The sequence below is a fragment of the Pseudomonas sp. GW821-FHT02H09 genome, assembly GCF_059421425.1.
In genome coordinates this window covers 112,288-166,389 of record NZ_JBWKVA010000008.1, presented here as the reverse complement: position 1 = coordinate 166,389, position 54,102 = coordinate 112,288, and the positions used below count along the sequence as shown (strand labels likewise).

Annotated in this window: 57 protein-coding genes and 7 pseudogenes (2 of these 64 cut by a window edge); 29 read left to right on the top strand and 35 right to left on the bottom strand. The window is 57.7% G+C overall.

Translation table 11 applies throughout. The features are described from left to right. Together AC07VR_RS13160 and AC07VR_RS13155 are read right to left on the bottom strand one after the other, a co-directional pair. On the bottom strand, window positions 1-1,157 hold the 5' portion of the coding sequence (locus AC07VR_RS13160; RefSeq protein ID WP_494993278.1) for an ABC-F family ATPase. The gene continues 433 nt to the left of window position 1, outside the view; 1,157 of the gene's 1,590 nt are visible here — the first part of the coding sequence; the start codon lies at window positions 1,155-1,157; its stop codon lies off the left edge, out of view. Window positions 1,158-1,177: 20 nt separating this feature from the next. Continuing rightward, window positions 1,178-1,848, bottom strand: a pseudogene (locus AC07VR_RS13155) (tyrosine-type recombinase/integrase); the annotation flags it as partial. A 166-nt stretch (window positions 1,849-2,014) separates the two neighbouring features. Between AC07VR_RS13155 and AC07VR_RS13150 the strand changes: the two are divergent. Both AC07VR_RS13150 and AC07VR_RS13145 read left to right on the top strand, forming a co-directional pair. Next, window positions 2,015-2,326: a hypothetical protein gene (locus AC07VR_RS13150; RefSeq protein WP_495011465.1), complete on the top strand. Its 312-nt coding sequence runs from the start codon at window positions 2,015-2,017 to the stop codon at window positions 2,324-2,326. A 148-nt stretch (window positions 2,327-2,474) separates the two neighbouring features. Beyond that, the gene (locus AC07VR_RS13145) at window positions 2,475-2,690 is read left to right on the top strand and encodes a hypothetical protein (RefSeq protein ID WP_494993276.1); all 216 of its coding nucleotides are present in this window, start codon (window positions 2,475-2,477) and stop codon (window positions 2,688-2,690) included. Between the two features lie 998 nt (window positions 2,691-3,688). Here AC07VR_RS13145 and AC07VR_RS13140 read toward each other — a convergent pair. Beyond that, window positions 3,689-4,030: a phiTE_072 family protein gene (locus AC07VR_RS13140; protein WP_495011532.1), complete on the bottom strand. Its 342-nt coding sequence runs from the start codon at window positions 4,028-4,030 to the stop codon at window positions 3,689-3,691. A gap of 41 nt (window positions 4,031-4,071) precedes the next feature. On the opposite strand from AC07VR_RS13140, the pseudogene AC07VR_RS13135 reads away from it, so the two are divergent. The 5 genes and pseudogenes from AC07VR_RS13135 to AC07VR_RS13115 form a co-directional block, all read left to right on the top strand. Next, window positions 4,072-4,155 (top strand): annotated as a pseudogene (locus tag AC07VR_RS13135) (DnaT-like ssDNA-binding protein); the annotation flags it as partial. Window positions 4,156-4,189: 34 nt separating this feature from the next. Then, window positions 4,190-4,384 (top strand): hypothetical protein, encoded by a 195-nt coding sequence (locus AC07VR_RS13130; protein WP_494993275.1) that lies wholly within the window; start codon window positions 4,190-4,192, stop codon window positions 4,382-4,384. Window positions 4,385-4,429: 45 nt separating this feature from the next. Next, complete coding sequence (locus tag AC07VR_RS13125; protein WP_494993374.1) at window positions 4,430-4,558, top strand: hypothetical protein; 129 nt, start codon at window positions 4,430-4,432, stop codon at window positions 4,556-4,558. A gap of 62 nt (window positions 4,559-4,620) precedes the next feature. Beyond that, window positions 4,621-4,779: pseudogene (locus AC07VR_RS13120) on the top strand (phage minor tail protein L); the annotation flags it as partial. A 3-nt stretch (window positions 4,780-4,782) separates the two neighbouring features. Beyond that, window positions 4,783-5,547, top strand: a complete 765-nt coding sequence (locus AC07VR_RS13115) for a C40 family peptidase (protein ID WP_495011464.1) — start codon at window positions 4,783-4,785, stop codon at window positions 5,545-5,547. Window positions 5,548-5,758: 211 nt separating this feature from the next. Here the strand turns inward: AC07VR_RS13115 and AC07VR_RS13110 are convergent. Together AC07VR_RS13110 and AC07VR_RS13105 are read right to left on the bottom strand one after the other, a co-directional pair. Continuing rightward, a pseudogene (locus AC07VR_RS13110) lies at window positions 5,759-5,932 on the bottom strand (type II toxin-antitoxin system RelE/ParE family toxin); the annotation flags it as partial. A gap of 29 nt (window positions 5,933-5,961) precedes the next feature. After that, a complete protein-coding gene (locus tag AC07VR_RS13105) occupies window positions 5,962-6,291 on the bottom strand; it encodes a hypothetical protein (RefSeq protein WP_495011463.1) in 330 nt (109 codons plus the stop codon). 451 nt (window positions 6,292-6,742) lie between these two features. Between AC07VR_RS13105 and AC07VR_RS13100 the strand changes: the two genes are divergently transcribed. Further along, window positions 6,743-7,177 (top strand): anti-virulence regulator CigR family protein, encoded by a 435-nt coding sequence (locus AC07VR_RS13100; protein ID WP_495011462.1) that lies wholly within the window; start codon window positions 6,743-6,745, stop codon window positions 7,175-7,177. Window positions 7,178-7,993: 816 nt separating this feature from the next. On the opposite strand, the gene AC07VR_RS13095 is transcribed toward AC07VR_RS13100, so the two are convergent. The 6 genes and pseudogenes from AC07VR_RS13095 to AC07VR_RS13070 all read right to left on the bottom strand — a co-directional run bounded on the left by AC07VR_RS13095 (window position 7,994) and on the right by AC07VR_RS13070 (window position 12,343). Then, complete coding sequence (locus AC07VR_RS13095) at window positions 7,994-8,221, bottom strand: hypothetical protein (protein ID WP_494993270.1); 228 nt, start codon at window positions 8,219-8,221, stop codon at window positions 7,994-7,996. Between the two features lie 34 nt (window positions 8,222-8,255). Beyond that, a pseudogene (locus AC07VR_RS13090) lies at window positions 8,256-8,456 on the bottom strand (LexA family protein); the annotation flags it as partial. A gap of 43 nt (window positions 8,457-8,499) precedes the next feature. After that, window positions 8,500-9,072, bottom strand: coding sequence for a type 1 glutamine amidotransferase family protein (locus tag AC07VR_RS13085; RefSeq protein WP_495011461.1), 573 nt, complete (start codon window positions 9,070-9,072; stop codon window positions 8,500-8,502). Between the two features lie 398 nt (window positions 9,073-9,470). Then, on the bottom strand, window positions 9,471-9,800 hold the full coding sequence (locus AC07VR_RS13080) for a hypothetical protein (RefSeq protein ID WP_495011460.1): 330 nt from the start codon (window positions 9,798-9,800) through the stop codon (window positions 9,471-9,473). Between the two features lie 512 nt (window positions 9,801-10,312). Next, complete coding sequence (gene osmE / locus AC07VR_RS13075; RefSeq protein ID WP_495011459.1) at window positions 10,313-10,675, bottom strand: osmotically-inducible lipoprotein OsmE; 363 nt, start codon at window positions 10,673-10,675, stop codon at window positions 10,313-10,315. A gap of 1,314 nt (window positions 10,676-11,989) precedes the next feature. Then, window positions 11,990-12,343, bottom strand: coding sequence for a bacteriocin (locus AC07VR_RS13070; protein ID WP_494993266.1), 354 nt, complete (start codon window positions 12,341-12,343; stop codon window positions 11,990-11,992). Between the two features lie 409 nt (window positions 12,344-12,752). Between AC07VR_RS13070 and AC07VR_RS13065 the strand changes: the two genes are divergently transcribed. From AC07VR_RS13065 to AC07VR_RS13055, 3 genes are all read left to right on the top strand, one after another. Next, window positions 12,753-13,682, top strand: coding sequence for an FAD:protein FMN transferase (locus AC07VR_RS13065; protein ID WP_495011531.1), 930 nt, complete (start codon window positions 12,753-12,755; stop codon window positions 13,680-13,682). A 401-nt stretch (window positions 13,683-14,083) separates the two neighbouring features. Then, on the top strand, window positions 14,084-14,500 hold the full coding sequence (locus AC07VR_RS13060) for an acyl-CoA thioesterase (RefSeq protein ID WP_494993264.1): 417 nt from the start codon (window positions 14,084-14,086) through the stop codon (window positions 14,498-14,500). Between the two features lie 190 nt (window positions 14,501-14,690). After that, window positions 14,691-15,080, top strand: a complete 390-nt coding sequence (locus tag AC07VR_RS13055; protein WP_494993263.1) for a hypothetical protein — start codon at window positions 14,691-14,693, stop codon at window positions 15,078-15,080. Window positions 15,081-15,217: 137 nt separating this feature from the next. Here the strand turns inward: AC07VR_RS13055 and AC07VR_RS13050 are convergent, their stop codons facing one another. Continuing rightward, window positions 15,218-15,964 carry a carbonic anhydrase gene (locus AC07VR_RS13050; RefSeq protein WP_494993262.1) on the bottom strand — a complete coding sequence of 249 codons (747 nt, stop codon included), beginning with the start codon at window positions 15,962-15,964 and terminating at the stop codon, window positions 15,218-15,220. A gap of 578 nt (window positions 15,965-16,542) precedes the next feature. On the opposite strand from AC07VR_RS13050, the gene AC07VR_RS13045 reads away from it, so the two are divergent. Then, window positions 16,543-16,713: a hypothetical protein gene (locus AC07VR_RS13045; protein WP_495011458.1), complete on the top strand. Its 171-nt coding sequence runs from the start codon at window positions 16,543-16,545 to the stop codon at window positions 16,711-16,713. Between the two features lie 59 nt (window positions 16,714-16,772). Here the strand turns inward: AC07VR_RS13045 and AC07VR_RS13040 are convergent, their stop codons facing one another. Continuing rightward, on the bottom strand, window positions 16,773-16,979 hold the full coding sequence (locus AC07VR_RS13040) for a hypothetical protein (protein WP_494993260.1): 207 nt from the start codon (window positions 16,977-16,979) through the stop codon (window positions 16,773-16,775). A gap of 115 nt (window positions 16,980-17,094) precedes the next feature. Next, on the bottom strand, window positions 17,095-17,301 hold the full coding sequence (locus tag AC07VR_RS13035; protein WP_494993259.1) for a hypothetical protein: 207 nt from the start codon (window positions 17,299-17,301) through the stop codon (window positions 17,095-17,097). 403 nt (window positions 17,302-17,704) lie between these two features. Here AC07VR_RS13035 and AC07VR_RS13030 point away from each other — a divergent pair, with 403 nt between their 5' ends. Beyond that, window positions 17,705-18,019, top strand: coding sequence for a hypothetical protein (locus AC07VR_RS13030; RefSeq protein ID WP_495011457.1), 315 nt, complete (start codon window positions 17,705-17,707; stop codon window positions 18,017-18,019). A 49-nt stretch (window positions 18,020-18,068) separates the two neighbouring features. Here the strand turns inward: AC07VR_RS13030 and AC07VR_RS13025 are convergent, their stop codons facing one another. After that, window positions 18,069-18,398: a hypothetical protein gene (locus tag AC07VR_RS13025; protein ID WP_495011456.1), complete on the bottom strand. Its 330-nt coding sequence runs from the start codon at window positions 18,396-18,398 to the stop codon at window positions 18,069-18,071. Between the two features lie 202 nt (window positions 18,399-18,600). Between AC07VR_RS13025 and lpxO the strand changes: the two genes are divergently transcribed. From lpxO to AC07VR_RS13010, 3 genes and pseudogenes are all read left to right on the top strand, one after another. Then, window positions 18,601-19,500 carry a lipid A hydroxylase LpxO gene (gene lpxO, locus AC07VR_RS13020; RefSeq protein WP_495011455.1) on the top strand — a complete coding sequence of 300 codons (900 nt, stop codon included), beginning with the start codon at window positions 18,601-18,603 and terminating at the stop codon, window positions 19,498-19,500. Between the two features lie 194 nt (window positions 19,501-19,694). Further along, window positions 19,695-20,075 carry a hypothetical protein gene (locus tag AC07VR_RS13015; protein ID WP_495011454.1) on the top strand — a complete coding sequence of 127 codons (381 nt, stop codon included), beginning with the start codon at window positions 19,695-19,697 and terminating at the stop codon, window positions 20,073-20,075. Window positions 20,076-20,153: 78 nt separating this feature from the next. After that, window positions 20,154-20,297, top strand: a pseudogene (locus tag AC07VR_RS13010) (hypothetical protein); the annotation flags it as partial. On the opposite strand, the gene AC07VR_RS13005 reads toward AC07VR_RS13010, so the two are convergent. Next, window positions 20,272-20,598, bottom strand: a complete 327-nt coding sequence (locus AC07VR_RS13005) for a DUF2834 domain-containing protein (protein ID WP_494993255.1) — start codon at window positions 20,596-20,598, stop codon at window positions 20,272-20,274. The pseudogene AC07VR_RS13010 and the gene AC07VR_RS13005 overlap by 26 nt on opposite strands. 292 nt (window positions 20,599-20,890) lie before the next feature. Here AC07VR_RS13005 and ilvA point away from each other — a divergent pair. Together ilvA and AC07VR_RS12995 are read left to right on the top strand one after the other, a co-directional pair. Continuing rightward, window positions 20,891-21,859: pseudogene (ilvA, locus tag AC07VR_RS13000) on the top strand (threonine ammonia-lyase, biosynthetic); the annotation flags it as partial. 293 nt (window positions 21,860-22,152) lie between these two features. Continuing rightward, window positions 22,153-22,425, top strand: a complete 273-nt coding sequence (locus tag AC07VR_RS12995; protein ID WP_494993254.1) for a DUF1652 domain-containing protein — start codon at window positions 22,153-22,155, stop codon at window positions 22,423-22,425. On the opposite strand, the gene AC07VR_RS12990 is transcribed toward AC07VR_RS12995, so the two are convergent. Together AC07VR_RS12990 and AC07VR_RS12985 are read right to left on the bottom strand one after the other, a co-directional pair. Further along, window positions 22,422-22,820, bottom strand: coding sequence for a hypothetical protein (locus AC07VR_RS12990; protein ID WP_494993253.1), 399 nt, complete (start codon window positions 22,818-22,820; stop codon window positions 22,422-22,424). The genes AC07VR_RS12995 and AC07VR_RS12990 overlap by 4 nt on opposite strands. 119 nt (window positions 22,821-22,939) lie before the next feature. Further along, entirely contained in the window at window positions 22,940-23,209 is a 270-nt protein-coding gene (locus AC07VR_RS12985) for a DUF2790 domain-containing protein (protein ID WP_494993252.1), read from the bottom strand. A 289-nt stretch (window positions 23,210-23,498) separates the two neighbouring features. Between AC07VR_RS12985 and AC07VR_RS12980 the strand changes: the two genes are divergently transcribed. Continuing rightward, window positions 23,499-25,145 carry a phospholipase D-like domain-containing protein gene (locus AC07VR_RS12980; protein ID WP_495011453.1) on the top strand — a complete coding sequence of 549 codons (1,647 nt, stop codon included), beginning with the start codon at window positions 23,499-23,501 and terminating at the stop codon, window positions 25,143-25,145. Between the two features lie 33 nt (window positions 25,146-25,178). Here the strand turns inward: AC07VR_RS12980 and AC07VR_RS12975 are convergent, their stop codons facing one another. Beyond that, entirely contained in the window at window positions 25,179-26,402 is a 1,224-nt protein-coding gene (locus AC07VR_RS12975) for an NADH:flavin oxidoreductase/NADH oxidase family protein (protein WP_494993250.1), read from the bottom strand. 77 nt (window positions 26,403-26,479) lie between these two features. On the opposite strand from AC07VR_RS12975, the gene AC07VR_RS12970 reads away from it, so the two are divergent. Beyond that, window positions 26,480-26,890 (top strand): MerR family transcriptional regulator, encoded by a 411-nt coding sequence (locus AC07VR_RS12970; RefSeq protein ID WP_495011452.1) that lies wholly within the window; start codon window positions 26,480-26,482, stop codon window positions 26,888-26,890. Window positions 26,891-26,933: 43 nt separating this feature from the next. On the opposite strand, the gene AC07VR_RS12965 is transcribed toward AC07VR_RS12970, so the two are convergent. Both AC07VR_RS12965 and AC07VR_RS12960 read right to left on the bottom strand, forming a co-directional pair. After that, window positions 26,934-28,472, bottom strand: coding sequence for an MFS transporter (locus tag AC07VR_RS12965; RefSeq protein WP_495011451.1), 1,539 nt, complete (start codon window positions 28,470-28,472; stop codon window positions 26,934-26,936). Next, on the bottom strand, window positions 28,469-28,612 hold the full coding sequence (locus AC07VR_RS12960; protein ID WP_495011450.1) for a hypothetical protein: 144 nt from the start codon (window positions 28,610-28,612) through the stop codon (window positions 28,469-28,471). The genes AC07VR_RS12965 and AC07VR_RS12960 overlap by 4 nt, the downstream gene beginning before the upstream one ends. Before the next feature lie 103 nt (window positions 28,613-28,715). Here AC07VR_RS12960 and AC07VR_RS12955 point away from each other — a divergent pair, with 103 nt between their 5' ends. Further along, window positions 28,716-29,591, top strand: a complete 876-nt coding sequence (locus AC07VR_RS12955) for a LysR family transcriptional regulator (protein WP_495011449.1) — start codon at window positions 28,716-28,718, stop codon at window positions 29,589-29,591. 23 nt (window positions 29,592-29,614) lie between these two features. Here AC07VR_RS12955 and AC07VR_RS12950 read toward each other — a convergent pair whose 3' ends face one another. Further along, entirely contained in the window at window positions 29,615-30,691 is a 1,077-nt protein-coding gene (locus AC07VR_RS12950) for a GGDEF domain-containing protein (protein WP_494993369.1), read from the bottom strand. 350 nt (window positions 30,692-31,041) lie between these two features. Between AC07VR_RS12950 and AC07VR_RS12945 the strand changes: the two genes are divergently transcribed. From AC07VR_RS12945 to AC07VR_RS12910, 8 genes are all read left to right on the top strand, one after another. Further along, the gene (locus tag AC07VR_RS12945; protein WP_494993245.1) at window positions 31,042-31,890 is read left to right on the top strand and encodes a transporter substrate-binding protein; all 849 of its coding nucleotides are present in this window, start codon (window positions 31,042-31,044) and stop codon (window positions 31,888-31,890) included. A 195-nt stretch (window positions 31,891-32,085) separates the two neighbouring features. Then, a complete protein-coding gene (locus AC07VR_RS12940; RefSeq protein WP_494993244.1) occupies window positions 32,086-32,748 on the top strand; it encodes an amino acid ABC transporter permease in 663 nt (220 codons plus the stop codon). 8 nt (window positions 32,749-32,756) lie between these two features. Beyond that, a complete protein-coding gene (locus tag AC07VR_RS12935) occupies window positions 32,757-33,419 on the top strand; it encodes an amino acid ABC transporter permease (RefSeq protein WP_494993243.1) in 663 nt (220 codons plus the stop codon). Further along, the gene (locus AC07VR_RS12930; protein ID WP_494993242.1) at window positions 33,416-34,228 is read left to right on the top strand and encodes an amino acid ABC transporter ATP-binding protein; all 813 of its coding nucleotides are present in this window, start codon (window positions 33,416-33,418) and stop codon (window positions 34,226-34,228) included. Before AC07VR_RS12935 ends, AC07VR_RS12930 begins: the two co-directional genes overlap by 4 nt. 40 nt (window positions 34,229-34,268) lie before the next feature. After that, window positions 34,269-34,658, top strand: a complete 390-nt coding sequence (locus AC07VR_RS12925) for a RidA family protein (RefSeq protein ID WP_494993241.1) — start codon at window positions 34,269-34,271, stop codon at window positions 34,656-34,658. Window positions 34,659-34,822: 164 nt separating this feature from the next. Continuing rightward, a complete protein-coding gene (locus tag AC07VR_RS12920) occupies window positions 34,823-35,587 on the top strand; it encodes an IclR family transcriptional regulator (RefSeq protein WP_494993368.1) in 765 nt (254 codons plus the stop codon). 39 nt (window positions 35,588-35,626) lie between these two features. Continuing rightward, complete coding sequence (locus AC07VR_RS12915) at window positions 35,627-36,844, top strand: amino acid deaminase (RefSeq protein ID WP_494993240.1); 1,218 nt, start codon at window positions 35,627-35,629, stop codon at window positions 36,842-36,844. A 129-nt stretch (window positions 36,845-36,973) separates the two neighbouring features. Next, on the top strand, window positions 36,974-37,909 hold the full coding sequence (locus AC07VR_RS12910) for a sugar kinase (protein WP_495011448.1): 936 nt from the start codon (window positions 36,974-36,976) through the stop codon (window positions 37,907-37,909). Window positions 37,910-38,053: 144 nt separating this feature from the next. Here AC07VR_RS12910 and AC07VR_RS12905 read toward each other — a convergent pair whose 3' ends face one another. The 13 genes from AC07VR_RS12905 to AC07VR_RS12845 form a co-directional block, all read right to left on the bottom strand. Next, window positions 38,054-38,329 carry a peptidylprolyl isomerase gene (locus tag AC07VR_RS12905; protein WP_007932676.1) on the bottom strand — a complete coding sequence of 92 codons (276 nt, stop codon included), beginning with the start codon at window positions 38,327-38,329 and terminating at the stop codon, window positions 38,054-38,056. 54 nt (window positions 38,330-38,383) lie between these two features. Then, window positions 38,384-40,921: a PAS domain-containing hybrid sensor histidine kinase/response regulator family protein gene (locus AC07VR_RS12900; protein WP_495011447.1), complete on the bottom strand. Its 2,538-nt coding sequence runs from the start codon at window positions 40,919-40,921 to the stop codon at window positions 38,384-38,386. Between the two features lie 158 nt (window positions 40,922-41,079). Then, entirely contained in the window at window positions 41,080-43,035 is a 1,956-nt protein-coding gene (locus tag AC07VR_RS12895) for an acetoacetate--CoA ligase (protein ID WP_495011446.1), read from the bottom strand. 165 nt (window positions 43,036-43,200) lie between these two features. Continuing rightward, complete coding sequence (locus AC07VR_RS12890; RefSeq protein ID WP_494993236.1) at window positions 43,201-43,974, bottom strand: 3-hydroxybutyrate dehydrogenase; 774 nt, start codon at window positions 43,972-43,974, stop codon at window positions 43,201-43,203. A gap of 7 nt (window positions 43,975-43,981) precedes the next feature. Continuing rightward, window positions 43,982-45,373 (bottom strand): GntP family permease, encoded by a 1,392-nt coding sequence (locus tag AC07VR_RS12885; RefSeq protein WP_494993235.1) that lies wholly within the window; start codon window positions 45,371-45,373, stop codon window positions 43,982-43,984. Window positions 45,374-45,680: 307 nt separating this feature from the next. Next, entirely contained in the window at window positions 45,681-47,096 is a 1,416-nt protein-coding gene (locus AC07VR_RS12880) for a sigma-54 interaction domain-containing protein (RefSeq protein ID WP_495011445.1), read from the bottom strand. Window positions 47,097-47,128: 32 nt separating this feature from the next. Then, complete coding sequence (locus tag AC07VR_RS12875; protein ID WP_494993233.1) at window positions 47,129-47,368, bottom strand: hypothetical protein; 240 nt, start codon at window positions 47,366-47,368, stop codon at window positions 47,129-47,131. Between the two features lie 41 nt (window positions 47,369-47,409). Beyond that, on the bottom strand, window positions 47,410-48,999 hold the full coding sequence (locus AC07VR_RS12870; RefSeq protein WP_494993232.1) for an ABC transporter ATP-binding protein: 1,590 nt from the start codon (window positions 48,997-48,999) through the stop codon (window positions 47,410-47,412). 27 nt (window positions 49,000-49,026) lie between these two features. Continuing rightward, window positions 49,027-50,043, bottom strand: coding sequence for an ABC transporter permease (locus AC07VR_RS12865; RefSeq protein WP_494993231.1), 1,017 nt, complete (start codon window positions 50,041-50,043; stop codon window positions 49,027-49,029). Continuing rightward, window positions 50,043-51,101, bottom strand: a complete 1,059-nt coding sequence (locus AC07VR_RS12860; protein ID WP_494993230.1) for a microcin C ABC transporter permease YejB — start codon at window positions 51,099-51,101, stop codon at window positions 50,043-50,045. The genes AC07VR_RS12865 and AC07VR_RS12860 overlap by 1 nt, the downstream gene beginning before the upstream one ends. Continuing rightward, window positions 51,101-52,969 (bottom strand): extracellular solute-binding protein, encoded by a 1,869-nt coding sequence (locus AC07VR_RS12855; RefSeq protein WP_495011444.1) that lies wholly within the window; start codon window positions 52,967-52,969, stop codon window positions 51,101-51,103. The genes AC07VR_RS12860 and AC07VR_RS12855 overlap by 1 nt, the downstream gene beginning before the upstream one ends. A 138-nt stretch (window positions 52,970-53,107) precedes the next feature. Further along, entirely contained in the window at window positions 53,108-53,389 is a 282-nt protein-coding gene (locus tag AC07VR_RS12850) for a peptidylprolyl isomerase (protein WP_494993228.1), read from the bottom strand. A 140-nt stretch (window positions 53,390-53,529) separates the two neighbouring features. Further along, a protein-coding gene (locus AC07VR_RS12845) for an esterase/lipase family protein (protein ID WP_495011443.1) crosses the window boundary here: on the bottom strand, window positions 53,530-54,102 show its 3' portion. 309 nt of this gene lie beyond the right edge of the window; 573 of the gene's 882 nt are visible here — the last part of the coding sequence; its start codon lies off the right edge, out of view — the gene reads right to left on this strand; it ends in the stop codon at window positions 53,530-53,532.

Sequence of the window (54,102 nt, the reverse complement as noted above, 5' to 3'; positions counted from 1 at the left end):
TAGCCGATTTCCGCGGCGTCGGTCCATTTCACGCTACCGGCATCCGGGCTCAGGTCGTTGACCAGGGTACGCAGCAGGGTGGTTTTACCGATCCCGTTCGGGCCGATGATCGCCACGCGCTCGCCGGCCTCAACGGTGAAGCTGAAGTCCTTGAACAGTGTCTTGCCATCAAAGCCTTTGGCCATACGCTCGACGATGACCGCCTGGCGATGGAGCTTCTTGGTCTGCTCGAAACGAATGAACGGGCTGACCCGGCTCGACGGCTTGACTTCGGCCAGCTGGATCTTGTCGATCTGCTTGGCGCGGGAAGTGGCCTGCTTGGCTTTCGAGGCGTTGGCCGAGAAGCGGCTGACGAACGATTGCAGTTCCGAGATCTGCGCCTTCTTCTTGGCGTTGTCCGAGAGCAGTTGCTCGCGGGACTGGGTGGCCACGGTCATGTACTCGTCATAGTTGCCCGGGAACAGGCGCAGCTCGCCGTAATCCAGGTCAGCCATGTGGGTGCAGACACTGTTAAGGAAGTGTCTATCGTGGGAAATGATGATCATGAGGCTGTTACGCTGGGTCAGAACGTTTTCCAGCCAGCGGATGGTGTTGATGTCCAGGTGGTTGGTCGGTTCGTCGAGCAACAGCACTTCAGGGTCGGAGAACAGAGCCTGAGCCAGCAACACCCGCAGTTTCCAGCCCGGCGATACTTCGCTCATCGGGCCATTGTGCTGCTCGATGCCAATGCCCAGGCCCAACAGCAGCTCACCGGCACGGGATTCAGCGGTGTAGCCGTCCATCTCGGCGAACTCGGTTTCCAGCTCGGCCACGGCCATGCCGTCTTCTTCGGTCATTTCCGGCAGCGAGTAGATGCGATCGCGCTCGGCCTTGACCTTCCACAACTCTTCGTGACCCATGATCACGGTGTCGATCACGGTAAATTCTTCGTAGGCGAACTGGTCCTGGCGCAGCTTACCCAGACGTACGTTCGGCTCCAGCATCACCTGGCCACCGGAAGACTCCAGGTCGCCACCGAGGATTTTCATGAAGGTCGATTTGCCGCAACCGTTGGCGCCGATCAGGCCGTAACGGTTACCGGCGCCAAATTTGACCGAAACGTTCTCGAATAACGGCTTGGCGCCGAACTGCATCGTGATGTTAGCTGTGGAGATCAATTACCTTACCTATCAATGGTTTAGAGCTGGCCGTTTTCTACTGATACCGATTTGATACCAATCTGGAGCTTTTCCAGTTCGGTCCAGTCTGAGCTTGAGCTGAGCCAGCGGGCATACGTCGACAGCAACATTTGGACGCTGTGGCCAAGTTGCTGAGCAATAAATGCGGGGTTCATATTGGACATTAAGCATATTGTCGCATATGTGTGACGGCAGTTGTACGGCGGCCGGTAACGGATTTTCAGCTCTTCAAGCGCCGGTCCCCACTGTTTATGCAGGTCTGAGGTCTGTTTCACGTACTCGCTGTTCTTGGACGGAGGGAACACATAGGGGAATTCCTTGATCTTTCCTGCCCCTTTTTTCGACGATCGGCATACTGCTTAGCGAACTCCAGCGCATGAAGCGCGCGAGAGTTGAGCAGCACGAACCGATCCTTGCCCGTCTTCGTGCGCTTCTCGACCTCGCCGAGGGCGATCGTCCGGTATACGTGGACTTGTCGTTTCTCAAGGTCGACAGCGTCCCAGCGGAGCGCCAAAGCTTCAGACAGCCGGAGCCCCGTGAAAAAAGCGAACTCAAAGAAAGCGGCGTATATGCCGCTTGGCCAGTGCGATGTTTGGTACAGGAGGTCGATGATCTTATTGGCTTCATCCAGGCTGAATGGATCGATCTCCTTACGTGATCGTTTCGGCAGAAGGTGGTTATTGAGTGGCCTTGGTGATGGCTTCTTCTGCGGCGCCGGTGATGACCAGCTTCGTTGCCATCGAGCGCTCGACACTCAGCGGTTAGGTGATTCGGTTTTCTGTGGGCATAGGGATACCTCATTGGCATAGTGGCGCCACCACTCAGGAGATCATTGGATGAAGATATGGATTGTCATTTTTGTTCTATGGACGGGGATCGCCTTGGCAGAGCCTACGAAGGCGGTTGATTCCGCGTTCAACCATGACTTTTCGAATATCGGTAGCAGCCGGAACCTGACGAAAGCGGACCTTGCTTGGCATACGCTCAACACCTACGGCTGGGACTGCGAGCAGGTCGTTGATGTACAGCTGGCGGAACCAGGCAAGAGGTATTCAGTCATTACCCGCGCAAATGCTCGCAGGCTCCGGGTATACCCGCGCAGTGATGCTCATCCGATAATTACCAACATGAAAGGTCAGCTTGATTGAAGCTGCTGCAAAATCCGCATTCCAATCCGGCGAACGTTGGTGGTCGCGTTCCTGTTATAGGTCGCTCGGCAGCTATGCGCTGGCGAGATTCGAGTTTTTGGGCTATTTGTTGAGGATTCGGCATGCCGCCGAACCAAGGAGGCCGCGGATGAAAAGCAAGCCTACGATCAAGGAAATTGCTGAAGCCACTGGACTTACAGAGAATGAAGTAGGAGCCTACTTTGCCGACTCGGAGCTAAGGCCTGATGGTACGTGGCTCATCTACTTTGACCCCGGTATATTTGATGACCCTCTCATTTCAGAACGCCTGCGCGATGACCTGAAAGGATTCTTTACTTACAAGATGCCATTTAAGGCTGTTTAAAAATAGGTGAGGGTGGGTTAGGCGGCTTCCGGCGCCACCTTCAGCTCTACGGTGACTGTAGTGTTCTGGCTTGTCGTCCCTAAAAGCTCAGCCATTCTCGCCTCCGACACCTTGTCCGCTTCGAGGGCAACGGCCTGTTTCTGCTCACTCGCCATAATCCACCTCGGTTTCTTGTTTAACTCTGAACGTGATCTATCTCGATGCCGCGCGCTGCTGCTTCGGGGGGGCTGTGGGTATGGGGATACTTCGCTGATTGGCGTGACTGTTGGAAGTGGGCTATTAGTTGATCACTTGCACCCGGCCGGAGACCGAAATGGGCTTAGCATCCGAAAGGCCGTATCCCGTGAATTACGTTCATCCGAATGGGGGGAAAGCAACGATCGACTTCATTTGGGGGAGGCAAACAGTTCGACGCCGAGGGTCATTATCATCTGGCTCAATGAATGCGCAAGCTACGTGAGGGTTGGCTTAGAGTCAGGCGCCTGGAGTACATTAGGTGATGCTCGACAGTGCGGTATTGAGTTGGCATCCAGATTACTTGGCCGTGGGAACTGACAGGCGCTTAGGAGTGGCTCATGTTGTGCTTGAACTGCTCGGAAGATGCGCGAAGGATTGAATCCGGAATGGATGGCGTTGAACTAATCTGCCCAGAGTGCGGGCATTTTGGCGTATCTGGCATCGTAATGAAGGAGAGAAGCGAGCGAAAATTTGATGTTGAGCAAACTAAGCTCTGGCTTCATCGCGAGCGTGAGATCAACCCTGACCGGTGTCCTGTTATAAATAGCTCGAACGTTATCTGGGCGTCAGAGCCCTAACCATCTCCGCTTATTGAGGCGTTTTTCACTTCGATTTGGCGCAGTGCCTGCTGCACCGCGGCGATGATCCGGTACAGATACTGATAACGTGGGTTAGGGCCCGGTCAGCGGCGTACCACCACTCTTCACCGAAGATCGAGGACATCAAGCTGTCTGGGCAGCCTGCGAGACTCCCGACATTGCTCAAAACATCTGCAGTTCCCGGGCTTCGTCCTTGTCCAGGTTGTCGTAATCGAGGCTCCGGCCACGCCGGCGTTCAATGACGATCTTGCGAACCATCTTTTGCAGTGCCTGACCGCTGAACTGCGTTGCGTGCAGCTCGGTGCCTCGCACCAGGCAACCAGCCAGATACTGCTCATCGCAGCCGCAGAAAAACTCGGCGACAGTGCGAGACCCCATGCCTCCCCAGTAGGCCGACCATGACTCGCCGTAACGTTCGAGGGGGATCTTGCCTTGGCGAGTCACGTACTCCGAATTGTCCGGCTGCGGGATTGATCGAGAGCCCAAGTCCTCGGCGGACACCATCACTGGGTCGAGCCGCTTTGCGCCGGAGATGACCAGCTTCGTTACCCGCAGCGCCATATCGGCCGAACGCAACGCAGTTTGCTGATTATCTGTTACGACGCGGGTTGTTTGCGGTTCGGGCGTAAAATAGCAGGGCTACCTCACTAAAAGGAGCCGCAAATGAACGCCGACCAAATGAACAAACGGACGGCTGGGGAAAGAGTCGTTTGGGATCAGTATTTTTGTGCTGCGTTGATTGCGGAAAGCAATCTGACGGCACCGGTTGTAGGAGGGTCTAATCACGATGACAGGCAGAACCTGTTAGTTGAAAGGGCCAACGCTCTCGCCGACAAGATGATGGAAAGCAGAAAATAACCGGAGCCCAGCCATCGCGCTGGGCTTTTCACATCTGGAGCCACCATGGCCTTCTACGACGAAATGGCCGTGATGGCTCTGGAGATGATCGCAGAGTTCGGCCAGCCCCTTCTGCTGCGAAACACGAACCCCGCCGGTGCGCCGCTGATATTCGAAATTCAAGGGAGGCGCTGATGAGCGTTCCGACAATCACTGCTCTGCCTGCGCCGCCCGCCCGAACTGAAGCGCCGAGGGACACCCGCGCGGCGATGTTCGATGACGACGATAATCCTACGCACGATCCGGGCAAGGATCAGTGCAAGGGCGGCCTGAAGTCCTGCAAGTTGCGTTTTGGTCGGAACAACGAACTCAACCACGGCGGTTTCCCGGCCGTTTCCCTGATTGCCCGGAGCTGACTCATGCGCAAGCACATCCTGAGCGCAATAAAGACGCATGCGGCCACCGAGTACCCGAAGGAGTGCTGCGGCCTTTTGCTGGCGATCGGCCGAAAGCAGCAGTACTTTCCTTGTCGGAACATCGCAACCAAGCCGAACAAAGAGTTCCAGCTTGAGCCTGAGGACTATGCCGCGGCGGAGGATCTAGGCGAGGTGATCGGCATCGTTCATTCGCATCCGGACGCCACTAGCCGACCGTCATCGCACGACCTGGCCATGTGCGAGGCCACAGCCTTGCCCTGGCATATTTTGAGCTGGCCCGAGGCGGATCTGCGCAGCATCACCCCGACCGGCAACATGCCGCTGTTGAAGCGTCCGTTTGTGCAGGGTGCGTGGGACTGCTGGCAGGTTTGCGCAGACTGGTACAAGCGTGAATGGGGCCTTGAATTTGAAGCCTTCCAGCGCACTGATGGCTGGTGGGAGAGTGCCGAAAACACCCGCTTACACGAGGCCGGTTATGAAGCCGCCGGCTTCTACCGCGTCGACCAGCCACAGCGCGGCGACATGATCGTTATGGCGGTCGGCCGAACGGCTCACCCCAACCATGCAGGGATCTACCTTGGCACCGATCCAGCGCTGCCCGGTGAAGAGTCGGAGGTGTTCGGCCCGGGTCCTTTCCTGCTGCATCACCTGTACGGGCGGCCATCTGAAGTGATCGTCTTCGGCGGGCCTTGGCATGATCGGACGCGCCTGATTCTCAGGCACAAAGATGCGCAACCAACCACATGATGCGGCATCCTGAGTCCTGTCCGCGCCGAAATTGGCGCAATCCCAGTCCTTGGGCTTGCAGGCAAAGGACTGGGGTTATGCGCGAGCCACTTCGTGCCCAGGGACGAGGCGAACCTCTACGCTGGCCAAGTGCTCGTGGAATCACTGTCCAAGTGGCCGTGGAATGAGTGTCCAAGTCAGCGTGGAATCGCTGTCCAAGTGAGCGTGGAATCCGCAGCTTGGCAGTAGCCATGTCAGACGCTGGTGTTTTTTTGCTTTTCTTGATGAAACCGTGGAGCAGAATCATGTCTGAGCCCACTACGGTGAACAGAGCGCGTGTGATGGTATCTCCGAGATCGATTCTGATCTCCCAGAGTCCCGTGTTCAGCTTGTGTACCACGGGCATTACGACTTAACTGATCCCGTGCGAATCAGTCAGGAGATGGTTGGAATCTTGTCGATAAAGGCTATTCGCTCACTATTGTAGAAAATTTCAACCGTTGTGTAGGGAGTCGAGTTTGGAGCCATTACTCTGGAGAATCTGCCTTGTGCGCAGCTAGTTTGTTGAATCCAGTTCCCTGGCCGCTGGACCAAGTGCAGATCCAGCATGAGTGCTTGCGGGACGGTACCTTGAGTGGATCGCATGGTGAGGTAGGCGTCGACCCCTGGATTGGCAACCTCAACATCTCCTACAACATGAAAGTCGTCCGGTTTCGGTGGCATCGTGTTTAGCCATGCATGCCAGTTTTTTGAGTTAAAAGTCATTTTCCTATTCCTTGAGAAATGAAGCTCGAAGCTTGAAATACTGCCGTTCCGTATGGCGCTTCGTATGCCATCGAGCTCGAGGCGTAACGCCCAATAGAAAGGAATGGGAACATGGCACCCCGGATATATTTGGGGGTGCATTGAAATGCGACCAGAGATCCCATGTTTAAAGGTGTAGACGAGGAATGGGCTACAGCTCCTCGGCCTGGACGAACGGTTGTCACTGGTCGTTAACCAGTCTGTCGCCTTGCTCAGAGCCGAAAGCCCAGTCTAGTGCTGCAATGCATCATCACGCATGTCATAACAGCTACGAGATTCGTCTTCTTTAAAGCATGATTGCTTCCATCGATCAGGATGGGTTTGCATGAATTAGGATGCATAGCGTTGTCTATAGTTCTCAGGCCTCCGACAAAAGGCGCTATGGCATGGGTTCACGCAGAGGATCATGGATATGACTACTCGTTCAGTTGTGGCTTTTTTAACAAGTATCGCGCTTTTGTGTGGCTCAACTGCTCTGTACGCAGATCCAGGCAATGGGAAGGGGAACCCGCACGGCGATCACGGGAACAAAGGCAACAAATTCCAGAACTACGAACAAGGGGGCGGATACAGCGGCCCACAGGTCGACGTGGACGGCGTTCGAGTGATTATCGGTGACAGTCGTGACTATTGGTCGCCTGGTCCAGCGCTACCGCCAGGCATTCAAAAGAAGCTTGCTCGAGGAAAGCCGCTGCCACCGGGAATCGCCAGGAAACTGGACGGCCGGATACAGGGCAGGCTGCCGCATTACGATGGTTACGAATGGCAGCAAGTCGGTACGGACCTGATTTTGGTGACCATCGCGACCGGACTAATTTACGAGGTCCTGCATAACGTATTGGACTGAGTTTCCGGCGGCGAGGCGCCAGAACGAAAAAGCCCGGCATCTGGCCCGGCTCTTTGTAGATGGGCCAAATCCTTTTGGCTGACCGCATTGTGCTTGGTGGATGTGACGAAGGCATGACAGGTCAGATCCGAAAAGCCCGGCGCTGGGCCGGGATGCGGTGAGAGACAGTTGCGCAATGCGCCCCGTAATTGCCTCAGGAGGTCGCTTGATAGGGCTCAACCTTCAAGATGCTCAGGTTTTGTAGCGTCCCTTTAATCGTGCAAGAGCGTAGATCCGTATTCGTTGTAGCTATTACCCAGCGAGGCGCCACCACCGATATTTAGCTGGGTGTTACTGCCTCCGAGCTTGCAAGCATCTGAAAAGCAAGAGCGTGGTGTCGTTCCTGAGCATGCACTCAAAAGCAATGTTGCGGCCATCAAGAAAACTTTGACGCAGCTTAACTTCATTTTCAGCATCTCCTGACCAGCGCTTTGGCGTGTGTGCCCCTTCAAACAATCCTACGCCGTCACACGGAGTGAAACACATGAAATATGTGTGCCATGCATCGGAATATCGAGCCGCCTACAGTTACGCAACTCCAGCGGGCTTGTAGTCAGCTTGCTTGGATCCCATGAAGGATGCCTGAATAGCCTGCCGTGATCATTCAGCACTAAAGAGCCTTCGGCGCTTCCAGGCAGGTTGCCCAAGTGACGATCACTGTTCTCCGTCCACTCATCAGTCGCTACCAAGTACTGTAAACATCTGCCGATCCTTGATCTTTGATTGTGTAAGTCGGAATGGAAGCCCTTATATACCTACAAATCCCCGCTGCGCCACCTACTCAGGCTTGGCGCGGCTGATAGCTCCCGCCTTCACCTCATCAGCGTAAGCAGTCAGCCGATTAGCTCGCTCATGCAGCTTTTCGATCGTCTCCATTGCCTCCAGAAGCTCTGTATCCCCCCGTTGTTTTGCCAACCTGAACATTTCCAGGGCGGCTTCTTCGAGGGCGAACGCGGCGGCTTTCAAGTCGCGGTGCAACTCTTGGTTGGGTTTGTTGAGTGACATGGTGACCTCCTGCAAATCCCGTCGCGCCAGATGGCTAGGGTTTCTGCAGCGCCCTGACGACAACGCCGACGATCCGGTAATTTTCCGCACACATCTCAATAGGGTAGACGGGATTGAGCGGCTTCAAGCAGCGCCGACCGCCGTCATCAACCAGTTTCTTGAACGTGGCCTGGTCGCTGTCAGCCAGTTTCGCGACCACGGGCTTCCCGGATTGTGCATCAGCTTCGGTGTCTAGAGGTGCCGGTGCAGGTTCCATGTCGGACGCAGGAGATGGCGGTCTAGGCGGACTTGCGGTGCTCAGCAGCGTGCATTGCCAGGTAGGCTTTGAGGTTTTCGTCGCCTATACCCAAAGTGCACAAGATTTCGGCCATGAAGCTGACCGGAGCGGTACCTGGAGCTGTAACGACGCGCTTATCAGCTACTGCATAAGGGACATCCTGATAGTAAGCCGCTCCACCATAATTCAGTTCCGACAGGTTCTCTGCCGAATTGGAAGTGTGACGGAGGGTATCGAGAACGCCCGATTGCGCTAACACACGGGTACCGTCGCAAATGCCAGCGACGATGATGTTTCTTTCATGGGCAGCGGTAACCAGGGAAGCGATATTAGGGGCCTGTTCGGTCTGCCAGATGGTGCCTCCACATATGATTAGCAGGTCGAGTTCATCGAGCTGGATGGCTTCGAGCGCCAAATGCGGGGTGACGATCATGCCTCCGGAAGAGGTGACTGGGGTACCTTTGGGGGTGGCGAAGCGTGTATCGAAGCCGTAATAAGCACGACCAGCGGAGTTGATCAGGGCGGTTTCCCAATCTGAAAAGTTCTCGGTGATAATAGTAATGGCACGTGTCATTAGAGAGTCCTTCTCTTATGGCGTTGATAAATGTCTGAGGAATCGCCTTCCCCACATGAACCCAAAGCGTAACAAACACGACCGTCAATTTCTGTCAGTAGTATTTGGGTAATGCGCAGGGATGCTGTCAACTTCACGCAACGCCGCGTTTTGAGAAGAACTTGCCGGCGAACTGGATAGTGCCGGGGCTGCTGCCACTGGACATCAGGCAGGTGTTTACGCTTCATTGATCGAAATCGTTCGGCGAATTCTCGCTGGAATGAAAATTAATGCGCCATTGATGGCAAACACTGATCAATACAACCAGCCCGTGAGGTGAAGACCTCGCGGGCTAGCGGGTAAGTCATTTTCAAAAAGGCACACTAAGCCGGGCATTAACCGAAAATCACAGGTAAGGCTTAGCCACCAATCCGGTGGCTTACAGCATTTTCTTGTTGGTTAAGGGTCCTTTGCTCCTGCTTGGTGATATGACCGCGATTTTGGCTAGCCATGCTCCGTTCTTCCTGACGAATCTGACGATCTTCCTTATGAAGTCTGGCTGCCTGTCCCTTGGTCATTTCGCCCTCTTTGACTTCGTTATGGATTCGCTTGTTCTGGTTGGCCAGACGACCATTTACCTCGGCCCTACGTGGGTGATCTTTTCCCCATTGAGCATCAGCAGCAACTACATTGCCAGCAACCACGCCAACAAATGCGGACAACAAAATAGCAGCAAACTTTTTAGACATGTTTGATTCCTACTGAGTGCTTTAAAGGCTGGCCGGTTGTCTTGACCAGCACCAGCCAGGTCGTTACTGAGTCATCACCGGTTTTGTAGACACGATTGAATCCCGACAGTTCATTGCTCTCTACCAGCTATCGAGCAGCGTCATCTCGATACGCCGCACTGAGGCTCAGCCTGAAAAAAAGTGTGGTTATTGAAGGGGTTAGGTGATTTTAATCGGACGGACGGGTGCAAATATCCTGTTACAACTGCCCGAATTGAGATAATATGCCCCTGCGTTCACCACCACGGTTTATGCATTTTGAGTCCCAAGTGTCCATCAGCTGCTTGGGATTTTTTTTGCCTGAAATTTGCCGCTGGCCGGAGCAGTGATCGACCGTCATCACGACTTTTTCAATGGCAAAAGCCGTTCGCCCAAATTGATCTTGGTGGCTATCTGCTACCTTGTCACGCCGGCGATCCGAGCGACTGTAGTCAGTGAATCGGAAAACGAGGAAGGTGAGGGCGTGTCATACGCTAATAACCTCCGCCTCCCATACCGCCCATACCGCTGGCTGGTTCTCTGGCTTTCTTCTGTACGCGACTCCATTCAGCGCAGGTCATAAAGCTCTTATGGTCCACTTTGCCTGATCTATCAAAGCTGACATTGAAAGACTGCTGATGGCCGGCATGAGTGAGCATGTAGTCAAAGCAGGTGCCGGGCTCCACTGTGCGGTTCGTTACTGATAATGGCTTCCCGCCGATACTCTGGACTTGATCTTTGCTCATGCCCGTCTCGACCTTTGCGACCAGCGGCTGGTCACGATAGACCTGTGAATTAGTGGCGCAACCACCTACCGCTGATAGCACGGCGACCAGCGCGAATAGAGGTTTGTTCATGTTAGGGCTCCCGATGGTGAGCGTTGTGAAGAGACTCCTGGGTGCATCAATTCAATTAAAGTCGAGTTATGCGGGGTGCACCAAATATCCTCAGGGCCGAGGCCGGAGGTGTTGGCGAGTTTGGGGAGGGCAGACAACAAAAAACCCGCACATGGCGGGCTCTTTGTCGAAGGGGGCGCTGATCCTTCAGCTCGCCAGAGTGTGCTCTGCAACTTCAGCCTAATCAACGACGGGGCGACGAAGCGCAGGTCTAGTGGCCTGTGTGGCTAGTTCGTTAGCTCAAATTCGGATGCCGGCGGCCCAGAGCCAAGGCGCTGTGACGAGTCATAGCCCGCTATGGCGAGGAACAGCAACGCAGGATATGGGCTGCTGGCGCCGAAGTTGACTAACAGAACTAGCCACACAGGCCACTAGCTACAGAGTGAGTTCCATGAGGGCCGCCTTCGGGGCGAGCTGGCAGTTAAGCCACCAACAAAAAGCCCGCGCGCGGGGGGCTTAAAAAGGGATTCTTGAAGTGCGCAGGCTCAATCCAGGTGAGCCGCAGTGAAACGGACGTAATGGGGCATGTCGCTGGAATGAAAAAGTCCGTACGTGGCGAGCTCCAGGTAGTGAGTTGCCACATCCCTGTGGCTGACTTCAATGTGCCAGCCCGGTGTGACGAGACTATGACAAGGGCGCTAAAGGGGATGGTTCGGCGGCGCCCCCGGGCCAGTTGAATCCCACGATCGCCTCCTACAAATACTTGTTGTCCTGTCTTTTTCGGCTCGATCGGTTCAGCCTTTTTGTTATCCATCTCTCAAGTGGTTTAACTGAAAAGAAAAATAGATAACCTGCAAGACCGAGTGCGAGTTCAACCCATGTTTCGGCTATTGGGCCTTTAAAATATTCAATGCAATATTTAGCAAGGAACAACGTCGCAATCCCACCTAGAGCCAACAAGGCTGTGATCGCAAAACCTGATATACGTCTCAATTTCTTAAAATCCCCGCCGCGCCGGCTGGCTACAGCTTCTGTAGCGCCCTGACGACTACGCCGACTATCCGGTCGTTTTCCGCATACATCTCAATAGGGTAAGCGGCTTCAGAAAGCGACGTCCACCATCTTCATTCAGTTTCTTGACCGTGGCCTGATCGCTGTCGGCCAGCTTGATGACGGCCGCTTTGAGGTGGAAGAGATGTAACCTTTGCCGAGGAGATAAACCTTGCACGGTGTGACCACAGATCCGGGCCACCGGGCGCGCGACGGGCAAGAGGTGTGGGATCACCTGAATCATAAAACCCGGCTATAAAGCCGGGTTTTTTGTTAGCGATAGAATCAGTTTCTCTGACCGCCAATAGCGCCGCCAGCAGCACCACCAAGCCCTGCGCCAATGGTGGCGCCGGTGCTACCACCCAGCTTGTTGCCAATGAGTGAGCCACCTGCCGCACCCAGGCCGCCACCAATAGCTGCCTTGGTTTTCTTGCCTTTTTTGGCTGCAACGGCACCACCTGCCGCGCCGCCCAGGCCTGCACCGACGGCTGCGCCTGTGCTGCCACCCAGCTTCTGACCAAGAACGTTACCCAGGGCGCCGCCCAAACCACCGCCGACCGCAGCCTGGGTGCCGCCTGCGGCCATAGCGCCTTGGGCAAACAGGACGCTCAGGGCCAAGACGGAAAGTGCTTTACGCATGTTGCAAACCTCGAAAAAAATTGGGCGCCAATTGTCGCTGCCTGGGGGCGGCTAAGCAAATCGCCGAGCTGGCTTGGTCGGAAATCAACACACCGTCTGTCGCCTCGCCATCGTGCCGGGATGTTTCGTTTGCTGTAGATGGTGGGAGAAATCGCGAACCTGTTTCAACGTCTCGCAGCAATGCGGTTGTGATTGCCTCATAGCCACCCCCTGATAAGCTCGACCCAGCATCAATACAAAGCGTGAAGAATGCTCAGCTCAATCGAGTGCTTTCCTACAGGTTAATTCAGGAATATTGATGTGTAGCCCATTGAGTCATCATGTCAGGAAATGGAGTCTGATCATTGCGCTTGTCGGTCAAACGGGTTGCGACATTGGTGACTCGCTGGAGCGAATCAGCGGCCCGACCATGGGCAGCACTTACACGGTTCAATACGTGCGGCGTCGAGCCTCGGGGGAAAACTCGCCCGAGCAGGTTCGGGTGCAGGTCGAGGCAATTCTGGCCGAGATCGATCGCACTTTTTCGACCTATCGTGGTGATTCGGATACCGAGCGCTTCAACGAGCTGCCAGCTAACAGCTGTCAGCCCATGCCGCCGCCGTTATTGAAGCTGGTCCGCTATGGCGAGCAGCTTTCGCAGCAAAGCGACGGCGCCTACGACCTGACCGTTGAGCCCTTGGTCAATCTCTGGGGTTTCGGTCCGCAGGCGCGTGAGGAGAAGGTCCCCCAGGCGCAGGCATTGGCGAGTGCTCGGCAAAAGGTGGGTTATCAGCACCTGCGTATCGAAGGCGAGCAGCTGTGCAAGGACGCGGCGGTCGAGCTCGATTTCAACAGCATTGCGCCGGGCTATGCGGTCGATCGCATTGCCGAGCGTCTGCAGGAACTGGGTATCAACAGCTTCCTGGCCGACGTCACCAGCGAGATCAAGGTAGTCGGGCGCAAGCCCGATGGAACGCCTTGGCGAGTGGCGCTGGAGGTTCCGCGGGACGACCGACAGGAGGCGCAACAGGTGCTGTCGTTCGATGGCTATGGCATTTCCACTTCGGGCGACTATCGCAATTATTTCGAGGAGAACGGCCGACGCTATTCGCACACCTTCGATGCGCGCACTGGCAGGCCCATTGAGCATGACCTGACAGCGGTCACGGTAATCGCTCCCTCAGTCATGATCGCCAATGGGCTATCGACTATGTTGCTGGCTCTCGGCCCGCAACAGGGGTGGGACTATGCTTTGCAGCATAAAATTGCAGCGTTTTTTGTGATTCGTGCCGACAAGGCCTTTGTCAGCCGGTCGACGCCGGCTTTCGAGCCATTCGTGGCGGGCGACAAAGGTCGCTGAAGGTTTTGTGGCGATTGATTGACGATGTAGGTTCTGTTGACGGAAGCCCGGCGCTAGAATTTTGCGTTTGCGGCTGACAAGAGCCTCCGAGTCGCCTTGGCAGCCACATATGGGGGCTGCGTGGACCAATAGCTGAAACATACTCAATGCGCAGGGGCAGCCCCCAATGCCAGTCAGTTAAGGAATTTCAGGTTCAGCACTGTCCCCCGTAGCAGCTGCCGAAGGCTGCGTCCGGCGGCGAAGCCGTCGCAAATCCTGCTTCCACGATTTGTCTGGAATACCGCAGTGACTGTTTTACGACTGCTGCGCAGCCGGACGCAGGCTTTGCCAGCTGCTACGGTTCGCGTAATGTCTTAACTGACTGGCATTAGGGGCAGCCCCTCATTATCAAGGATTGATCTATGCCGAATCCGGTGCTTGTTAAAAGAAAGGTATTGTTCGGGGATTGTGACCCTGAGGGAGTAGTGTTTACTCCAAGGTTTTCATATTTTGTTGTGGAAGCCGTTCACGACGCACTGGGTGTCTGGCTTGAGGGGCCGGGGTTAAAAACTCTTTTAGGGTTTAATTTGCTACCTCCTGCGAGGGCATTGTCTTTAGAGTTTTTGCATCCGGTTACTTGGGATGACGAGCTGACTATGACGGTAAGTGTTTCGAATGTCGGGTTGCACTCTTTCTCATTTTCAGTTGAGGGGCGTATTGCGCCAGATGTGCTGGCGTTTACTGCGAACCTTACTCAAGTTTGTATCTCGCCGGGTACAAGAAAAGTTATCGAAGTCCCCGCGCAACTCAGAAAATTACTCCAGTGTTCAGAGGCGTAGTGAGTTGTGTGGGACAGGATTTGCATCAAGCATCGAATAGCCTGATTCAAGTATCCAGGTGTCAGGCTTCAGGCGGCCACCTGCTGCTCTTCCTGGCGCAGCGTCTGATGCCTCTGGGCACTGCGATGGCCTCCGGCGGGTATGGATGGTGCTAGATTGGAAGAGAGGGCACAAACCTAGGGGAAACAAGATGATCACTGACGCTCGGGATGCCGCGAAGTACGTTGAGTGCTATTCGTCTATCGAAAGCCCGCAAGCGCGGGAAGCGTTTTGCATGCTGGTTGGCGCGATTTGCGCAATGAAAGGGCATGACTGCGCCCCCAAGCCGCAGAGCGACTCAACGAGGTCCATTGGAATTTTTTCGGTCGCTGATGGCGACTGCCCCTTCAGCTTTGTGGCCTATCATAATTGGCTTCTATTTTATTTCCGGCTGCCAGCTTTCAAGGCTGGGCACTGTTCCGTAAAAACACTTTGCGCAGAGTTTGGCGAGGTCAATGACAAAGTTGATGGGGAATGGACCATCAAGTTGCGGTCCGTTGATGATGTTCGCCGTTTGCTACGGATAATAAATATTTCCTAGCCAGCCTCATCGCGGCTGCGGCCTGGTCCGGCGTCACGCTGAAGGCGGTGTCGTTCAATAGCGCGTCAAGGAGCTGCGGTTCGTGGGTATCGCGAGCATTGGATGATGCGTCTCTTGGTGAGACGCATCTACTCACGTCAGGCGATAAGCTCTACTTTGCCGGTAGCAAGGCGGTAGACGGCCCCTACGATTTTCAACTTGCCCTGCTTGAGTGCAACACTGAGCAGTGGCGAAGTAGTCTTGAGCTTATTGACCGAGTCTTTGACATTTTGCACGATGGCGTTGTCGAGAAGCGCGCCCGGCTCGTTGAGTACCTTTTCAATAGAGGGTCTAAGTGAATCGGCCAGCCCTTGGATGTGACCAGGGAATTTAATTTTATCCTTTATTGCCTTTACACCCGCATCAATGGCTCCACAGCCCTCATGCCCCAACACCATAATGAATGGCGCGCCGAGTGATACGACAGCGTATTCAAGGCTGGCCAAACCTTCGTTCGTGACGAAGTTACCCGCGACGCGCACAGCGAAAAGGTCCCCCCGGGCAGTATCAAATGCGTATTCAGGAGCAATACGAGAGTCTGCGCAACTCAGTACCGCAGCGAATGGGTTCTGGCCGGCGACCAAGGCCTCGCGTTCTGCCTGGAAGTCATGCGTCTTGGAAGTTCCAGTCATATATCGTTGATTCCCATCCATAAGCCTCTGCAGCGCCATCGTTGGGTTGATTGCGTTTTGTGGCTTTGGAATGGTTTGTTCGGCCGCCAGTGCAACCTTGCCCGGCAGGGCGCCAGCAAGGAGTAGAGCGCCTGCCCCGGCCCCTACGAGCCGAAGAAATCGACGACGATCAGTAGTGCCCGGTATTTGGGTTGGCTCACATGACTCACACATAGTCTTATGCCCTCAGAACGATTAGATAGTAATAGTTCTCTATTGGAATCAATTGCATTCAAGAACCTGAAGCGCTTCATCCTTCGAAGCTTAGGCTAGTGTGTGAATTGTTGTTATCGACTCTCTTGGCGACCCGGCGCTTCGGGCCGGATGCAGCTGAAAATTGTCAGCTTCCAGACTGCCGCATTACAGAGGGCTGAGTATGCTGATTTTTTTCTGTTCGCAGGCGACCCACACCGTGTGCGCCTGGACAAATGCTTCGTCTGTAATGAGTCGTTCATGCTTTATCCCTGTTTTCGGTAATTGAGTGGAGCATGACCCTGGTGATTTGATTTTCTGCCGTCATGGGTGTGCCTCGCCGGTGAATCATTGATCTACTTCGTGGTCGTATTTCTTGTTGATTGCTCGTTTGATTAAAACTGATGGGCAGCGATAACTTTTCTCCATAGCTCTGACCCTTGCTTTTTAGGACGTTCAAATGAAACGAACAGCGATAATGATCTTGGCCATATCAGGTTCCCTCCTGTTGGGAGGATGCTGGCCGTACTGGGAGGATGGAGGAGGGTACGGTCGAGAGCATGACCGAGGTCGTGATTATGGTCGTGAACATGACCGTGGCTATGATCGGGGTCGCGGCGATGATCAGGGGGAAGACCGAGGATATTATCGTCACGGCGATAATGAGGAATATGGTCGTCACCGCGATCATGATCGTGACCATGATGGCGGAGAGCAGGACTAGCGTTTGAAAACTACTCCAGCAGAACGGGTAAATTCCGTTCTGCTGTGCAGCCATTAGTGGCGGCTGTCAAGGTTTGCCGTCATTAACCGGTCCGGCGTTACGCCGATCTCTGCCAGAAGAGTTCCCGGTGTCCAGAAGCCTTCTCTCCAGCAACACATTTTGAAGTGCTTGGCGGGCGGAAGGATCCAGCTGATGTTCTCTCTCCTTCAGCTCCAGCAAGATTGGGCTAGACCAAGTGCGATAGGTCTGCTCGGCAGTGCGAATTGAGCTCATATATCTCCTCCTGACCAAGTGACAGCTAATGAAACGGCACGGTTCCATGTCGCGGAAACCCTAGTAGAGAAACCTGTTTGTCGCCAGCTACCAGCGCGAGTCTGATTTTCGGCGCTCACTCGGCGTTCATCCTGGCCAGTCCCTGTCTGATGTAGCCCACATTTGCGCCAATGGTTTCAAGTGAGCCTCGAATATTTTCGCCTACCACTGTCGACCCGCGCTGCTCTACCCATAGGGCGAGCTCCATGAGCGCGGCCTCGAGTGCGAGCTGGTTTTCGTACATTTTTTCAAGGACGCTTGGGAGGGGGTAATTGTCAGGCATGGCTCGATTCCGTTCGATTAGTTGAAAACTGTCGCGGGTGCTGCCCATGAATCCTACATCGTGGATTCCGCTAAGACACTCAAAAGTTGTAATGACTCGTCCCCGGATAAAGCCTGGGAAGTTAGCGTTAAAGGCGTCGATCAATACTTGTTTTTTAATGGCGCGATATTGTGGATTTTTTTTGTAAGCTAATCGCTATTTCAAATGTAGGACTGGGGTTGAAGAAAGCAGAAGACAAGTAATTCAAGAGTGGGGAGATATTCGTTGTGAGCGGTTTGTGCAGTGGTGGACAACGTCTGGGTATGAGTCGGGTTGAAATCTCTCCTCAAGGAGCAGGGGTCTTGATCAATGGGGTGAATGTGACGAACAAACCTCGGTTTTAGCCCGAAATTAAACATGGTCAATGCATCCGAAAGCTGCAAATGAAGCCCATGCTGCTGCACCTCCCAATGCGAAACAGTTAAAGGGAAGTGAGATGGGTGGAGTTTTGATAGGTTGCGAACATTCTGGCGTTACGAGTACAGGCTATCCGTTTTCGGAAACTCTCCATCAGGAGGGTACGGCGATAATAAAGATTTCAGGTCAGGATCCGCAAAACGGTTATTGGAAAATTGCCGGAGATGTTATCTGCGTTACGTATCCAAAGTACGGCAAGGAGTGTAATAGCGTGCGTGCTGATGGTGTTTCAATTGGGTTGGTGGATAAAAAAATAATATGACAAACAATAATTTCAGCATGCACTGACCTACAAAATGCCGACCCTGCTGTCAGCGCCCTTCAAGCAGAATTTGAATTGGGGTGATGGTGATCTTATGGATTAACCCAGCCAAGGTGCCAAAACGGATCCAGGCTAAGCAGGACGGGTCATCGGACGAAAAAAAGCCCGCATGCGGGCGGGCCAAGGGAATGCTTGAAATGGATGAGTGAAGTTTATGGCGCTGAATGTGATGGGGGCGTGAAAGGTTTGTCGCCGAGATGAAAATGCTGGTGTCGGCGCGCTTGCGGATGACGCCGCCGAACGTCATGTCAGATTGATGGCATCGATGAGCGGATTGCGCTGAATCAAGATAATGGCTTTTTGGCTCAGCGGCAGGCATATTTTCACAATTGCGGTTAGCCTAAGGTTACAAACAGAGGCTAAAATGCCATCGTGCGGCCAGATGCAAATCACCGGCATTGAGCTCAGGGATACGCCGCCAGGACCCGCTGTTTCGATTATCAGACGCTGCGCATTTGTCCTTTGGCCCATCCGGCTTGTGCGGGACGCAGTATGTTTTTTTCTGACATGTGACCACTTCCGTGAAACTCATCATTGCCGCTATTTACGTTGTATCCATTGCGTATGTGCATCTGCGTGGTCGTGTACGCCACACATTGAGCCGTCAGTTGAGTGATCACTCGACGTTTCTGGCGCCGGTGAATTGTTTTCTCTACCTGTTCTCGAAGAAACCCAATCGTCCCTACCTCGATCCTGCCGACTTTCCTGACTTGAGCCCTTTGCAAGCGCACTGGGAAGAAATCTGCACCGAAGGCCAGAACCTGCTCAGAGCGGGGGAGATCAAGCGTTCGGACCAATACAACGACGTGGGTTTCAACTCCTTCTTCAAAACGGGCTGGAAGCGCTTCTACCTGAAGTGGTACGGCGACAGCCATCCTTCGGCAATGAAGCTTTGCCCACGCACCACTGAGCTGCTGCAAGGCATCGGCTCGGTCAAAGCCGCCATGTTTGCCGAGTTACCACCTGGCTCCAGGCTGGTACGCCACCGCGACCCGTATGCGGGTTCCTACCGCTACCACCTGGGCCTGGAAACACCGAACGATCCGGGCTGCTACATCGAGGTAGACGGTGAACGCTATCACTGGCGCGACGGTGAAGCGGTGATGTTCGATGAGACGTACATTCACTACGCCGAGAACACCACGCAACAGAACCGTATTATTTTGTTCTGTGATGTGGAGCGTCCGATGAAGTACCGCTGGGCTGCTGCCTTTAACCGCTGGTTCAGCTACACCGTGATGTCAGCCGCCGGCTCGCCGAACGATGCCGGGGACAAGACCGGTGGTTTGAACCGTGCCTTTAACAGGCTGTACAAAATCCGCCTGCGCGGCAAGGAACTGAAAAAGCGCAACCGCACGCGTTACTACCTGGAAAAGTGGGCGATTTTCGGCGGGTTGTTGGCGATTTTCGTATTGATCTGAAGTGTCTCGTGTTCAGGTGGCCTGTGGGGCGCGGCAAAAGCCCCGTCGGTTACTGGCGCGGGCCGTTCGGCAGATCAGCGCTCCGGATAACGCGTGTTGTATATCCCGCAGGACTATTTTGTTAACAAATCCGAATCCAGCGCGTAGCGTGTTATTGAAGGTAATGTCTCTGTACACATAGATAGAGGTGCCCGATGAACAGGCTAGTGCTTGGCTTCACTGCGCTGGCATTGAGTGGCTTGCTGAGCAGCCTGGCCCAGGCTCGGCCTGAAGCATCCGCGTCTCACAACGCCTCGCCCCAGGCGATACTCCTTGCCCAGAACCTGCCAGGCAGTAGCAACGACAATCCTTACAACAACCCGATCCGCCGAGCCAATCCCAACAGCATGCAAGGCACGCAGCCGAGCGCCCCAGCCTTTCGTGGACCGAACACTGTGCCGGTGCCACGCTCGCCGACCCTGGAAAATGGCGGAATCGGCAACGGTTATCCACGCAAGGACCCTGCGCCGGGCTCGGTAAAACCGTCGATCCAGCCCAACACGCCCCCCAGAGACTCGAACGACAGCAATCGTTGAGCCGAGTGTCGCGATGCTGGAAGATGCGCTTGTGCAGGCGTAACGCCTGGGCCCTGCACTGGTGCTGAAGATTGCCGAAAAGTGCTGGTGATCGAGGTCAACGACAACCCGAACATGGACGCCGGCATTGAAGACGCCTACTTGCAGGACGATCTGTATTCATTAGTGCTTGAAGCGTTCGGCCGGCGCCTTGAACTCAAGCGCCGCGGGCAGAGCTGGTGAATCGCCGAAGCCCCTGCACCACCAGGTACAGCAATGGCCCGACGGAAACAAAGACTGCGGTGATCAGCAGATAAGGAAGCACCGAAAGCGCCGACTGACCGCGACTTCGCGCATCCTTGTACATCCAGACACAAGCCAGTATGGCCAGCAGATAGAGGTCGATCACCACTTGCGCGGTATCCGGGCGGGACATCAGGCTGATGCCAAAGTCGATCAGCGACTGTTCGGCCTGCAGCATGACCGATACGGTGTAGCCGGCGAAGGCGATAAGGGCAATCAAAGGCAGTGCGACAGACTTCATGTTTTCCTTCCTTGGGTAGATGAACAGGATTCGAAGATGACAGGATCCATCTATACGCTCCACCGAATTGGCCATTGACTTGCCATTAACGCCCGGCTACTTTCGAGCCATGACTTCGACCGTATTGCGTTCCCAGCCAAGCATTATTACCGCCATTCCTTATTTGGCGGGTTAGCTGACGGCTGCACCCAACCCGCCCTAGAGGCGGGTTTTCTCTATCTGTCTCCGGGGCCTCGAATAAAGCCAGGAGACGTCCATGAGCCCCCGCCAGAGCAGCCCCTCCGAGCAGTCGTTGCTTGAGCACTACGTAAAAAAGATCCTCGCCGCGCCGGTCTACGACCTGGCGGTGCGAACGCCTTTGCAACCGGCCCCGGCGCTGTCCGAATCGCTGGGCAACCAGATCCTGCTCAAACGCGAAGATTTGCAGCCGACCTTTTCCTTCAAGATCCGCGGCGCCTACAACAAGCTGGTGCAGCTAGGCGATAGGCAAAAGGCTTTGGGAGTCATCACCGCCTCGGCAGGCAATCACGCACAGGGTGTGGCGCTGGCGGCTCGGGAGCTGGGGATCAAGGCGACCATCGTGATGCCGTGTTCCACGCCTGAACTGAAAGTTCTCGGCGTTCGCACGCGCGGCGCTCAAGCGCTGTTGCACGGAGAAAGCTTTCCGTTCGCCTTGGCCCATGCATTGCACCTGGCTGAGGAAATGGGTTGCACCTTCGTCTCACCCTTTGACGACCCCGACGTGATCGCCGGCCAAGGAACGGTGGCCATGGAGATTCTGCGCCAACACCCCGGGCCGCTGGATGCCATCTTTGTTCCGGTGGGCGGTGGCGGTCTGATCGCCGGCATCGCGGCCTACGTCAAATACCTGCGGCCGCAGATCAAGATCATTGGCATCGAGTCGGAACACTCCAATTGCTTGCAGGCCGCCCTGCAAGCCGGGGAGCGGGTCGTGCTACCGCAAGTCGGGACCTTTGCCGATGGTGTAGCGGTCGCACAGATCGGTGCCTATGGCTATGAGATCTGTCGACTGCATGTGGATGAGGTGCTCACTGTCAGCAATGATGAGCTCTGCGGGGCGATCAAGGACATCTACGACGACACCCGTTCAATCACCGAACCTTCCGGAGCCTTGGCCGTGGCGGGAATCAAGAAGTACGTGGCGCAAACCGGCGTACGCGGCCAGACCCTGGTGGCGATCGACTCGGGGGCCAACATCAACTTCGACAGCCTGCGGCATGTTGCCGAGCGCGCAGCACTGATTGGCGGGTCGGCATGAGGAGCATTTCGACGAAGAGCAAGCGATATGCTTCTTCAGACTAAAAACTCCTCGGCTAGACCAAACTGCAAGTGCCCGGAGGCCAAATGGAGGCGTTTCAATTACAGATGAAAAAAGAGCTTACCGGGATCGGAAAAGCGGCCTAGTCTAGGGGGTGGCATTGCTCTTCAGGGTCGGTGGAGCGATGCAGGAAGCCATTCAAATGAGGTGGCTTGCGAGTACGCAAAGTACTGACTAACGCTGATTGGCAGTCCCACATAAAGGAGAAGGTCGTTATGTTTCTTTCTGCCTTGGAACTACGAAATATCATTGAAAGCAGTTTTCTACCCAAACGTTGCCAATGCACCTTGTCCCCGGATTTGTCGATGACGGTGAAGGTCTACGGCGACCACGAAACCGACCGCGTGGAATTGGTAGTCACAGGCATAAAAGCGGAGCGCCTTAATGGATGCCGCGAGATCAGCGATTTGCTCGCTGAGCTGCGCTATGACCTTGAGCACAACCCCGCTCACCAACCTGTCGTTGATTCAAGAGTGAAAACGCATTAACCGATAGTTTCTTCGCGCTCGACCGACAAGCGCTTGGTCTGGATGAACCCCAGACCAAGCGCGAGTTCGACCACCACCGGCAGCAAGATCCCGGGCCCGGCATGACCGTTGAGCCATTCGCCAAGCCCCAGCGTTGCCAAGCCGAAACATCCCACCACAAAACCTGTACTCAATGCTCTGCGCGTACTCGAAGGTGGCGCCCGTCGAGCCCGATAAAGCATCACGCCCAATGCCAGAAACAACACCGCGGTACGCCTGGACACCAGACCGGTCGCGCTGGAGTACTCGACACTCCATATCGACAGCAGCTCATCCGGCCAAAAGCCCCACACAAACGCCAAGACGAAACTCAGCACAGCGGTGAAAGTAGCGAGAGTGCGAAAGGTGAACTGCATGGCGGACCTTGCGGCAGTAAGGGATGAGCGCAAGAATACCGCCTGACCGCTGCCAGGAACATCGCTCAATGGCCATCTCTCAGCTCAGGACAAACCAGCGCTGTACGGAGTGGCACCACTTAGCTCTGATATTGACAGGCATCCGACAGCTTGAGGTAGGTGATTTCCTCCAGTTTGCCCGCCGTATCGATGAACTTCATGTCCGCGGTCACTACTTTGCACTCCAGTGTTGACGGCTCAGACATGGAAACCACCTTGGCAATATCCAACGACATTCCGTAGTGATAAGGCACGGCTTGGACGGCAGTGTCGGTTGTGTCGGCCTGTACCGCACCGGCAGACGCAAAAAAGGCGAGGGCGCCTGCAACCAACAACGTACGACTGTTCATGAGAGTTCTCCTGAATGCTCTGAATCGCCAGTCCGACGTTAATGCGATGTCGAACACGCCGCGCAGAGCGTCAGAAATTTCTGCGCTAACGCGGTCCTGTCTACTTTTGGACTGCAGGATTAACCGATTATTAAGTAGGGAGCTAACAATTGGTGGGTTTTCAGTCTCCGTAAAAAGAAGCCAACGAACGTCCGGCTAAAGGGGCAGGTTGCGTTGACGCGCACCCAGCGTGTGGGCGCGCGCGCGAGGTCCGCTATGCTGTGGGGCAAACCAATCACAGGAGTGAACCATGCGTGTACTTGCCACCAACAGTCAGGATGATTTCCGCGTCAAAGCCTATGCCGGCACCAACGGGGTGTTACTGGCGATGGACCTCGCCGAATCCAGGCGCAAAGGATTACTGGGCTTTGCCATCGAGAAACAGCAGGACAACAAACCCTGGCTGTTTCTGTTCAATAGCCTGACCTTCCCCGGCAAGGCCCACACGCTCCCTGAGTACCAGGCCACACCAAGTGATATCGCGCCTCTGCAAAAATTTCGCTGGGCCGATTACGCCGTCAATCCAGGTGCAACCATCCACTACCGCGTTCATCTGGCCTATGGCAGTGTCGATGCGCCGCAACTGGGTGAGTCACTGGAAGTGACGGTCACCGCCGACAACGGCCAGCCGCTGGGTCAGAGGGTTATCTTCAACCGCGCCGTGGCGGCCAGTCAGGCGTTTTCACGCAAATTCGCCGATCTCGACGCGCTGCTCAGTGCCAACAAGAACCTGCCCATCGAAGCCTGGCCCGACGCGCCGCGCCAATGGCTGGAAAACGGGTTGCTGGAAGAGCTCCTTGGCTTTATCGAACGCGCCGTGGACGGTCAATGGGCGATGGACATCGCCATCTACGAATACCAGTTGCAGTCGATCATCGATGCGGTCAACGCCGCGTTCAGCCGTGGGGTGAAGGTTCGAATGCTGTATCATGCGCAGCCGGGTGATAACGACACCACGATGAACGAAGCGAGCCTGGAAAAAATCCCTTCGGCGAATAAACGTGGTCGCGTCACTCACAATATCTTCCATGACAAATTCATTGTGCTCAGCCAGCTCGACCCGGCTGGAGAATACAAGCCTGAAGCGGTGCTCTGCGGCAGCACCAACTTTACCTCCAATGGTGTTTATCGTCAGGCTAACGTGGTGCATGTACTGGACGACGCTCGTGTGGCAGCCAGCTACCTGCAAGTGTTCGAGCAGATCTGGGCGGCACCGGCGGATGTCGGCGCCACCCGCCAATGGCTGACGCAAAACAACCCTATGGATCCGGCACAGCCATTGTTCGCCGGGTTTTCGCCGCGCTCTGGCGAGGGCGATCTGCATGAGTTCGTCGACATCATCAACGCAGCAAAGAAGGACGTATTGTTCGTCACCGCATTCGCGCTGCCGGACGAGATCCTCAATGCCTTGCTCGGTCAACCGCACGATGACGTGTTGCGCTTCGGTCTGCAGAACACTGCCAGCCGGATCACCGGTTTCCATGCCGACCGCACCGCAGAGTTTGCCGCCACGGCGCTGCTGAACACCGGTCTTGAAGGTTGGCTCAAGGAGGGTTTGAAAGGCCAGAAGGGCAACCTGCTGGTGCACACTAAAGCGATCATCAGCGACTTCACCAGCGATGCCCCGGTGATCATCAGCGGCAGCCACAACCTCAGCGTCGCCGCCAGTGACGGCAATGACGAAAACTTCCTGATCATGCGCGGCGATACCGACCTGGCCGATCGCTATGGGCTGGAACTGCTGCGTTTCTACGAGCATTACCGGTTTCGGTACTTTGCCAAACAACTGGCGCTCAAACAGGTCCAGCCTTTGGCGGTCGATGATAGCTGGAGTGATCCTTATTATCTGGAGGACGATTTGCGGATGCTCTCGCGGTTGCGTTTCTCTGGACGCTAATGGCGTGTGCCGTAAAAGATCGCAGCAAAACCATTACTTGCCCATAGCCTTACGGTATTGGCGGGTGCGTCTGGAGATATACAACTGATCCAGAATCAACGCGAACAGCGCTGAAACCTTCGGTTTTGGTGCGCGGCCGCGGCTCAGGCGGTGCATCTGAAAGCGCACCATCGCCATAGTCGCGAGGGAAGCCATGGGTTTGCGTTTCCAGAGCACGGGTGGCAATTGGGGATGACTGTGCTGGCCGTTGCGCCATTGTTTTGGCAATTGCGGTTCCAGCGCCAGGGCAGTGGCAATCCCGGCCATGGCGATGCCGCTGTCCAGGACCTGCTGAACGATCGGTAAACGGCGGATGCCGCCGGTGACCATCACCGGCATTTTTGCCTGCGTCGCCAATTCACTGGCCATCTCCATGAAGTACGCCTCGCGAGCGAGTGTGCGACCGTCTCGGGCTTCGCCTTGCATGGCAGGCGCCTCATAACTGCCGCCTGACAATTCGAGCAAATCCACCGCAAGCGGGTTGAGCAACTCGATGACCTGGCGGGCATCGTCAGCATCGAAGCCACCTCGCTGGAAGTCGGCGGAGTTCAGCTTGACCGCCACACAGAACCCCGGCGAAACCCGTTGGCGAACGGCGTTGATTACCGCCACCAGCAGACGTGCGCGGTTCTCCAGCGAGCCGCCCCAGCGGTCGGTCCGCTGATTGCTCAGCGGCGAGAGAAACTGGCTGATCAGGTAGCCATGCGCGGCGTGAATCTGGACGCCGGTAAAACCGGCTTGCTCCGCAAGCCAGGCGCTGGTGGCGAAACGCTGGATCACTTCTTCAATATCGTCTTCGGTCATCGGCTTGGGCCGGGCGAACATTTTCGAGAACTGGCCCAGCTCCAGGGCGACAGCGGATGGTGCCCAGGCTTCTTGACCGAGATTGGCCATGGTCTGTCGACCGGGGTGGTTGAGCTGTACCCAGAAGTGCGCGCCCCTGGCCCGGCCGATAGCGGCCCATTGGCGGAATTTTTCCAGGTGACGATCATCTTCCAGCGCCACGCCGCCGGGGCCGGTCATCGCGCGACGGTCGATCATCACATTGCCGGTGAGTAGCAGGCCAGGCTCACCGTCGGCCCACGCCTGATACAGCCGTATCAAGGCTGGGGAGGGCGCCTGCTCGGTATCGGCGAGGTTCTCCTCCATCGCGGCTTTGGCGATGCGATTGCCGATCGTCTGACCGTTGGGCAAATTCAACGCTTGGAAGGGTGACATGCTTGACTCCTCATCGGTGGAGAGTAGAGGCTAAGCTTAAAGTTAACTTTAATGTCAAGCGTGCAAATGAGGCCTTTATGAAAATCGGTGAGTTGGCGCTACTGAGCGGGTTCGCCGCTTCGCGCATCAGGTTTTATGAGGCTCAGGGACTGATCCGTCAGGTCTACCGTCGAACCAATGGTTATCGCGAATATCCACCTCAGGTGTTGCAGACGCTGAAAATCATCCAGTGCGCGCAACAGGCAGGCTTCACCTTGCAGGAGCTCAAGCAGTTATTGCCGGGCGGCGTGCAGGGTGATTGGAATCGTGATGAGTTGCTCGCCAGTCTGGAAAGCAAGGTCGAGCAGATTGAAGAGATGCAACGGCACCTGGCCCAGAGCAAGGCCAAGCTGTTGGGCGTCATCGATACCATCAGGGTGCGGCCAGACGGCATGCCCTGTGATGAAAATGCCGAGCGGGTGTTGGCATCGCTCAAGGGCCCTCAGTAACCTGTGGCAAGGGAGCAAGCTCCATCGCCACCCCCGTTTCGGTTTACTCAACACCCAGGGAAAAAGACCGAGGCTTTGGAGTCGGATTACGCATCAGCGTGCCGACCACCAGCGCCGCCAGCAGCGCCAGCAAACCCGCGACCCACAGCACCACGCTGAAGCCGCCGACAAAGGCCTGGCGGGCCAGTGGCTCGACGGCCGGACGTGCCGACTCCGGCAGTTGGCTCAATGCCGCAGGCATGTCGCCGGCCACCACTCGTGAGGCGATGCTCTGCGCTTGCCCGAGCCACTGCGACGCTTCAATCGTCAGGCTGCCTTGCAGCAACTGTTGGGTATGGCTGGTCAGCAGTGCACCGAATACCCCGATGGCCAGCATGATCGCGCTGAAGCGCATGGTGGTGCTCATGCCCGAAGCCATGCCGGCGCGATCCCGAGGCACACAGGCCATGATGTTTTTCTGCGTATCACCGTTGAGCAGGCCGGCACCGGCACCGGTCACGGCAATCGCCAGGGCAAAGCTCAGGTAGCCACCGTGGTTGACTGCCCAGGCGCTGAGCAGGTTGCCGCTACCCACCAGGGTCAAGCCGGCAGCCATCAGCGTGGCAGGGGCGAAGCGGGTCGCCAGGCGTGCGCCAATGCGTGGGCAAATCAGCATCGTCAACGCGAACGGCAACATGCCCAGCCCGGAAGCGATCGCCGAGAAGCCCAAACCGTTCTGCAGGTAAAACGGCAGTAGGGTCATCATCACTTGCGCGCAACCGGCATAGGCGAACATCCCCAGCAGCGCACCGATAAAACGCGGATGCCTGAACAGTTGCAGATCAACCATGGGCCGTTGTTGCAGCCGTTCGATTACCACGAACATGCCGAGCAACAGTGCGCCACCGAGCAATCGGGCATAGGTCATCGGGTTGCTCCAGCCGACCCGGTTGGCTTCAATCAACCCCCAGATCAGACACAGCAGGCTGGCGCTGAAAGCCAGACTGCCCCAGGGATCGAGGCGTGCAGCTCCGGTATCTCGAGACTCCGGCACGGCGCGCCAGACCATGGTTATCAACAGCAAACCCACCGGCAGGTTGAGGTAAAAAATCCAGCGCCAGCCGATGAGCCCGGTGATCAAGCCGCCGATGGTCGGCGCTGCAGTCATCGCGACCCCCATACACATTCCCCAGAACGCCCAGGCGTTGGCCCGTTCCACCTCGTCGTGAAAGGTGTGGCCAATGGAGGCCAGGGCTGAGGTCAGCAGCAGTGCCGCACCGACGCCTTTGACTGCGCGGGCGATGTCGAGGAACAGCGCAGTGGGCGCCGCGCCGCAACCGATGGAGGCGAGGATGAAAATTCCCAAGCCACAGAGCAGGGTTTTCTTGCGCCCAAAGCGATCGGCGATACTTCCGGCGGGCAACAGCAACGCGGCGAAGGCCAGCATGTAAGCACTGACCACCCATTCGATGTCGACAAAATTCGCGCCCAGATCCCGGGCGATACTCGGCAAGGTGACAGCGACGATATTGGTGTCGAGCACGATCAGCGAGCAGACCCCGGAAGCGGTCAACAGCGTAAGGCGCGGGCTGACTCGGCTCATGGCGTCACCAGCCCTGGTACCGCGATCTTGTCATTATTCAGGATTGCTTTTCGGGCAATGCTTTGCGACTGCTCGGCGGCGAGCGCTGTTTTCAGGCTGAAACAGGTGGTCAGCACCAACGCAAGAGGTTTGACGCGCATGGCTTGAGCTTTCTACTGTGGAGGTTCGGCCAGCTTATCCCGCGTTCTACGGTGCTCTATTAGCTGAAGACGAGCTTTTCATTACCTTTGAGCTAATCAAGTTATGGATATACGCCATTTTCGCTACTTTCTAGCCGTTGCCCGGCAGCGCAATTTCACCCGTGCCGCAGAGCAACTGGGCATCGCGCCGCCGACCTTGACTCGACAGATTCAGGACATGGAAAGCGCGCTGGGGACTCGATTGTTCCTGCGTCAGCAGCGCGAGGTCAGTCTCACCGAAGCCGGCGCTGTCCTGGTGATCGAGGCCGAGGCGACAGTGCGTCAGTTCGAGTTGGCCCAGCACAGTGCCCAGCGGGCCGGGCGCGGTGAAATCGGTCATATCGAATTGGGTTATGTGGCGTCGGCGGTGTACTCAGGCTTGCTGCAAAAACAGGTACTGGGCTTTAGCCGTGAATACCCGGATGTCAGCCTGAGTGTGCGGGAAAGTCCGATGGCAGCGTTGCCGGGGTTAGTCGCTGACGGGCGTTTCGACATAGGCTACATCCGCTCGCCCATGACCTTGCCCCAGGAGCTGGAAGCGATTCACCTGAATGCCGAGGGCTTTGTTCTGGCGCTGACGGCCGAGTCCTGGTTGTGCCGTTTGCAGGACATCACGCCTGAGCATTTGCAGAACCAGACGTTTATCCTCCCCGAGCAAATCAGCGGGACCTTGCAGGTCGCGGCGCAAGGCGGTTACGCGCCGCAATTGGGGCCGCAACCGGGCGGGCTGGTGGCGGTGATTGCGCTGGTGTCGTTGGGGCAGGGCGTGGCAGTGGTGCCCGAGTCGGTAGTCGGGCACGTCAGCTTGCCGAACGTGGTGTACCGGCCAATCAAAGGCAGCGAGGCTGGCTCCTGGTTGTCGCTGATCCATCGCCGCTTCGAAAAGGCCCCGGCGGTGGCGCGTTATATCGAGCGGGTTAAAGGCAGTCCCGGTGGCTGAGGGACCCAAAGTACAGGCGGCATTCACTGATAAAACGTATACCGATCCTTGCCCGTATGCTTTGACTCATACAGCGCCCGATCGGCCTTGATCAGTGCCAGATTCAAGGTGTCGTGCTCTTCGACCCGCGCAAGGCCCATGCTGATGGTCACCGGGTGGCCGGTCGGTTCATCGCGCACCACGCGGCAAAGGTTCGCCGCCAGTGTTTCGACGTCTTCGCGACGTACACCGGACAGGTAGACTCCAAACTCTTCACCCCCCAGACGGGCGTACTCGAAGTCGGCCATCACGGTCTTGATGGCGGCGGCGACGCGCTTGAGCACTTCGTCACCAATGTCGTGGCCGTACAGGTCATTGACCTTCTTGAAGTTGTCGACATCAATCATGGCCAGATAGTGATCGCGCTGGCGCGGTCCATGTTCCAGTTGATTGTTGGCGGCGGCCATGAACGAGCGACGATTGGGGATGTCGGTCAGGGCATCGACGTAAGCCTGGTCGAGCAGAAGCTTCGACATGATGTAGTTGTGCAGCTTGGCCTGACGCAGTTTGAGGAAGGTATAAAGCGTCAGCGCGGTGAGAAACACCCCATAGAAAAACACCATGGTGCCCTTGAGTTCGAATACCGAGGTGTTGGTCATGAAGAACGGGTTGAGGACGACCCAGGTGAGCAGGGTGGCGCCGAAGAACGACCATCGATTCAATGGCAGCACCGAAGCACTGTAGAGAATGCTCGATGCCGCCAGGATCAGCCAGCCGGGGTGCAGGTCCATGGGCAGGCCCTCGATCACCAGGCGAACGCCGAGGGTTATCACCAGCACAAAGACCAGGTTGATCCACTGGAAGTGTCGGGCGTTACGGGTGAAGCCCAGGGTGATAGAGATGACCACCAGAGCGATGAGGAACATCATCGAGTAGACAGTGAACCCCTGACCGCCGCGCACGCTGACGATCAGGTCGAAGAGCAGCCAGATGGAAATGCTCGCCATGTAAATCAACACGCAAAAGCCGTGCAACCGTTCGAAATCATCCTGGGCGAATTCAGCCTTGAGGGCCGCGGGTGTAGATTGTTTGAGGACTTGCGCTTCAATGGTCTTGAGCATTGCTGGCCCAGGCTTTGCGGTGGTGGTCGAGAATCCGCTTGCTTCAGGGACGATAGCGCAACTCGAAGAGGGTTGTCGTGCGCTGACGTCTTCGGACCGCTGCCCGCTTTTGACCTGCCTCGCCCTCATTTGTGGCCCCACTACCCGCGAGCTGTAGCCAACGGTAGCGTTCATTCTGTGTGCCTTTCGTGACACGTTCCGGGCACGTTCCCTCATCCCATTGATTCAAAACACTTTTCAATCCCTCCAGGATTTCTGGCACAGGCTATGGCACACTTTCTGCTGTCTATTCCGTTGTTACATACTAGGTTCCGGTATAACGGAATACACATCACCCTGGAGTGCCTGTCATGCATCACCGACCTTCCTTGTTTAAAGCGTGTGTTTTTCTCTTCGCTGCTGTGACGTCTGCTGTGGGTGTCGCGCAAGCGGCGGATAGCAAGCTCGATAGCGTGTTGAAGCGCGGGCATTTGATTGTGGGCACGGGCAGCACTAACGCGCCGTGGCATTTCCAGGGTGCGGACGGCAAGTTGCAGGGTTTTGATATCGATATCGCGCGGATGGTTGCCAAGGGTTTGTTCAATGACCCGAGCAAGGTCGAGTTCGTGGTGCAGTCCTCCGATGCGCGGATTCCGAACCTGCTGACCGACAAGGTCGACATGAGTTGCCAATTCATCACCGTAACCGCCAGCCGTGCGCAGCAAGTGGCATTCACCTTGCCGTACTACCGCGAAGGCGTCGGTCTGTTGCTGCCGGCCAACAGCAAGTACAAAGAGATCCAGGACCTGAAAGCGGCTGGCGACGGCGTAACCGTTGCGGTGCTGCAAAACGTGTACGCCGAAGAGCTGGTGCATCAGGCGCTGCCCAAGGCCAAGGTCGATCAGTACGACAGCGTCGATTTGATGTATCAGGCAGTGAACTCTGGCCGCGCCGACACGGCAGCCACCGATCAGTCGTCGGTCAAATACCTGATGGTGCAGAACCCCGGCCGCTATCGCAGCCCGGCTTACGCCTGGAGCCCGCAGACCTATGCCTGCGCAGTCAAACGCGGCGATCAGGACTGGCTGAACTTCGTCAACACGACTTTGCATGAAGCCATGACCGGCGTTGAGTTCCCGACGTACGCGGCGTCCTTCAAGCAGTGGTTCGGTGTCGATCTGCCTACCCCGGAAATCGGTTTCCCCGTCGAATTCAAATGAAAACTACTGCGGGCTTCGCGCAAAATACTGCGTTGAAAACAGACTCGAAATGCTCATTGACTAGTCAAGTCGGGTGCGACCCCAGCCGTTTCTCGCCTGTTCTCGCCTTGTCTTTCCTTCGCTCGCTACGTTTCCAATTGTTTTAATGCGCAGCGGGGTGGCGCTGGTCGCGCCCCGCTCAAGGTACTGCTGACCATGAACTATCAGTTGAACTTTGCCGCCGTATGGCGTGATTTCGACACCTTGCTGGCGGGGCTCGGACTGGGCCTGGAGCTGGCGCTGGTGTCGATCGCCATCGGTTGTGTGATCGGCCTGATGATGGCGTTTGCTTTGTTATCCAGGCATCGCTCGCTACGGGCCATGGCGTCGGTGTATGTGACGGTCATCCGCAACACGCCGATTCTTGTGTTGATTCTGTTTATCTACTTTGCCTTGCCAGGTCTGGGTATTCGGCTGGACAAGGTCCCCTCGTTCATCATCACCCTGTCGCTGTACGCCGGGGCGTATCTGACCGAAGTGTTCCGCGCCGGATTGCTGAGTATTCCCAAGGGCCAGCGCGAAGCCGGGTTGGCGATCGGTTTGGGTGAGTGGCAAGTACGGGCCTACGTCACGGTGCCGGTGATGCTGCGCAATGTACTGCCGGCGCTGTCGAACAACTTCATTTCGCTGTTCAAGGACACCTCGCTGGCGGCAGCGATTGCCGTGCCGGAGCTGACCTATTACGCGCGCAAGATCAATGTCGAGAGCTACCGGGTCATCGAAACCTGGCTGGTGACCACTGCGCTCTATGTCGCTGCCTGTTACCTCATTGCCATGCTGCTGCGTTACCTGGAGCAGCGTCTGGCGATTCGTCGTTAGGAGGGCTCATGTACGAATCTCCAAGTTGGTTGCACGAGTTGTGGGTCGCTCGCGATACCTTGTGGTCGGGATTTTTGACCAGCGTTGAGTGTTCAGTGCTGGCGATTCTGCTCGGCACCTTGGTCGGCATCGTTGCCGGGCTGGTGCTGACCTACGGCAAGTTCTGGATGCGTGCGCCATTTCGCTTTTACGTCGACCTGATCCGCGGCACACCGGTGTTTGTCCTGGTGCTGGCTTGCTTCTATATGGCGCCGGCGCTGGGTTGGCAGATCGGTGCGTTTCAGGCCGGTGTTCTGGGCCTGACGCTGTTCTGCGGTTCCCATGTCGCCGAAATTGTGCGCGGCTCATTGCAAGCGTTGCCGCGCGGTCAGATGGAGGCGAGCAAGGCTATTGGCCTGACGTTTTACCAGTCTCTTGGCTACGTGCTGTTGCCTCAGGCACTGCGGCAGATCCTGCCGACCTGGGTCAATTCATCGACCGAGATCGTCAAGGCTTCGACCTTGCTGTCGGTGATTGGTGTGGCCGAGATGCTGCTCAGTACCCAGCAGATAATCGCCCGGACCTTCATGACCCTGGAGTTTTACCTGTTCGCCGGTTTTCTCTTTTTCATCATCAACTACGCCATCGAATTACTCGGCCGGCATATTGAAAAGCGGGTGGCTTTGCCATGACTCAAGCTCAAGTTTCGATTCAAACCCTGTCGAGCCCAAAAGAAGCCCAGGCCCTGCTGAGCATTCGCGGGCTGCACAAACAATATGGCCAGCTCGAGGTACTCAAGGGTGTTGACCTGGAAATGCAGCGCGGCAACGTGGTTACGCTGATCGGCTCCAGCGGCTCGGGCAAGACCACGCTGCTGCGTTGCGTGAACATGCTCGAAGAGTTTCAGGGCGGGCAGATCATGCTCGATGGCGAGTCCATCGGTTACGACGAGGTCAATGGCAAGCGCATACGGCATCCGGAAAGGGTCATTGCCCAGCATCGGGCCATGACCGGCATGGCGTTCCAGCAATTCAATCTGTTCCCGCACCTGAGCGCATTGCAGAACGTCACGCTTGGGCTGCTGAAGGTCAAAAAGCTGCCGAAGGATCAAGCGGTCGCGCTGGCTGAAAAGTGGCTGGAGCGCGTTGGCTTGCTGGATCGGCGCGACCACTATCCGGGCCAATTGTCCGGAGGTCAGCAACAACGCGTGGCGATTGCCCGGGCGATTGCCATGAACCCGAGCCTGATGCTGTTCGACGAAGTGACCTCGGCCCTGGACCCGGAGTTGGTGGGTGAAGTGCTGAGTGTGATCAAGGGCCTGGCCGAGGACGGCATGACCATGTTGCTGGTCACCCACGAAATGCGCTTTGCCTTTGAAGTCTCGGACAAGATCGTTTTCATGAATCAGGGTCGCATCGAAGAGCAGGGGCCACCCAAAGAGTTGTTCGAGCACCCGCAATCGCCGCGACTGGCGGAATTCCTCAAGAACACTCGATTCTAGTTTTTATATTCAACTTGGTTTTTTAGCAGGAGAAACATCCATGAGCATCACTCGTTACGGCACCGGTAGCACCGCCGGTGGCGGCCAGCCACGTCCTTTCGCCCGCGCAGTCGAAGCCGATGGCTGGTTGTATGTGTCTGGCCAGGTCCCGGCGGTGGATGGCGAGATCATCATTGGCGGGATCATCGAGCAGACTCACCAGACCATGCGCAACTTGATCGCCATCCTTGAAGAGGCCGGTTATGGCCTGGAAGACGTGGTGCGTACCGGCGTATGGCTGGAAGATCCACGGGATTTCTGGAGTTTCAACAAGGTGTTTTCCGAGTACTTCGCCAGCGAACACGCCCCTGCGCGGGCCTGCGTGCAGGCGAACATGATGGTCGATTGCAAGGTTGAGATTGATTGCGTTGCGTACAAGAAAAAGGCCTGAACACTGATGATCGTTCCCACGCTCTGCGTGGGAATGCATCCCGTGACGCTCCGCGTCACATCCAAAGCGGACGCAGAGCGTCCATGGCGGCGTTCCCACGCGGGAGCGTGGGAACGATCATTAGCGGTAAACTCCCCGGTGAATTTGAATGGGAATCCACTGACATGACCGAAGACACCATCAAGCGCCGGGCTCGCGGGTTGGACCGGGCGTTCGATATCCTCGATTTCCTCAAGGAAATCGGCCAGCCACTGCGCCCCAACGATATCGCCAGCGGCATCGGCAGCCCGAAGTCCACCGTCTATGAACTGGTTGCATCCCTGCTCGAACGACGGATTCTCGAGCCGGTGGGCAAGGACGGTCATGTCTATCTGGGCCGCCAGCTGTACTTCCTCGGTCAGGCGCACTTACGTCATTTCGACCTGACCCGCGAGGCTGACCACGCCTTGCAGGAAATCGTCAGCCAGACCCGTGAGACCGCACAAATGTGCCTGCTCAACGGGCGCAAATACACGGTCGCGCTGATGAAAGAAGGTGAGCGGCATTTTCGGATTTCCTCGGACATCGGCGAGAACGCGCCGATCCCCTGGACCGCCTCCGGGCGTTTGCTGCTCAGCCATTTGAGCGATCAAGAGATTGTCGACCTGATCGATCACGACGACTTCATCCTGCCCGACGGTGAGCGCTTGCCGCTGGAAAACTTCCTCAAGGAAATTCGTCAGGCCGGCATCGATGGGTTCTTTTCCTTCGACAGTGTGGCCGACACCTTTACCCATTGCTTCGCCGCACCGGTGAAGGACGAGCGCGGCATTTGCATTGCAACCCTGTGCATCGTCGCCCCGCGGGCCGATGCCAAGAACAATTACAACGACTACCGCCGGGTGCTGATCGACAGCGCGAACAACCTGGCCCGTCGCATCAACGAATAGCAGCGGTTGCTCGCGGCCGCGTTTGTGAGGAGTTAGATCATGCCTTCTACCTTGAATATCGCTGCCGTGGAGAAGGGCGCCGCCCAGCCCGGTGTCAACCTGGTGCGCGACGTCAGCCTGCCGGCTCTGGTGCTGCACCGTGATGCGCTTGAGCACAACATTCGCTGGATGCAGGACTTTGTCAGCAACAGCGGCGCAGAGCTGGCACCCCACGGCAAAACCAGCATGACCCCGGCGCTGTTCCGTCGTCAGTTGGCGCAGGGCGCCTGGGGCATCACCCTGGCCACCGCCGTGCAGACCCGTGCGGCCTACGCCCATGGCGTGCGTCGGGTGCTGATGGCCAATCAATTGGTCGGCGCACCCAACATGGCGTTGATCGCCGAGTTGCTGGCCGATCCGCAGTTCGAATTTCACTGCATGGTCGATCACCCGGACAACGTCGCCGACCTCGGGGCGTATTTCGCCGAGCGCGGTGTGCGTCTGAACGTGATGATTGAATACGGCGTGGTTGGCGGCCGTTGCGGTTGCCGCAGCGAGCAGGAAGTGCTCGATCTGGCGAAGGCCATCAAGGCGCAACCGGCGCTGGCCCTGACCGGCATCGAAGGTTACGAAGGGGTGATCCACGGCGATCAGGCCGTGAGCGGGATTCGTGAGTTTGCGGCCTCTTTGGTCCGCCTGGCGGTTGACCTGCAAGACAGTGGCGCCTTCGATATTGCCAAGCCGATCATCACCGCTTCCGGTTCTGCGTGGTATGACTTGATCGCCGAATCCTTTGAGGCGCAGAACGCCAGCGGACGTTTCCTCAGCGTGTTGCGCCCCGGCAGTTATGTGGCCCACGACCATGGCATCTACAAAGAAGCGCAATGCTGCGTGCTGGACCGTCGAAGCGACTTGCACGAAGGCTTGCGCCCGGCGCTGGAAGTCTGGGCCCACGTGCAATCATTGCCGGAGCCGGGTTTTGCGGTGATCGCTCTGGGCAAACGCGATGTGGCGTACGACGCCGGTTTGCCGGTACCGCTATTGCGATATCGGGCGGGTGTGGTACCCGCCAGGGGCGACGACGTCAGTGCCTGCAAGGTGACCGCGGTGATGGATCAGCATGCGTTTATGACTGTGGCTCCCGGTTGCGAATTGCGCGTGGGCGACATCATTTCCTTCGGCACCTCGCACCCGTGCCTGACCTTCGACAAGTGGCGCACCGGCTGTTTGGTGGATGAGCAGTTGAATGTCATCGAAAGCATGGAAACCTGTTTCTAAGGTTCAACACCGAGTCGCAGCCATCGCGAGCAAGCTCGCTCCTACAGGAGATCACCTACCCCTGCAGGAGCGAGCTTGCTCGCGAAGGCGGCCTGCCAGACGCCGCAGAATCATCGGAGCTCTCCAAACATGAATACCATCAGCAATCTCGGCCCCAACCCTCCGCGCATTGCACTGATCGGCGAATGCATGATCGAGTTACAGCAGCGCGCTGACGGCAGTCTGCAGCAAAGCTTTGGTGGTGACACGCTGAATACTGCGGTCTATCTGTCTCGCGAATTGGGCGATGCGGCGACGGTGGATTACGTCACGGCCCTGGGGGATGACAGCTTCAGCGAGGCGATGTGCCAAAACTGGGCTAGCGAAGGTATTGGCCTGAGCATGGTCCAGCGCCTGCCGGGGCGCTTGCCCGGTTTGTATTGCATCCAGACCGATGCCCAGGGCGAGCGGCGCTTTCTCTATTGGCGTAACGAAGCGGCGGTGCGTGACTGCTTCACCACGCCTGCGGCCACGCCGATTCTGGCGGCATTGCCGGACTACGACGTGCTGTATTTCAGCGGTATCACCTTGGCGGTGCTCGGCGTGCAAGGACGAGAGAAGTTACTGGAGACCCTGATTGAAGCCCGGCAACAGGATGCGCGAATAGTCTTCGACAACAATTACCGGCCGCGCTTGTGGGCATCGGTCGAGGATGCGCAGACGGCGTATCGCAGGGTATTGCCGTATGTCGATCTGGCGTTGCTGACGCTCGATGACGAGCAGGCGCTGTTCCGGTTTTCCGATAGTGCAGCCGTGTTTGCCGCCTATGAGCAGATCGGCATCCCGGAAGTGGTGCTCAAGCGCGGCGCCGAGGCGTGTTTGATCCGTTGTGAAGGCGAGAATTTTGAAGTGCCGGCGCAGGTGGTCGAGCAGGTGGTGGACACTACGGCGGCGGGGGATTCGTTCAGTGCAGCGTATCTGGCCAGCCGACTCAGTGGGGGGAGCCCGGTGCAAGCGGCAGAGGCAGGGCATCGATTGGCGAGCCGGGTGATTCAAGTGCCTGGGGCGTTGATTCCTAGAGATTAGGCTGGGAATGGCCGCCTGCTGCGCATTCGGATCGCGAGCAAGCCCGCTCCCACACTGGATCGCATTCAACTGCCAGATCCATGGTCGACGCAGGTCTAATGTGGGAACGGGCTTGCTCGCGATGAGGCCCTTGAAGACACCTGATCAATCCCGATAAAACACCTGCACCAGGTGATAGCCAAACTTGCTCTTGATCGGCCCATGCACGGTGCGCAGCGGTTTTTTGAAGATCACTTGATCAATGGCCCCGACCATCTGTCCTGGCCGCACTTCACCCAGGTCGCCGCCGCGTTTACCGGAGGGGCAGGTGGAGTACTTCTTGGCCAACACGTCGAACGCTTCGCCTTTGGCGATGCGTTGCTTGAGTTGTTCGGCCTCTTCGGCCGTTTTCACCAGAATATGGCGGGCTTGAGCTTTCATGGGGCATTACCTTGAAGCGGTGCTGTCAGCGGGGCGCGCGATTATGCCCGAAACTCAGGTTTTCTGGCTGATCATCGTGCGAATCTTGTTGGCCAGCAGGTCGATGGAAAACGGTTTGGCGACCATGTCCATGCCGTTCTCAAGAAACCCTTGGCGTTCGAGGGCTTTTTCGGCGTAACCGGTCATGAACAGCACCTTCAGTTCGGGTCGATACTGGCGGGCGATTTCTGCCAGTTGTCGGCCATTCATGCCCGGCAGGCCGACGTCGGTCACCAGCAGGTCGACCCGCAGGTCGGACTCCAGCAGCGGCAGTGCAGCTTTGGCGTCTTGAGCTTCATGGGTGCTATACCCCAGTTCATCGAGCACATTGAGTACCAACATACGCACCGCCGGGTCGTCCTCCACCAATACCACTGTTTCACCAGCAATGGCTGGTGGCGTTTCCTGGGGGGCGATTGCCTGGATCTGCTCCACTGGCGCAAGGTAAAGCCGGGGCAGATACAGGCGCACGCTGGTGCCTTGGCCCGGGAGGCTGGTAAGGCTGACATGGCCACCGGATTGCTGGGCAAAACCATAGATCATCGACAAGCCCAGGCCGGTGCCCTGACCGATGGGTTTGGTGGTGAAAAACGGCTCGAACGCTTTGGCCAGCACCGAAGGGCTCATGCCGCTGCCGTTGTCGCTGACGCCAATCATCACGTAGTCGCCGGCCTTGACCGGTTCCACGGTGCTGATGTCAGTCCCGTCCAGGTAGCTATTGGAGGTTTCGATCAGCAGTTCGCCGCCATTGGGCATGGCATCGCGGGCGTTGATCACCAGGTTGAGCAGGGCATTTTCCAGTTGGCTGACGTCGGTGCTGACCGGCCAGACTTCGGCCGCCATCTGTAGCTTGAGTTCGATGTGATCGCCTTTGGTCCGGCTGAGCAGGTCTTCCAGCGAGTGCACCAACTGATTGGGGTCGATGGGTTTGCGGTCCAGCGATTGCCGTCGGGAGAACGCCAGCAGCCGATGGGTCAGGGCCGCGGCGCGGTTGGCGGAGGACACGGCGGCGTCGGTGAAACGGCCAATCTCGGCGCTGCGCCCATCAGCGATATAGCGCTGCATCAGATCAAGGCTGCTGATGATCCCGGTAAGCATGTTGTTGAAGTCATGGGCAATGCCGCCGGTGAGCTGGCCGACGGCTTCCATCTTCTGCGCATGACGCAACGCGTCTTCGGCGCGCTCGCGTTCGATCATTTCGTTTTGCAGTCGCTGGTTGGTTTCGGCCAGTTCCCGGGTCCGGGCGGCGACACGCTCCTCCAGTGTTTCGTTGAGGTTACGCAGGGCTGCTTCGGTCCGTTTGCGCTCGGTTTCATCGATCACAAAAATGTAGAAGCCATTGATCGCGCCGTCGGCAGCGTAGCGTGGCAGATACTTCATCAACGCATGGCGCGGGCGACCGTCACGGTGAAAGGACTCGGCCTCGAAGCTGCAAGGTTTACCGGCCAGGGCAGCAGCGATCTGCTCGGCGCGGTCGGCGTAGAGCTCGTCGCCGATCACTTCGCGAATGGTTTTGCCATACAGCTCTTGTGGGGTCATGCCGTACCAGTCCAGGTACGCGGCGTTGTTCAGCCGAAAGCGCTCTTCGCGATCGACATAGCCGATCAGCACCGGCATGGCGTTGATGATCAATTGCAGCTCGGTCTGGCTTTGGCGTAGCGCTTGCTCGATCTGTTTGCGATCCGTCAGGTCCAGTGCGGCACCGAGGAAGCGGGTCGGCCGGCCATGGTGATCCTTGTAGCAGCGTCCCCGGGCAAACACCCAGCGCAGCTGGCCGTCGGGTTGCAGCAGGCGGTATTCCTCGGAATATTCGGTACCGTGGGTGATGCAATGTTTGATGCTGCGGGCGAGCATGGCGCGATCTTCCGGGTGCACACCGGCCAGGTATTCGCTAATGGGCAGTTGATCGGCCAGCACCGGATTGACGCTGTGCAACTGGGCAAAGTGGGCGTCGGCAATGAAGCGGTCTTCACGGATATTCCAGTCCCAAGTGCCCACGGCACCTGCGGCAGCCAGTGCCAGCTGCAGCCGTTCTTCGGACTCGTGCTGGGCCTTGATGCTGGCTTCGGAGCGCATTTTCAGTTCCAGCGCGACCCGGCGACGTTCATTGGTCTGGATGGCGGTGACCAGAATCCCGGCGACCAGTCCCTGTTCGTCGCGGATCGGGCTGTAGGTCAGGTCGAGCCAGAGCTCGGACTTGCGACCAAGGTGTTGCAGGTTAAAGCGCTGTTCGCTGTAGGTTCGCACCTGGCCTTGCAGGACGGCGTGGTAAATGGGGGCTGTGAAGTCTTCGAGTTCCGGCCATATCAAGTGCGTCGGCTGTCCGAAAGCCTGCGGATGCTTGTGGCCGGCCAATAGGGCGAAGCCGTCGTTGTAGATTTGCGTGAGCTGCGGCCCCCACAGCAGCAACATTGGCATGGGCGAATGAATCACGATATCCACGGCCGTGCGCAGGCTTTGCGGCCAGTTGGAGGGAAAGCCCAGGGGGCTGTGCGCCCAGTCCAGCCGCGCAATCAGTGCCTGGGCTTCACTGTCGGTGGACGATTCATTCATCTGAGGGGTCCTGAATGGGGGCCTGATCTTTTTGCTGCTTCCACGCAATAGACGTTTAATACCTCAAAAAGTCGCATTAATGGGTGACTTCTATTCAATCGGATATTTCGCGGGCAAGCCCGCGAAAGCCATTTTTCAGGCGACGGGAAGCCCGGATTCTACACCTTCAACTCCACCCGATCCCGAAACTGCTCCAATGCCTCTGGATTGGCCAGAGCATCGGTGTTTTTCACCGCCAACCCGTGCACCACATTCTTCACTGCCAGTTCAACAATCTTGCCGCTGATGGTGCGCGGAATATCGGTGACGGCGAGGATTTTCGCCGGCACGTGCCGCGGCGTGGTGTTGGCGCGGATGACCTCGCGAATGGCTTGCTCAAGCGCTTCATTGAGTTCAACGCCTTCACGCAGTCGTACAAACAGCACCACTCGCACATCGTCCTGCCAGCTCTGGCCAATGGCGACGCTTTCCACGACCTGCTCGATCTTCTCCACTTGCCGGTAGATTTCCGCGGTGCCGATGCGCACGCCGCCGGGGTTGAGCACCGCGTCGGAACGGCCGTGGATCATTACACTACCGTGGGGCAACTGTTCGGCATAGTCGCCCTGCGCCCACACTCCCGGGAACTGGCTGAAATACGAGGCGCGCAGTTTTTCCTGCTGCGGGTCGTTCCAAAAGCCGATTGGCATGGCCGGGAAGTGGCGGGTGCAGACCAGTTCACCTTTCTCCCCGACAATCGGCTGGCCGGCGTCGTTCCATACTTCGATGGCCATGCCCAGGCTCTTGCCCTGCATCTCTCCACGGCGTACCGGTTGCAGCGGATTGCCGGCCACAAAACACGAAACGATATCGGTGCCGCCAGACATCGACGACAGACACAGTTCGCTTTTGATCTCGCGGTAGACATAGTCGTAACTGTGCGGTGACAGCGGCGAGCCGGTGGACAGCAGGCTTTTGAGACTGCTCAGATCGTGGCTGCGACGCGGTTGAACGCCGGCGCTTTCCAGGGCCGCAAGGTACTTGGGGCTGGTGCCGAATACGCTGATCTGTTCACTGTCGATCAGGTCGATCAGATGTTCCGGTCCCGGATGAAACGGTGAGCCGTCGTACAGCACCACGCTGGCGCCAACGGCCAGTGCCGAGACCAGCCAGTTCCACATCATCCAGCCGCAGGTGGTGTAGTAGAACAGCCTGTCGTCGTGACCCAGGTCAACGTGCAGCCCGTGCTCCTTGACGTGTTGCAGCAGTACGCCGCCGGTGCTGTGGATGATGCATTTCGGTACACCGGTGGTGCCGCTGGAGTAGAGGATGTACAGCGGATGTTCAAAGGGTACGGCAACGAATTCGGGCTCGCCGCCCGCCTGATAGAAGTCACTCCAGATCGCCACATTGGCCGTGGTCCGGAAGTCCTCGACGCGCGCCTGACCTCGCGCGTAAGGCACGATGATCAATTGCTGCAGCGACGGCAGGCGTTCGAGAATCTCGTTGACCTTCGCCGTCTGGTCGATCTCTTTGCCCGCATAGCGATAGCCGGCGCAGGTGATCAGCACCTTGGGTTCGATCTGACCAAAGCGATCGATCACTCCCTGGGTGCCGAAGTCCGGCGAAGAGCAGGACCAGATCGCCCCCAGGCTGGTGGTGGCGAGCATGCCGACCAGGGTTTGCCAGGTGTTGGGCATGCAGGCGGCAACCCGGTCGCCAAGGCCGACGCCGGCCGCTTGCAGGCTCTTTTGCAGACCGGCGACATGGCTGGCCAGGTCGGCGTAGGTGAGCTGTTCGCGCTGACCATTCTCGCGGATGGCGATCACCGCCGGGTACTTGTCACGGCGACGCAGCAGATGCTCGGCGAAGTTCAGCGTGGCGCCGGGGAACCAATGGGCGCTGGGCATCTGTGGGCCTTCGACCAGCACTGCGGTAGGCGCTGCGTGAAATTCGATGTCGAAGAAATCGACGATGGCCTGCCAGAAGTCTTCGCGCCGATCGATGCTCCATTGGTGCAAGGCCGGGTAGTCGGCGATTTCAAGATCGTGTCGGTGATTGATGAAGCGCCGAAAGGTCTCCATCCGGGTCTTGCTGATTCGCTCGGCGCTGGGTTGCCACAAGATTTCGGACATAGATCGCCTCTTGTTTTTTAGAATGTGCCTAACAGATCGTTCCCACGCTCCGCGTGGGAATGCAGCCCGTGACGCTCTGCGTCACAAGAGCGGACGCAGAGCGTCCAATGAGGCATTCCTTTGCTGCGCGTGGGAACGATCATCTAGTTGAATCAGATTAAGGTCTTACTGCGCCAACCACCCGCCATCGACATTCCACGCTGCGCCACGCACCTGGCTGCCGGCGTCACTGCATAAAAATAGCACCAGCTCACCCAGCTGCGGTGGCGTGACGAACTCCAATGAGGGCTGCTTCTCGGCCAGCAGATCATGTTGCGCCTGCTGCGGATCGACACCTCTGGCTGCGCGATCATCGATCTGCTTCTGCACCAGCGGGGTCAGCACCCAGCCCGGGCAAATGGCGTTGCAGGTAACGTTGCTGGTGGCGGTTTCCAGGCCGACCACCTTGGTCAGACCGATCACCCCGTGCTTGGCGGCGACATAAGCGGCCTTGCCCACCGAGCCAACCTGGCCGTGCACCGAGGCGATATTGACGATCCGCCCCCAGCCTTTGGCGCGCATACCCGGCAGGCTCAGGCGGGTGCTGTGGAATACGGATGAAAGGTTGATGGCGATGATCGAGTCCCAGCGTTCCACCGGGAAGTCCTCTACGGCGGCCACATGCTGGATGCCGGCGTTGTTCACCAGGATGTCGACGCCGCCGAATTCGCGCTCGGCATAGGCGATCATCTCGGCGATCTGTGCCGGGTCGCTAACGTCGGCCGGATGATGGCCGACCTTGCCCCCGAACTGCCTGACCTCGGCAATCACCGCACTGGCGTCGCCGAAGCCGTTGAGGATCAGGTCGGCACCGGCCTTGGCCAGGCTCAGGGCCAGCCCTAAGCCAATGCCGCTGGTGGAACCGGTGACTAGCGCGGTCTTGCCCGTAAGATTCGTCATAGATGCCTCACACAATGCCAGTGGCGTAGAAGGTTCCGATTACCATGAAAACTGCCAGGGTCTTGATAATCGTAATGCAGAAAATATCTTTATAGGCCTCACGGTGGGTCAGTCCGGTGACCGCCAGCAAAGTAATCACCGCGCCGTTGTGCGGCAGGGTGTCCATTCCGCCGCTGGCCATGGCCGCGACCCGGTGCAGAACTTCCAGCGGAATATTGGCCGCATGGGCGGCGCTGATGAAACTTTCGGACATCGCCGCCAGGGCAATGCTCATACCGCCCGATGCCGAGCCGGTGATGCCCGCCAGCAGTGTGACCGTGATGGCTTCATTGACCAGCGGATTGGGAATGCTCTTGAGCCAGTCCGCCAGCACCAGGAAGCCTGGCAGCGAGGCGATCACGGCGCCGAAGCCGTATTCCGATGCGGTATTCATCGCGGCCAGCAGCGCGCCGCTGACTGCACTTCGGCTGCCTTCGGCGAGTTTTCCGCGGATCGCCTGGAAGCCGAAGATCAGCACCATGATGATGCCCACCAGCAGTGCGGCCTGGACTGCCCAGATCGCCGTGAGCTTGGCGATGTCGGTTTGCACTGGTGCGGACATGCCCGGCAGGCTGAGGCTGTGGGTCTTGCCATACCACAGCGGAATCCAGCGAGTGAACAGCAGGTTCATCAGGCCCACCAGCAACAGCGGCGAGAGGGCGATCCATGGGTTGGGCAGCTTGAGGTCTTCAGCGGTTTGCGGCTCATTGAGCAGCTCTGTGCCGTAGCCTTCGCCAGTGTGTTGGGCCTTGTTGCGCTGGCGTTGCAGAAACAGCATGCCGGCGCAGAAAACGAAGATCGCTCCGATCACGCCGAGCCAGGGGGCGGCCCAGGCGGTGGTGTTGAAGAAGGTGCTGGGGATGATGTTCTGGATTTGCGGGGTGCCGGGCAGGGCATCCATGGTGAAAGAAAACGCGCCGAGGGCGATGGTCGCCGGGATCAGCCGTTTCGGGATATTGCTCTGTCGGAACATCTCGGCGGCAAACGGATAGACCGCGAACACCACCACGAACAGCGACACGCCGCCGTAGGTCAGCAGGGCGCAGACCAGCACAATGACCAGCATCGCCTGACGAGTACCGAGCAAGCGAATGGCGGCGGCGACGATTGATCGCGAGAAACCGGACAGCTCGATCAGCTTGCCGAACACCGCGCCGAGCAGGAACACCGGGAAATACAGTTTGATGAAACCGACCATTTTCTCCATGAACACCCCGGTAAACGCGGGGGCGACGGCGGAAGGATCAGTCAGGAGTACCGCGCCGAGGGCGGCAATTGGAGCAAAGAGGATAACGCTGTAGCCACGGTACGCCGCGAGCATTAGCAACGCGAGGGCTGCCAAGGCAATGATCACACTCATGGTGTGTCTCCTGGATTGTTATTTTTGTAGGGCGAAGCTTTTGTGGTTGAAGGTATAGCCAGTTTCGTGCCATCGATCTAACTGGTTGAAATAACTGGTTTTTTTACCCGTGGTTTTCCAGAGGGAGGAGTAGGTGTCTCTAATTAGAGACGAATAACCCGATCGTTCCCACGCTCTGCGTGGGAATGCATCAGGTGACGCTCTGCGTCACGCTTCGAATTGGCTCGGGACGCAGAGCGTCCGGGGCTGCATTCCCACGCAGGGCGTGGGAATGATCGGAGGTCTCTTTTTGGAGATTTGTGTCTCTTTATTGAGACTCGGCAATTCCCAACGCCACCATCTTCTTGTACAGCGTAGAGCGCCCCAGCCCCAGGCGCGCTGCTGCTTCAATCACTTTCCCAGCGCATTGCGCGAGGGTGGTTTCAATCAACTGCCGGTCAAACCGTTCCCGCGCCGCGCTGAAGGTTTCATGGGGGACGGGTTCCAGCGCAAGAGAAGCAACACGCTCCACTGGACTGAAGGTGCCGATCGCCGCCCGGATATCCGCCGCATTGAGCATCAGGTCATCGCTGAGCAACGCCGCGTGTTCCAGTACATTGCGCAATTCGCGGATATTGCCCGGCCAGGCATGCTGGCCGAGCAGCGCCAAGGCTTCACTGTCGAGCTCATGCTGGCTGCGCAGTTCTTCCAGGATCGCTTCGCTCAGCGCTGGCAAATCGTCGAGCCGTTCACGCAACGGCGGTACCTGAATTGGCAAGACGTTGAGGCGGTAATACAAATCGGCGCGAAACTCGCCGCGTTTGATCGCGGCCTGAAGGTCGGTCGAGGTCGCGGCAATCACCCGCACATCGCTCTGGATCATTTCGTTGGACCCAACCGGTTCGAACTCTTTTTCCTGCAACACCCGCAGTAACTTGCTTTGCAGCGGCAGCGGCATGTCGCCGATCTCGTCGAGAAACAAGGTGCCGCCCTGGGCGATCTGCAATTTGCCGGTGCGCCCCTTGCGATCCGCGCCGGTGAAGGCGCCGGGTGCGGTGCCGAAAAACTCGGCTTCCAGCAGCGCTTCCGGGATCGCTGCGCTGTTGATGCTGACAAAGGCTTTGTGCGCCCGCGGGGACGCGCCGTGAATGGCCTGGGCCAGCAGCTCCTTGCCGGTTCCGGTTTCACCCAGAAGCAACACCGGCGAATCGGCGCTTGCACTGCGCCGGGCGCGACGTTTGACTTCCAGGCTGGCGGCGCTGGTGCCGATAAAGTGCGCAAAGTTGTATTTGGACTGCCGCGCCCGCAGCAGCGAACGGGTCGAGGCCAGCTCCTGCTGCATGCTCATGTAGCGTTTGAGCATTGGCGACAGGCTGCGCAGTTCATCGAACAAGGCAAAACCGATGGCACCGATGACGGTGCCGGCATCGTCATGGATGGGCAGGCGCATCACCACCAGCGGTTCTTTTGGAGTGTCTTGCATGTCCAGCAGGATCGGCCGGCCAGTACGCACCACTTCGCGCAACAGGCTGCCGGGGATTACGCTTTCGCAGGGCCTGCCGATGGCCACCTCGGCGGACTCAAGGCCAAAACGTCGGGCGTAGCGTTCGTTCATCCAGACGATGTTGGCATCGCGGTCAACGATCACCGTGCCTTCGCTGGACTGTTCGATGATCTCGAACAACGAGCGGATCGCCAACAGGCGAACGCGCTGGTAATCCTTGAGGCTGTCGGTGTCGTTCATGGGCGGTCTCAATGGAAGTCAGCGCTTAAACGCTATTTCTTTTTGGCACTGGCCTCGGCCGCAAGACATTCGAGGGCGAACTGCTCGGTATAGGTCATATGGATCGGGCTGGTTTCGCCTTTGACGGTTCGCGAACCATCAAGGATGTAGCGAATGCGCTTGTCGGTGACGCCGATGCGTTTTGCGATCCAGCTGGGTGTTTGCCCGATGCGCGTGATCAGCTTGTCGGCATAGTCGGTGGAGGGGTTATAGAACTCTGCGTTAGGGGTCATGGGACGTCCAGATAAGAAATTAGGCTGCGATGCGCTCAAGGTTACAGGGTCGGCGGCAGATGCGGGAGCGCGGCGGCCAGGAGTTCTTTGGTATAGGGATGCTGCGGCGCATCGAATACGTCATGACTGGCACCGCTTTCCACCACTTTGCCGTCCTTGATCACGATCATGTCGTGGGCCAGAGCGCGTATCACCGCCAGGTCGTGGCTGATGAACAGGTAGGTCAGGCCATGTTTTTCCTGAAGCTGACGGAGCAGGGCGACCACTTGTTTCTGCACCGTGCGGTCCAGCGCCGAGGTCGGTTCGTCCAGCAGAATCAATGCCGGCTTGAGCACCAGCGCACGGGCGATGGCGATGCGTTGGCGCTGGCCACCGGAAAACTCGTGGGGGTAGCGATGGCGGCTTTGCGGATCGAGGCCGACTTCTTCGAGCACCCGAATGACCTGGGCTTCGCATTCGGCCGGGGTCGACTGGCTGTGAACTTCCAGACCTTCGCTGATGATCTGGGCCACTGACATCCGTGGGCTGAGGCTGCCGAACGGATCCTGAAACACCACTTGCATCTGTTTGCGCCAGGGCCGCAGTTGTTTTTGTGTCAGGCCATCGAGCGCTTGCCCCTGAAAGCGGATGCTGCCTTTGGAGTCGAGCAGCCTGAGGATCGCCTGGCCGAGAGTGGACTTGCCGGAGCCGGACTCACCGACGATGCCCAGGGTCTTGCCGCGCTGCAGGCTAAGGCTGATGCCATCGACCGCGCGCAGCCAGGTCTTGCGCTGAAACAGCCCGCCGCCCAACGGGAATACCACGCTGAGATCATCGACCTGCAACACTGCTTCACGCTCGTCCCGAGGCAGGGCTTCGCCTTCCGGCTCGGCATTGAGCAAGAGGCAGCTATAGGGGTGTTTGGGCTGGGTGAACAGCGTCTCGGAGTCCGCCTGTTCGACGATTTCTCCAGCGCGCATCACGCAGACCCGTTGAGCAATGCTGCGCACCAGATTGAGGTCGTGGCTGATCAACAGCAATGACATGCCGAGACGTTTTTGCAGGGACTTGAGCAGCAGCAGTATTTTGCGCTGCACCGTCACATCCAGCGCGGTGGTCGGTTCATCGGCGATCAGCAGTTCCGGTTCGCAGGCCAGGGCCATGGCGATCATCACCCGTTGCCGCTGGCCGCCGGAGAGCTGATGCGGGTAGGCCTTGAGCCGCTCCAGGGGTTTGTGAATGCCCACCAGTTCCAGCAATTCGATGATGCGTCGTTGTGCGGCGTTGCCACCCAGGCCTTTGTGCACCAGCAGGGTTTCGCCGATCTGCTTTTCGATGCTGTGCAGCGGGTTGAGGGAGGTCATCGGTTCCTGAAAAATCATCGCAATGCGATTGCCGCGAAGCTGTCGCAGTGTGCTGGAATCTGCACCCAACAGTTCCTGGCCGCGATAGCGAATGCTGCCCGATGTTTGCGCGTCGCTTTCGGGCAGCAGTTGCAGGATCGAGTGAGCGGTCACCGATTTGCCTGAGCCTGATTCACCCACCAGCGCCAGGCATTCTCCGGGGCGGATATCCAGGCACAGATCGCGCACCACGGTCTGGCCGCTGAAGGCGACGCTGAGGTCGCGGATTTCGATCAGGTTGTCATTCATATCAACGGTCCGTTTCATTATCGCGGATCAAGATCGAGGATCAAAGGCGTCACGCAGCGCTTCGCCGATAAACACCAGTAAAGAAAGAATCAGGGCCAGGGTGAAAAACGCCGTCAGGCCGAGCCACGGTGCTTGCAGGTTTTGTTTGCCCTGACCGATCAGTTCGCCCAGCGAGGCGCTGCCGGCAGGCATGCCGAAGCCCAGGAAGTCCAGTGCGGTGAGGGTGGAAATCGCCCCGGTGAGGATGAATGGCAAGTAGCTCAACGTGGCGTTCATGGCGTTGGGCAGGATATGCCGCACGATGACCTTGCGGTCGCTCAAGCCTAGGGCGCGGGCGGCTTTGACGTATTCCAGGTTACGCCCGCGAAGGAACTCGGCACGCACCACGTCTACCAGCGCCAACCAGGAAAACAGCGCCATGATCCCCAGCAACCACCAGAAATTCGGCTCGACAAAGCCCGACAGGATGATCAGCAAATACAGTACCGGCAGCCCCGACCAGACTTCCAGCAGTCGCTGACCGATCAGGTCGACCCAGCCACCGTAGTAGCCCTGCAAGGCGCCGGCGGCGATGCCGATCAGTGCGCTGATAAAGGTCAGCGCCAACGCAAACAGAATCGACACCCGAGCACCAAAAATCACCCGGGCCAACACATCGCGGGCCTGATCATCGGTACCGAGCCAGTTCACTTTCGTCGGCGGGCTGGGAGCTGGCTGGTTGAGGTCGTAGTTGGGCGTGTCGTCACTGAACGGGATCGGCGGGAACAGCAGCCAGCCGCCATCCTTGCGAATCAGTTGTTGCACGTAATCGCTGCGGTAATCGGCCTGGAACGGCAGCTGACCACCAAACTCCTGCTCGGTGTAGCGCTTGAATACCGGGAAATACAGCGAGCCCTGGTAACTGAGCATCAGCGGTTTGTCATTGGCGATCAGTTCACCGCCCAGTGTCAGGATGAACAGGCCGATAAACAGCCACAGCGACCACCAGCCACGGCGGTTTTTCTTGAAACGTTCGAAGCGTCGACGGCTCAATGGCGAGATCATCAGGCATTCCTCGCGGCAAAGTCGATACGCGGGTCCACCAGGGTGTAACAGAGGTCACCGACGAGTTTTATCAGCAGGCCGAACAGGGTGAAGATGAATAGCGAGCCGAACACCACCGGATAATCCCGCGAGACGGCTGCTTCGTAACTCATGCGGCCAAGGCCGTCGAGGGAGAAGATCACTTCGATCAACAAGGAACCGGCGAAAAACACACTGATGAACGCCTGAGGAATCCCCGAGACCACCAGCAGCATCGCATTGCGGAACACATGGCCGTAGAGCACCCGGCGTTCGCTCAGCCCTTTGGCGCGGGCGGTGACCACGTACTGACGGGTGATTTCATTGAGGAACGAGTTTTTGGTGAGGATGGTCAGCGTGGCGAAGCCGCCGATCACCAGAGCCGTGACGGGCAGCACCAGGTGCCAGAAGTAGTCAGCGATTTTGCCGATGGTCGATAGCTGTTCAAAGTTCTCCGAAACCAGGCCGCGCACGGGGAACCAGTTCAACGAGGTGCCGCCGGCGAACACTACGATCAGAAACATCGCGAACAGAAACGCCGGCATGGCATAGCCGAGAATGATCGCGGTGCTGCTCCAGATATCGAAGTGGCTGCCGTGATGGACCGCTTTACGAATCCCCAGCGGGATCGACACCAGATAGGTGATAAGCGTCGCCCAGAGCCCGAGGGAAATGGTCACCGGCATCTTGTCCAGAATCAGATCGGTGACCGTGGAGCCGCGAAAGAAGCTCTTGCCGAAGTCCAGCCGGGCATAGCTCTTGAGCATCAGCCACAGGCGTTCCGGTGCCGGTTTGTCGAAGCCGTATTGTTTTTCGATGTCCTTGATCAGCTGCGGGTCGAGGCCGCGGCTGGCTCGCGAGCCGCGGGCCGTAGTATCGCTGGACGCGCCGATGCCACCGCCGCCGATGCCTTGCAGTTTGGCGATGGCCTGTTCCACCGGGCCGCCGGGCGCCGCCTGGACGATGACGAAGTTGACCAGCAGAATCATCACCAGTGTCGGGATGACCAGCAGCAGGCGCCGCAGTACGTAAGCAAGCATCAATGCGGTCCTCCGGGTTTGCCACGGCTGATGCGCTCGGCGGCCATCTGCTCGTTGGTCAGCGGTACAGGACTCATCTCCCACCAGCTCTCGATGGCTTCGTCATTGCTGGCTTGCACGGCCGGAATGCCGAAGCGGTTCCACCACACGGTGGCGGAGCCCGGTGGGTAGTAGTTGGGAATCCAGTAGTAGTTCCACTGCAGGACGCGGTCCAGTGCATGGGCATAACGCAGCATCTCTGGCTGAGTAGTGGCTTTGACCAGTCCGGTAATCAGCGTGTCGACCGCCGGATCCTTCAGGACCATGTAGTTATTGGAGCCGGCGTCATTGGCCGAGGCCGAGCCGAAGTAGTTATACAGTTCCATGCCCGGCGAGGTGGTGACCGGATAGCCGGTGACGATCATGTCGTAGTCGCGGGCCATCAAACGGTTGACGTATTGCGAGGAGTCGATGCGCCGAATGTTCATGGTGATGCCGATTTGCGCCAGGGTGCGCTTATAGGGCAACAGCAGACGCTCGAAGCCGCCCTGGCCGTTAAGGAAGGTGAAGCTCAGAGATTCCCCCGCAGCATTGACCAGTTGGTCGCCGTCCGGCTTCCAGCCAGCCTGCTCGAGCAAAGCCAGCGCCTGCAGTTGTTTATCGCGGATCACGCCGCTGCCGTCGGTCTTCGGCGCTTCGAATACCTGGGTGAAAACCTCATCGGGAATCTGCCCGCGCAGCGGTTCGAGAATCGCCAGTTCGCCGGCATCGGGCAGTGCTCGAGCAGCCAGTGAGGTGTTGGAAAAGAAGCTCTGCTGGCGGACATAAAGATCGCGCATCAGTTGCCGGTTGCTCCACTCGAAGTCCCAAAGCATGGCCAGCGCCTGCCGCACCCGGCGGTCCTGGAACATCGGGTTTTGCAGGTTGAACACAAAGCCTTGGGCCGACTGTGGTGCGTCTTTGGCCAGATGTGCTTTTTGCAGGCGCCCGTCGCTCAGGGCAGGGCTGTCGTAACCGATGGAGAAGGCGGTGGCAGAGAACTCTCGGTTGTAATCGTAAGCGCCGCCACGCAGTACCTGGCGAGCGACGTCGGTGTCGCCGAAGTACTCGATGCTGAAATGATCGAAGTTATAGAGTCCGCGGCTGACGGGTAAGTCTTTACCCCACCAGTCGGCGTTGCGGGCAAAGGTGATGCTGCGCCCGGAATCGATCTTGCTGACGCGATACGGGCCGCTGCCCAACGGTGCCTCATAGCCACCGCCATTGGCGAAGTCGCGAGTCTTCCACCAATGCTCGGGAAGCACCGGCAAGGTCGCCACGTCCAGGGGCAGGGTGTGGTTCTCATTGCTTTTGAAGTCGAAACGGACCGTGCTTGGTGACTCCACTTCGACGCCTTTGACGTCGGCGAACTGGGTGCGATAGCGCAGGCTGCCCTGGGTCATCAGCAAGTCGTAGGTGTAGCGCACATCGTCGGCGGTAATCGGTGTGCCGTCGGCGAAGCGGGCTTTGGGGTTCAGATAAAAGCGCAGCGACAAACCGTCGTCGGCCCGTTCCATCTTTTGCGCTACCAGACCGTACACCGTGTAGGGTTCGTCCAGCGAGCGCTGGGCCAGCGGCGAGTAGATCAAACCATCGAGTTGCGACACGCCGATGCCCTTGTCGATATAGGGCAGCACATGATCGAAGCGGCCGATCTCGATCGCCGAGCGACGCATGCTGCCGCCCTTGGGGGCTTGTGGGTTGGCATAGGCAAAGTGACTGAAGCCGGCGGGGTATCTGGCTGGCTCGCCATAGACCGTCAACGCATGTTGCGGTGCGGCATTCGCAGCCGTGGCGCCCAGCAGCAGGGCCAGCGCGGTGAACATCAATGAGGGGAAAACCAGTCGCATTGTCAGCCTTAAGAGCCGGGTGAACGATGAGTACAATTTGTACGCTACCGGCGTATCGCTCGCCAACCACAATCACGTAACTCAAACGCAACGGCCCACCAAAAGGCGGGCCGTTGTTTAAACAAAATCGCGGATTGATCAGTCCTGACGGCTGGTCACTTCCAGCAGGTGAAAACCGAACTGGGTTTTCACCGGGCCTTGCACAGTGTTGACCGGTGCGCTGAAGACCACGGTGTCGAATTCCTTGACCATCTGGCCTGGACCGAAGGAACCCAGGTTGCCGCCATCACGGCTGGACGGGCAGGTGGAGTTGGCTTTGGCGATTTCAGCGAAGTCAGCGCCGCCTTCGATTTGAGCTTTCAGTTCGTTGCACTTGGCTTCGGTGGCAACCAGGATGTGGCGGGCAGTGGCTTTGGCCATGGGGAAATACTCCATTCAACTTGCAATAAAGTGCTGAGCCTACCGGATTCCGCGGGCTATTTCTCGCCAAAGTTCGGTGACCGGACGTGCTGTCAGTGCGCCATCTCTGAGCCGGGCGGCTGGACGTGAGCATCAGGGCATTATAAGCCAAGGTTTCTCAGGCGTTCGGCGTGTTCGACATAGAGGTCAACCGGATCGACACCTTTGCGCACCAGGCCGGCCGTCTGATGGATGGTGTCCATATGGTCCAGTGGGTAATCTGAGCGGATTACCGTGCCCAGGTGCGAGCTGTAGCGGCCGACCAGACCGTCGTTTTCCTCAGCCTCAGTGGTGAAGTACCCGGAAAAAGCCCGGCATATGCTGTGCAGCGGATCGAGCAGGTTGGGCCCTTCGTCGACCAGGCTGCCTTTGAGGATGCCGCTCCAGGAGAAATAGCGCACACCATTGACCAATTCCTTGCCTGTGCCGCCCCAGGTGTTGGGCAGGCCTTGCGGGTACTTGTCGTTGAACGCGCCGACGCTCTCGGTGGTCAGCGCATTGAGCGCTGCCACAGCGTTTTGCGCAAGCGGTGGGTTGCCGCCGAGCAGTGACACAAACTCGGCAAAAAGATGGGCCACCGCGCCCGCCACATGCTCCGGCAAACGATCAGGGATCAATGCCTTGCGTAGGTAATCGGCGATTTCTGAACCATGATTCGGCCCGCTGACGGAGGT

Excerpts from the sequence above, each read along its gene's own strand:
- AC07VR_RS12975 (WP_494993250.1), bottom strand. The coding sequence starts at position 26,402 with ATGTCACCCTTCCAAGCGTTGAATTTGCCCAACGGTCAGACGATCGGC.
- AC07VR_RS13125 (WP_494993374.1), top strand. The coding sequence starts at position 4,430 with ATGGCCTTCTACGACGAAATGGCCGTGATGGCTCTGGAGATGATCGCA.
- osmE (WP_495011459.1), bottom strand. The coding sequence starts at position 10,675 with ATGAACAAACCTCTATTCGCGCTGGTCGCCGTGCTATCAGCGGTAGGT.
- AC07VR_RS12860 (WP_494993230.1), bottom strand. The coding sequence starts at position 51,101 with ATGCTTGCTTACGTACTGCGGCGCCTGCTGCTGGTCATCCCGACACTG.
- AC07VR_RS12870 (WP_494993232.1), bottom strand. The coding sequence starts at position 48,999 with ATGAATGACAACCTGATCGAAATCCGCGACCTCAGCGTCGCCTTCAGC.
- AC07VR_RS13045 (WP_495011458.1), top strand. The coding sequence starts at position 16,543 with ATGACCGAGGTCGTGATTATGGTCGTGAACATGACCGTGGCTATGATC.
- AC07VR_RS12925 (WP_494993241.1), top strand. The coding sequence starts at position 34,269 with ATGAGCATCACTCGTTACGGCACCGGTAGCACCGCCGGTGGCGGCCAG.
- AC07VR_RS13050 (WP_494993262.1), bottom strand. The coding sequence starts at position 15,964 with ATGTGTGAGTCATGTGAGCCAACCCAAATACCGGGCACTACTGATCGT.
- AC07VR_RS12965 (WP_495011451.1), bottom strand. The coding sequence starts at position 28,472 with ATGAGCCGAGTCAGCCCGCGCCTTACGCTGTTGACCGCTTCCGGGGTC.
- AC07VR_RS12910 (WP_495011448.1), top strand. The coding sequence starts at position 36,974 with ATGAATACCATCAGCAATCTCGGCCCCAACCCTCCGCGCATTGCACTG.
- AC07VR_RS13095 (WP_494993270.1), bottom strand. The coding sequence starts at position 8,221 with ATGTCACTCAACAAACCCAACCAAGAGTTGCACCGCGACTTGAAAGCC.
- AC07VR_RS13065 (WP_495011531.1), top strand. The coding sequence starts at position 12,753 with ATGGGCAGCACTTACACGGTTCAATACGTGCGGCGTCGAGCCTCGGGG.
- AC07VR_RS13145 (WP_494993276.1), top strand. The coding sequence starts at position 2,475 with ATGAAAAGCAAGCCTACGATCAAGGAAATTGCTGAAGCCACTGGACTT.
- AC07VR_RS12980 (WP_495011453.1), top strand. The coding sequence starts at position 23,499 with ATGCGTGTACTTGCCACCAACAGTCAGGATGATTTCCGCGTCAAAGCC.
- AC07VR_RS12915 (WP_494993240.1), top strand. The coding sequence starts at position 35,627 with ATGCCTTCTACCTTGAATATCGCTGCCGTGGAGAAGGGCGCCGCCCAG.
- AC07VR_RS13025 (WP_495011456.1), bottom strand. The coding sequence starts at position 18,398 with ATGCCTGCCGCTGAGCCAAAAAGCCATTATCTTGATTCAGCGCAATCC.
- AC07VR_RS13055 (WP_494993263.1), top strand. The coding sequence starts at position 14,691 with ATGATCACTGACGCTCGGGATGCCGCGAAGTACGTTGAGTGCTATTCG.
- AC07VR_RS12850 (WP_494993228.1), bottom strand. The coding sequence starts at position 53,389 with ATGGCCAAAGCCACTGCCCGCCACATCCTGGTTGCCACCGAAGCCAAG.
- AC07VR_RS13070 (WP_494993266.1), bottom strand. The coding sequence starts at position 12,343 with ATGCGTAAAGCACTTTCCGTCTTGGCCCTGAGCGTCCTGTTTGCCCAA.
- AC07VR_RS13115 (WP_495011464.1), top strand. The coding sequence starts at position 4,783 with ATGCGCAAGCACATCCTGAGCGCAATAAAGACGCATGCGGCCACCGAG.
- AC07VR_RS13130 (WP_494993275.1), top strand. The coding sequence starts at position 4,190 with ATGAACGCCGACCAAATGAACAAACGGACGGCTGGGGAAAGAGTCGTT.
- AC07VR_RS12945 (WP_494993245.1), top strand. The coding sequence starts at position 31,042 with ATGCATCACCGACCTTCCTTGTTTAAAGCGTGTGTTTTTCTCTTCGCT.
- AC07VR_RS12970 (WP_495011452.1), top strand. The coding sequence starts at position 26,480 with ATGAAAATCGGTGAGTTGGCGCTACTGAGCGGGTTCGCCGCTTCGCGC.
- AC07VR_RS12940 (WP_494993244.1), top strand. The coding sequence starts at position 32,086 with ATGAACTATCAGTTGAACTTTGCCGCCGTATGGCGTGATTTCGACACC.
- AC07VR_RS13085 (WP_495011461.1), bottom strand. The coding sequence starts at position 9,072 with ATGACACGTGCCATTACTATTATCACCGAGAACTTTTCAGATTGGGAA.
- AC07VR_RS12930 (WP_494993242.1), top strand. The coding sequence starts at position 33,416 with ATGACTCAAGCTCAAGTTTCGATTCAAACCCTGTCGAGCCCAAAAGAA.
- AC07VR_RS13060 (WP_494993264.1), top strand. The coding sequence starts at position 14,084 with ATGCCGAATCCGGTGCTTGTTAAAAGAAAGGTATTGTTCGGGGATTGT.
- AC07VR_RS12875 (WP_494993233.1), bottom strand. The coding sequence starts at position 47,368 with ATGACCCCTAACGCAGAGTTCTATAACCCCTCCACCGACTATGCCGAC.
- AC07VR_RS12855 (WP_495011444.1), bottom strand. The coding sequence starts at position 52,969 with ATGCGACTGGTTTTCCCCTCATTGATGTTCACCGCGCTGGCCCTGCTG.
- AC07VR_RS12935 (WP_494993243.1), top strand. The coding sequence starts at position 32,757 with ATGTACGAATCTCCAAGTTGGTTGCACGAGTTGTGGGTCGCTCGCGAT.
- AC07VR_RS12990 (WP_494993253.1), bottom strand. The coding sequence starts at position 22,820 with ATGCAGTTCACCTTTCGCACTCTCGCTACTTTCACCGCTGTGCTGAGT.
- AC07VR_RS12865 (WP_494993231.1), bottom strand. The coding sequence starts at position 50,043 with ATGATCTCGCCATTGAGCCGTCGACGCTTCGAACGTTTCAAGAAAAAC.
- AC07VR_RS13040 (WP_494993260.1), bottom strand. The coding sequence starts at position 16,979 with ATGAGCTCAATTCGCACTGCCGAGCAGACCTATCGCACTTGGTCTAGC.
- AC07VR_RS12985 (WP_494993252.1), bottom strand. The coding sequence starts at position 23,209 with ATGAACAGTCGTACGTTGTTGGTTGCAGGCGCCCTCGCCTTTTTTGCG.
- AC07VR_RS13105 (WP_495011463.1), bottom strand. The coding sequence starts at position 6,291 with ATGACTTTTAACTCAAAAAACTGGCATGCATGGCTAAACACGATGCCA.
- AC07VR_RS12960 (WP_495011450.1), bottom strand. The coding sequence starts at position 28,612 with ATGCGCGTCAAACCTCTTGCGTTGGTGCTGACCACCTGTTTCAGCCTG.
- AC07VR_RS12995 (WP_494993254.1), top strand. The coding sequence starts at position 22,153 with ATGTTTCTTTCTGCCTTGGAACTACGAAATATCATTGAAAGCAGTTTT.
- AC07VR_RS13100 (WP_495011462.1), top strand. The coding sequence starts at position 6,743 with ATGACTACTCGTTCAGTTGTGGCTTTTTTAACAAGTATCGCGCTTTTG.
- AC07VR_RS13150 (WP_495011465.1), top strand. The coding sequence starts at position 2,015 with ATGAAGATATGGATTGTCATTTTTGTTCTATGGACGGGGATCGCCTTG.
- AC07VR_RS13005 (WP_494993255.1), bottom strand. The coding sequence starts at position 20,598 with ATGAAGTCTGTCGCACTGCCTTTGATTGCCCTTATCGCCTTCGCCGGC.
- AC07VR_RS12905 (WP_007932676.1), bottom strand. The coding sequence starts at position 38,329 with ATGAAAGCTCAAGCCCGCCATATTCTGGTGAAAACGGCCGAAGAGGCC.
- AC07VR_RS12895 (WP_495011446.1), bottom strand. The coding sequence starts at position 43,035 with ATGTCCGAAATCTTGTGGCAACCCAGCGCCGAGCGAATCAGCAAGACC.
- AC07VR_RS12955 (WP_495011449.1), top strand. The coding sequence starts at position 28,716 with ATGGATATACGCCATTTTCGCTACTTTCTAGCCGTTGCCCGGCAGCGC.
- AC07VR_RS12900 (WP_495011447.1), bottom strand. The coding sequence starts at position 40,921 with ATGAATGAATCGTCCACCGACAGTGAAGCCCAGGCACTGATTGCGCGG.
- AC07VR_RS13015 (WP_495011454.1), top strand. The coding sequence starts at position 19,695 with ATGAACAGGCTAGTGCTTGGCTTCACTGCGCTGGCATTGAGTGGCTTG.
- AC07VR_RS13080 (WP_495011460.1), bottom strand. The coding sequence starts at position 9,800 with ATGTCTAAAAAGTTTGCTGCTATTTTGTTGTCCGCATTTGTTGGCGTG.
- AC07VR_RS12920 (WP_494993368.1), top strand. The coding sequence starts at position 34,823 with ATGACCGAAGACACCATCAAGCGCCGGGCTCGCGGGTTGGACCGGGCG.
- AC07VR_RS13035 (WP_494993259.1), bottom strand. The coding sequence starts at position 17,301 with ATGCCTGACAATTACCCCCTCCCAAGCGTCCTTGAAAAAATGTACGAA.
- AC07VR_RS12950 (WP_494993369.1), bottom strand. The coding sequence starts at position 30,691 with ATGCTCAAGACCATTGAAGCGCAAGTCCTCAAACAATCTACACCCGCG.
- AC07VR_RS12880 (WP_495011445.1), bottom strand. The coding sequence starts at position 47,096 with ATGAACGACACCGACAGCCTCAAGGATTACCAGCGCGTTCGCCTGTTG.
- AC07VR_RS13140 (WP_495011532.1), bottom strand. The coding sequence starts at position 4,030 with ATGGTGTCCGCCGAGGACTTGGGCTCTCGATCAATCCCGCAGCCGGAC.
- AC07VR_RS12885 (WP_494993235.1), bottom strand. The coding sequence starts at position 45,373 with ATGAGTGTGATCATTGCCTTGGCAGCCCTCGCGTTGCTAATGCTCGCG.
- AC07VR_RS12890 (WP_494993236.1), bottom strand. The coding sequence starts at position 43,974 with ATGACGAATCTTACGGGCAAGACCGCGCTAGTCACCGGTTCCACCAGC.
- AC07VR_RS13030 (WP_495011457.1), top strand. The coding sequence starts at position 17,705 with ATGCATCCGAAAGCTGCAAATGAAGCCCATGCTGCTGCACCTCCCAAT.